The following is a 56,729-nucleotide window of genomic DNA, read 5'->3' on the forward strand; positions in this document are numbered from 1 at the left end:
TTAAATGGGCTCAGTCGCCCTTCTTCAGGTGGCGGCGGCCGAGCAGTTCGGCGATCTGCACCGCGTTCAGCGCGGCGCCTTTCCGCAGATTGTCCGACACGCACCACAGCGACAGGCCGTTATCGACCGTCGAGTCCTCGCGGACGCGGCTGATGAAGGTCGCATAGTCGCCGACGCACTCGACCGGGGTTACGTATCCCCCGTCCTCACGCTTGTCGATCAGCATGACACCGGGCGCCTCGCGCAGGATGTCCTGGGCTTCCTGGGCCGAGATCTCGTCCTCGAACTCGATGTTCAGCGCCTCGGAATGGCCGACGAAGACCGGCACGCGTACGCAGGTCGCCGTCACCTTGACCTTGGGGTCGAGGATCTTCTTGGTCTCGGCGACCATCTTCCACTCTTCCTTCGTCGAGCCGTCGTCGAGGAAGCTGTCGATGTGCGGGATCACGTTGAAGGCGATCTGCTTGGTGAACTTCTTGGGCTCGGCGGGGTCGCCGACGAAGATGTTGCGGCTCTGCTCGAACAGCTCGTCCATGCCCGCCTTGCCCGCGCCCGACACCGACTGATAGGTCGCGACGACGACGCGCTTGATCGTCGCCTTGTCGTGGAGCGGCTTCAGCGCCACGACCATCTGTGCGGTCGAGCAGTTCGGGTTGGCGATGATGTTCTTCGCCTTATAGCCGTCGATGGCATCCGGGTTCACTTCCGGCACGATCAGCGGCACGTCCGGGTCCATGCGGTAAAGCGAGGAATTGTCGATCACGACGCAACCGGCGGCGGCGAATTTGGGCGCGTAGATCTTCGTCGCGTCCGATCCGATGGCGAACAAGGCCATGTCCCAGCCGGTCGGATCGAAATGCTCGATATTCTTGATGGTGAGCATCTTGCCCGTCTCACCATATTCGATCTGGTCGCCCTGGCTGCGCGACGAAGCGACGACCGCCAGTTCGTCGATCGGAAATTCCCGCTCCGCCAGAATGTTGATCATTTCCCGGCCGACATTGCCCGTCGCCCCGGCGACCACCACGCGATAACCCATCATACCCTCCACTCGGAAGCGTGAGCCGGTAGCGTCATTGCGCGGACACGTCCACCAACTTTGCGAAAAGTGCGCGTTGGGCGGGGCCAAGCCGGGATTTACGCGGCCCGGCCCAGCGCCGCCCCCTGCCACCACTCGGGCAGGGTCTGCGGACGGATATCCGCCGCCGCGATGCGGGGAGTGATCAGCGCGAAGCGGCCGCCCTCCACCATCACCTCGGCAGCCAGCGCGCGGCTGTTATAGCAGGACGCCATCGACGCCCCGTAAGCGCCGACGTCCCGGATCACGGCCAGATCGCCTTCGCCCACTCGGTCGATCATCCGCGCGCGGGCGAACCCGTCGCTGCTTTCGCATACCGGACCGACCACGTGCGCGCGCATCGTGGCACCGTTGGGCGCGACCGCCGCGAAATCGTGCCACGCGTCATACAGCGCGGGGCGAGCGAGGTCGTTCATGCCCGCATCGATCACGACGAAGGAGCATTCCTCCCCAGGCTTGACCCACAGCACACGGGTCAGCAGCACCCCGGCATGGGCGGCGATATAGCGACCCGGCTCGAACAGCAGCGTTACGTCCCAGTCTCGGGTGACGCGCGCCACCATCGCACCATAGGCCGCGACATCGGCATCCGCCCCGCCACGATAATCGACGCCCAGCCCTCCGCCGAGATCGACATGGCTGATCCCCTGCCCCCGCGCCCGCAGCGCCGCGACCAGTTCGCCAATGCGGCGATAAGCGGCCTCCAGCGGATCTGGCGCCATGATCTGGCTGCCGATATGGACCGCCACGCCCTGAAGCGACAGGCCGGGGCGTGCGGCCAGCCAGTCATAAATCGCGGGCGCATCGCCAATCGCCACGCCGAACTTGGTGTCACTGGTGCCGGTGGTGATCTTGGCATGGGTGCCCGCATCGACATCCGGATTGACGCGCAGCAGCGCCGGGGCGGCCCGCCCCATGCGCACCGCGATCGCCGCCAGCACCTCGCCCTCGCGCTCGCTCTCCAGATTGATATGGCCGACCCCGACACGAAGCGCCTGCGCCAGTTCCTCCGGCGTCTTGCCGACGCCTGAAAAAGCGATGTCGCGCGCCGCCATCCCGGCGTTGAGCACGGCGGTCATCTCCCCGCCCGACACGATGTCGGCGCCGTACCCTTCCTCGCGCAACAGGTTCAGCACGGCGAGCGAGGGATTGGCCTTGACCGCAAAGGCCAGCGCCTTGCGCGGGACGGGGGCAAGCGCGTCGCGAAACCGCCGGGCCGCAGCACGCAAGGCCGCGGCGGAATAGACATAGGTCGGCGTGCCCACGACCTGCGCGATGGTGGCGAGCGACACGCCCTCGGCATGAAGCACGCCGCCCCGCACGGCAAAGCCCGGATCGGCGCTCATGACCGCCGCCCCCGCCGCAGCCGCGCGGCATGGATCGCCTCGGCCGTGTGATAATGGCCGCGCCGCTCGGCCCGCAGCGCCTGGGCCAGGCGCTTGCCGTTCAGCAGCAGCGTCAGGCCGCCCAGCGCCACCAGGAACCAGAACAGCGCCAGCAGCGAGCCCGTCGGTCCCATCAGCGTCGCCACCGACGCGCCCAGCATCATCGCACCGCCCAGCATCCGCCAGGCCATATCCCGTCCCGTCATGCCATCATCTCCCGGGGCGCCCGCCCCTCGACCGGATCGCCGATCACCGATGTCCCCGCCGCCCGCAGCGCCCCCGTCAGCCCGCCGCCGCGATGCCAGACCACGATGTCGGCCGGAAACTCGCACTCGGTCGCCAGCGCTTCGGCCGGATCGGCGCGCTCGAAGACCAGTCCCATTGCCGCATCGCGGTGCCGCCGCGCCGCCGCTTTCGCCCGGCCGATCAGCGCGGGGGAGCCGCCGATGCCGCGCCCCTCGATCGCGGTGAAGCCCATCGCCCGCGCCCGCTCGGCGACCGCGATCAGGAAGCCGCCCGCGCCGCAATCGGCGTCGACGATCCGCACCGCCCGGCGATGGTGTTCGCGCAAGGCCCCCAGCGCCGCCTCCACGGCGGGCCAGCGGGGATCGCGGCGATGTCGCATCAGCGCGTCCATCACGCGGCCTGCGGCATCGGCAAGGGTCCGAAGGGCACCAGCGGGATCAACGCCGTGCCCGACACCCGAACGCTGGCATGATAGATTTCGGCCTCTTCGGCGGCATAACGCATCGCCGCCCCGCGCGAGACGAAACGCCCCTCCAGCAATCGCTCGCTATCCTGGACCAGCCAATGACCGTCCCGGTCCTGACCGACATAGATGATCCGCGCCGGACCGTCCGGCTGGGGAAAAACATCCGAACTCATAAGGACTTGAAACCTCTGCCGATCGGGCGATCCGTCGCCCGCCCCGATCAGCTACGCCTCGGCCCATAGGGTTTCGAGAGCGATTTGCGGCTTTCGCATAGTGGCGGCATAATCTCGCTTACACCCGCCGCCAGCGGGCGCTGACCGGCACCTCATCGAACACATGGCCACCCAGGATGGTAAGCGCACTGCCCAGGCTGCCCGCCATGAAGCCCAGCGTGGCGAGCGCATAACCCACAAGTGTCGCCCGCCCGCCATGGTTGGCCATTGCGACCAGATGCGCGATCACCCGCCACGCCAGCACGCAGAGCCCGACCCCCAACAGGCGCAGCGCAAGCCCTTCCCATGCTGTCCGAACCCGTGCCGCCATATCGCCTCCTTGTCAGGCTCAGCGGCTAATCTCAGGCGGCATAGCAATGCGAGAGCGATTCCCCGGTTTCGCATAGCGCGCGCATAGCGCCGGGGGAGGCATCCATCAGTCGTGGGTACTCGCCCCCCAAGTGGCGTGGGCAATGCCGTGGACCGACTGGAAATGGTCCGTAATCCTGTCCAGTTCGCTCGCCTCCACGATGGTCGGGGTCAGCGTGGCGGTCACGCGCACCTGATCCTCGCCGCTCTCTTCGATATCCAGTTCGCCGACGGGCAGCCCGGCGCCTTCCAGATGCTCGACCAGCAGGTCGCCGATCGGCCCGGCCTGGGCTGCGGTGGTCGTCAGGCTGACCGAATAGGTCGCCTCGACATGGCGTCCCTCGACCGGGAAGCGGTTGATCGCATCGACCAGTGGGCGCAGCGCGGTATTGGCGAGCAGGACGATGACGGTCAGCAGCACGGCTTCGGCCACCATGTCGCTACCCGCAATCGAGCCGACCGCCGCCGAGCACCAGAGGGTCGCCGCGGTATTCAGCCCGCGGACGTTCATCCCCTCCTTCATGATGACGCCAGCGCCCAGGAAACCGATGCCGGAGACGACATAGGCAATGATGCGGATGGACTCGACATCGCCGCCCAGCCGCTGGCCGAGATCGACGAACGCCGCCGCGCCGATCGCGACCAGGGCGTTGGTGCGCAGCCCCGCCGTACGCTGGCGATATTGCCGCTCCGCACCGATCACGGTGCCCAGGACGAACGCGGTCAGATAGCTGACCAGCGTGTCGAGGAACGGCCAGAGGTGGAAGGTCTTCAGAAATGCCATGTACAGTCCGTAAATCCTCCCCGTTACGGGGAGGTGGCAGCGCGTCAGCGCTGACGGAGGGGGAGCGCCACACGGGTCAACACTCGCGGTACGCCCCCTCCACCATGCTGCGCATGGTCCCCCTCCCCGTGCCGGGGAGGATCACTTTATTTCTTCGGCTTGTCCTTCACCGTCCGGTCGAGGAAGTTCAGGATCGTATGCCACAGATGCTCTGACACGCCCGGCCCGCCGACGCGGTGGGTCTGGCCGGGATAGAGCATCATCTCGAACGGCGTGTCGGTCTTCTGCATCTCGGCGGCAAAGGCCGTCGCATTGTCGAGGAAGACGTTATCGTCCGCCATTCCGTGGATCAGCATCAGCGGATCGCGGATCTTCGCCGCATCGGTGATCGCCTGCGAGCCCGCATAGCTTTGCGGGTCGGTGCGCGGATCGCCCAGATAGCGCTCGGTGTAGTGCGTATCGTAGAGCTGCCAATCGGTGACCGGTGCCCCCGACACGGCGGCGGCGTACACGCCCGGCGTCTTTTCCAGCATCTTGATCGACATATAGCCGCCGTACGACCAGCCATAGGTCGCGATGCGCGCAGGGTCGACGAAGGGCAGCGTCTTCAGATAGTTCGCGCCCGCCAGCTGATCGGCGACCTCGACCGTGCCCATCGCGTGGTAGATGGCATCCTCGAACGCCTTGCCGCGATTATACGAGCCGCGATTGTCGATCTGGAAGAAGATCCACCCTTGGTCGACCAGATATTGCGGCAGCGCGCCTTGCCAGCCGCGCGTGACCTGCTGGCCGGTGCCGGGGCCGCCATAATGCTGGAAGAAGACGGGGTAGCGCTTGCCCGGCTCCAGCTTGGGCGTGATCATCTCCCAATAGAGCGTCGTGCCGTCATCGGCCTTGATCGTGCCGAACTTGGTCTCGCGGTGGCTGGCGAGATAGGGCGCATAGGGGTGGCCCGCGACAATCGCGTTCTCGTTGATCCAGCTCAGCCGCTTGCCGGTAGTGTCGGCCAGATAGACCTGGGTCGGCTGGGTCGGACTGGAGCGCGAGACGATGAAGCGGCTGGCCGACGAGTCCATCGTAGCGCTGTTGGTATAGCCGCGCTCGGTCAGGCGGGTGATGACGTTCGGCTGGGCGATGTCGACGGCATAGAGATGCTGTTCGAGCACATCGTCCTTCAGGCCGGTAAAGTACAAGCGGCCCTTTGCTTCATCGACGCCGACCAGGTTGGTGACGACCCACGGCCCCTTGGTCAGCTGCGTCCACTGGCCGTTCGAGAAATGATAGAGATGGCCATAGCCGTCCCGCTCCGACCGCCAGATCAGGCTGCCATCCTTCATCGGGCGATAGGCGTCGGACAGGTTCAGCCAGCTGCGGTCGCCCGAACGCTCGGTGAAGAGGACCGTCGACTTGCCGGTCTTGGGATCGACGCGCAGCATGTCGAGCGTCTTCTGGTCGCGGCTCTCGCGCTGGACCAGCATCGCCGAGCCGTCCGGGGTCCAGTCGACGCGCGCCAGATAGATATCCGGGTTGGTACCCAAGTCGACCTTCACCCGGCCCGAGCCGTCCGCCTTCATGACGCACAGATCGACCAGCGCATTGGGCGTACCCGCCGCCGGATAGCGCTGTTCATAGACCTTGGTGCCCGCTGCGCCGATGGCGGCGCGAACGGCGACCTTGACGGGCGCGTCATCGAACCGCTCGACCGCGATATAGCGTTCGTCGGGGCTCCACCAATAGCCGGTGAAGCGGTGCATTTCCTCCTGCGCGACGAATTCCGCCTCACCGAAATGGACAGTGCCGCCGCCCTCCTTGGTCAGCGCGCGCGCCTCGCCGCCACCGAGCGGCATGGCCCACAAATTCTGGTCGCGCACGAAGCTGACATAACCGCCCTTGGGACTGACGATCGGGTTCAGCTCGCCGCCCGGCGTGCTGGTCAGGCGGCGGACCGTGCCGTCCAGGCTGGCGAGGTACAGATCGCCATCCAGCGGCACCAGGATCGACTTACCGTCGGGGGCCCAGTCATAGGCGACGATGCCCTTCGACCCGCCGATCCGCGCACGCTCGCGCTGCATCTTTTCCGCCTCGGACAGCTCGGCGCCCGAACCGACCTTCTTGGAATCGACCAGCATCCGCTCTTCGCCGGTGCGGGTATCGCGCGCCCAAAGGTCCAGCCGCTCGCGCTCGTCGGCACGCGGACGCAGCGAGGTCAGGAGGGTGCCGTCGGGCGACAGGCGAAGGCCGCGCGGCTGCGATCCCGACAGGTCGGGGCTGCCGAAGACCCGGCCGAGGGTCAGTTCGCCCTGCTTGCGGCCTTGGGCGGCCGGACCATCAGCGGCCATCGCCGGTGCCCCCGACCCGATTGCGATCGACGCTCCCACCGACGCCAGCGCGAGACCCAGCACCCATTTGCGCATTCATACCACTCCAGACCCTATCGCACCGGGTCGTCGCCCGATGTGTGAGGGCGCGTTATTGCGAGGCCACCATGATCCGGCAAGCGCGATCGGCACATCGTCCCGCAACGGGCGCGTTTTGTCGCGACGAAACGCCCGAACAACTCGTTACGGAAGCGACTCCGATTTCGTAAACCGGGTGTTAACGAAAACTGGTTAGGCCGACCGATCGGGAGCGACAAAAGGACCGAACGTCCTTGCGCCGCAACCACCCATTATCGGAACGGACATGGCAACCCTGACGGCATTGGACATTCAGAGTGATCGACGGGGCGACATCCGGGCCATCATGGCCCGGCTGGGCAGCGCCGGGCATCCGCATGTCCAGTCGCTGCTCTTGCCGCAGGTTCTGCTCCACGACCTGACCGACGCCGTCCATGCCGTGTGTGCCGTGCACGGCAACCATCCGTGCATGATCGACTATGCCATGGCGCGCGGGATCGAGCTCGACACGCTGCCCTGGCTGATCAGTTCGTCGAACGCCTTTTCGAACGAACGCGCCTTTCTGGCCCATCTGACCTCCGCCGCCGGTCCGCTGCCGTCCACGCCAGGACAGGCGCAGACCGATGCGGCGCTGACCCAGTTGCGCCAGACGCTGGAAATGCTGGCCAACTCCGACCGGCGGGGCTGCGCCACCGGGGCGGTTTCCGCGCTAATCCTCGACTGGCGATCGATCCGCCAGATCCTGTCGCAGGCCGCGATGCGCTTCGGCGTGTCCACGCCCCCCAGCACCCTGCCCGAACCGCTGCTCGATTGCGAGGACGACGAATCGGCCATCGGCCTGGCCCGTGCCCGGGGTTTCGGTGCCACCCAGTTGCTGGGTCAGCATCGGGGTCTGTGGGACCTTCTCGAAGCCCGAGCGAGCGCCCGGCGCGGCTAGGCTGTGATCCGCGCGCACGCCCTCAACCGGTCGCGCCTCCTACTCACTCCATCTCGTTACCAAGCCGTTAACCATGCCGGACAGGTGTGGATTAAGGCGTGCTTCATAGGGTCGACACCATGAAAGGCATGGTGTCCAAGGCAATCCTATCGCTCTGCGCACTGACGGTCGCCCTTCCGGCCGAGGCGCGTTCGCTGCTCGATTATGTCGGACAGTGCGTCCCCTTCGCACGCGCCGCCTCCGGCATTCCGATCTACGGCGACGCCTGGACCTGGTGGTCGCAGGCCGAGGGGAAGTATCCGCGCGGCCACACCCCGCGGGTGGGAGCCGTCGTCGTCTTTGAAAAGACCAGCCGCCTGCCGCTGGGCCATGTCGCGGTGGTCAGCCGCGTGGTCGAGGACCGGGTGCTGATGCTGACCCATGCCAACTGGTCGATCCAGAATGGCGAGCGCGGCCATGCCGAACAGGATGTAACGCTGTTCGACGTATCGCCCGAAAACGACTGGAGCCGGGTGAAGGTCTGGTTCCGCGACTCGGACGGATTGGGCAGCTCGACCTATCCGATCTACGGCTTCATCTATGGGAAGGGCCGTCCGGCGCCGGGACTGACCAGCGACAAACCCGATTATGTCGGCGCGCTGATCGACGCCTATGTCGCGCGCTGATTGTCTCTGACGCAGTGACGATGTAACATCCTCCCATACAAAGGGAGGAAGTCGATGATGTTGCTCGTCGCGTTGGCGCTCTTCGCCGAATCGGGTGTTCCCTATTCCACCATGCCGACCATCGGCCAGCCGCCCGAACGCTGCGTGCCGAAAGAACGGCGGGTCCGCGGCAAGGCGGAGACGCCCAGCCTGCGCAAATTGAACGAGCTGCCGGATGCCGAGCCGCAATATACCGTGCTTCGCGAAATCGACGGCTGCCCCATCCCGGCCAAGGTCAACGCGAAGAGCGCCAAGCCGCGATAGGTCAGGCCCCGGCCGGGCGATGGATCACGCCGCCGGTCATCGCCTGCGGCACGCCGGTCGTGCCCGGAAAGCTGATCGGCCGCTCGTCCAGCCGTCGCACCGCCATATAAGCAAAGCCCTGGGCCTCTAGTGCATCGCCGTCCCAGCCGAGCCTGTCGGTCGGCTCGGGCGTGAGCCCCGTCTCGGTCGCGATCATCGCCAGCATCGTCGCATTGTGCCGCCCGCCGCCCGCGACCAGCAGACGCCGGGGCCGCTCGGGCAAATGGTCGAGTGCCCGCGCCACCGTCCGCGCGGTGAAGGCGGTCAGCGTCGCTGCGCCGTCCGCCGCCGACAAGCCCCGCGCGGGCTGGATGGTGAAGTCGTTGCGATCGAGCGACTTAGGCGGCGCGAGGTCGAACCAGCCATTGTCCATCATCGTGTCGAGCACGGTCGGCTCGACCCGCCCGCTGGCCGCCGTCTGGCCGTTCGCATCATAGCGCTGGCCGGTCTCGGCCTCCATCCAACTGTCGATCAGGCCGTTGGCAGGTCCGGTGTCGAAGGCGACCAACGCACCGTCGCGACCAATCCAGGTAACATTCGCCACCCCGCCCAGATTGAGGATCGCGACCGGCTTCTCCAGTCCGGCGCCCAGCGCGGCGTGATAGACGGGGATCAGCGGCGCGCCCTGCCCGCCCGCCGCGACATCGGCCGAGCGAAAATCGGAGACGGTGACGATCCCGGTCGCATCCGCCAGCGCCTGCCCGTCGCCGATCTGCCAGGTCCAGCCGCGATCGGGGCGATGCGCGACCGTCTGGCCGTGAAAGCCGATGACATCGACTACTCCCGCCTCGACGCCGGCATCGCGCAGCAGCTTCTGCACCGCCATCGCATGGGTCCGCACGATCAACTCGCTCGCCGCAACGATGGGTGGGCTGGCGCGCGGCCGGTCGAAGGTCAGCGCCAGCGCGGTCGCCTCGGCCAGTTCGGTCCGTGCGCCGTCCGAATAGGCCTCCGAGCGGAAGGCGATCGGCCGGACCAGCCCCTCGCCATCGGTTTCGATCAGTGCAGCGTCGACCCCGTCGAGCGACGTTCCCGACATCAATCCGATCGCCAGCATCGCCCCTCAACCTTCAACCGTCGTCCGTTGCCGCCCTCATGCCGGGATTGCGGGGCCGTGTCGACCTCGCTCGACCAGACATATGGGGCAGGCATCTGGAAAAGTGATCCGATCTGGACTATGTGCGCGCGCATCCCATGGCAACCAAACTCCCCACTCCGCCGCGTGTCGGCATGGTCTCGCTCGGCTGTCCCAAGAATCTGGTCGACAGCGAACGCATCCTGACCCAGCTGCGCGCCGACGGCTATCAGATGTCGCCCGACTATGCCGGGGCCGATGTCGTGCTGGTCAACACCTGCGGCTTTCTCGACTCCGCCAAGGAGGAAAGCCTGGAGGCGATCGGCGAGGCGATCAAGGAAAACGGTCGCGTCATCGTGACCGGCTGCATGGGCAAGGAAGCCGAGGCGATCCGCACCCGCTTTCCGGACGTGCTCGCGATCACCGGCGCGCATGAATATGAGCAGGTGGTGGAGGCCGTCCACGCCGCCGCGCCCGCCAACCTGTCGCCCTATATCGACCTGATCCCCGATGCGGGTCTGAAGCTGACCCCGCGTCACTATAGCTATCTGAAGATTTCGGAGGGCTGCAACCACCGGTGCAGCTTCTGCATCATCCCCAGCCTGCGCGGCGATTTGGTCAGCCGCCGTCCCGACGCAATCCTGCGCGAGGCGGAAAAACTGGTCGCGGCGGGCACGCGTGAGTTGCTGGTCATCAGCCAGGATACCTCGGCCTACGGCATCGACATCCGCAAGGAACCCCGGATGTGGAAGGGGCAGGAGGTCGTGCCGCACATGACCGACCTGGCCCGCGAACTGGGCAAGATCGCGCCGTGGGTGCGGCTGCACTATGTCTATCCCTATCCGCATGTGGATCAGGTGATCCCGCTGATGGCGGAAGGGCTGGTGCTGCCCTATCTGGACATCCCGTTCCAGCATGCCGCGCCCTCGGTGCTCAAGCGCATGAAGCGCCCCGGCAACGACGCCAAGGTGCTGCAACGCATCCACCAGTGGCGCGACATCTGCCCCGACATCGCGATCCGCTCGACCTTCGTCGTCGGCTTCCCCGGCGAGACGGAGGAGGATTTCGAGTATCTGCTGGACTGGCTGGACGAAGCCCAGCTCGACCGCGTCGGTGCTTTCCGCTTCGAGCCGGTCGAGGGTGCCGCCGCCAACGCCCTGCCCGATCACGTCCCTGAGGAGGTGAAGGAAGAGCGTTACGCGCGGATCATGGAAAAGACCGCCGCCATCTCGGCTGCCAAGCTCGCCGCCAAGGTCGGCCGCACCCTGCCCGTCATCATCGACGCGGTGGACGAGGAAGGCGGCGCGACTGGCCGCTCCCAGGCGGATGCGCCCGAGATCGACGGCGAGGTCTTCCTGCGCGATGCCGGGCATCTGAGCGTCGGCGATATCGTGAAGGTCGCGATCGAGGATGCCGACGAGCACGACCTATACGGCGTTCCCGTCACAGGAAACGAATAAGCATCATCACCAGGCCGATCATCGACACCAGATAGGCCAGCGACCGCACATAGCGGACGCCGAAGAGGTACAGCGGCACATAGGCGGCCCGCGCGAGGAACCACACCCACGCGCCGGTCGCCGCGATGCCGCCGCTCCGCCCCGTGACGGCGAGCCCCAGCGCCAAGGCGATGAAGATCGGCCAGGTCTCGCGAAAATTGGCCGAGGCGCGCTCGGCGCGGCCCGCATAGCGGCCCAGCGGCGCGGGCGTTCCGTCGCGCGGACCTGCGTTCCAGCCGATGCCTCGGTCCAACGTCGCCATCTGCGACTGCAGGGCGATATGCACGAACAGCAGGATGATCGACCAGCCGAGGATAGTCAGTTCGGTGGTCAATTGCCTATCTCCCAAGACCACCCCGGCGAAGGCCGGGGTCCAGATACGGCGCGCCCTAAGGCGCGCGATGCTCTTCCCCAACGCCGAACGTGGCAACTGGACCCCGGCCTTCGCCGGGGTGGCAGCAAAAAAAGTCTGCGACCGCCATGTAGAGACGGCGGCCTCAAAGCCCACGCGCCCACACCCGTTGCGCGGTTCCCGCAAACCTGCTTCCTTGGCGCGCATGAGATACCCCCATTTGCTGGCGGCGATCGCGCTCATCGCCCCCGCCCCGCTCCTCGCCCAGGCCCTGACCCCGGCGGAAACCCAGAAGATCGACGCGCTGGTGACGAAGACGCTGGCCGATACCGGCGTCCCCTCCGCCTCGGTCGCGGTGGTGCGCGGCGGCCGGATCGTCCTCGCCAAGGCCTATGGCAAGCAATATGAGGGGCAGACGGGCCCCGCCGACCCCAAGCTCCCCTATCAGATCGCCTCGGTGTCGAAGCAGTTCACCGCCGCCGCGATCCTGTTGCTGGCGGACCAGGGCAAGCTGTCGCTCGACGATACGGTGTCGAAGTACATTCCGGGCATCACCGATGGCGACAAGATCACCATCCGCCAGCTGCTCAGCCATACCTCGGGCCTGCGTGATTACTGGCCGCAGGATTACAGCTTCAAGGCGATGGCAACGCCGACCACGCCGCAGGGCATCGTCGACCGCTGGGCCAAGGCCCCGCTCGACTTCGCGCCGGGCACGCAGTGGCAATATTCCAACACGGGCTATGTCGTGGCGGGCATGATCGTCGAGAAGGTGTCGGGCCAACCCCTGCTCGCCTTCCTTCAGGCCCATGTCTTCAAGCCTCTGGGCATCCGCGCGATCGACCAGGACAAGGCGGTCGGCCCCGGTTTCCCGCAAGGCTATCTGCGCCACGCGCTGGGCCCCGTGCGGGTCGAGACGCCCGCCGCCCCCGGCTGGCTCTATGCGGCGGGCGAACTGTCTATGTCGGCCGAGGACCTTGCGAAATGGGACATCGCCCGAATGAACCGCACGCTGCTTTCGCCCAAGGATTGGGCCGAGCAGGAAACGCCGGTCAACCTGACCAGCGGCGCCAGCACCGGCTATGGGCTGGGCGTCGGGATCGCCGTCGCCGATGGCCACCGCATGGTCGAACATAGCGGCGAAGCGGTCGGCTTCTTGACCGAAAATATTGTCTACCCGGAAGACAAGGCCGCTATCGTCGTCGCGGTCAATGCCTGGTTCGCCGATGCGCAGAACCGAATCGCCAAGGGCATTTCGCAGATCATCCTCCCCGCCCCCCAGGCCAATAGCGAGGATGCCGCCGCCCTGGCCCGCACCCAGGCGGTCTATGCGCAGTTGCAGGCGGGAAATCTCGACCGCGCGCTGCTGACCGAGGACGCGGCCTATTATTTCACGCCCGCGACCATCGCCGACTATAAGGCCAGCCTGTCGCCGCTGGGCACTCCGGTCACGATCGAGCAGAGCGGCCGCACCCGGTTGCGGGGCGGCTTCGTCAACCGCAACTACCGCGTCACCTATCCGAACCGCAGCCTGCGCATCAGCACCTATGCCGAGCCCGGTGCCAACGGAAAGATCGAACAGTTTCTGGTGAGCCCCGCCGAATGACCGACTTCGCTTCCCTTCTCCAGCCCGATCGTGGCCAGAGCGCCCGCACGATCACCCTGCTGACGCCCGAGACGTTCGACGCCTGGCTGAACCTTCAGTCCGCCGCGACCCGCGCGCTGGCCACCGCACAGCGTTTCACCGCCAAGCCGGGCACCCATGTCCTGATCCCCGACGGGGACGGCATCGCCGTCATCGCGGGGGTCGCCGACGCCAGCTCGCCCTGGGCGCTGGCCAAGCTGGCCGAAGCGCTGCCCGAGGGCAGCTATCGCCTCGACGGGGTGGAGGTCGGCGCCAATGCGCTGGGCTGGCTGCTCGGCCAATATCGCTTCACCCGCTATCGCAAGGCGGAGGACGCCGCACCGCGCGTCCTGCTGACCCGCGATGTCGCGCACCGGGACGAGATCATCCGCATCGCCGCCGCGACGGCGCAGGTCCGCGATCTGGTCAATAGCGGCGCGGGTGATCTGGGCCCCGCCGAGTTGGAGGCCGAGGCGCAGATGCTGGCGCGCGCGCATCATGCGGACGTGACCGTAATCAGCGGCGAGGCGCTGGCGCGCGACTATCCGATGATCCATGCGGTGGGCCAGGCCGCGATCCGCGAGCGTGCGCCCCGGCTGATCGAGCTCCATTGGGGCGACACCAGCCATCCCCGCATCGCCATCGTCGGCAAGGGCGTGTGCTTCGACACCGGCGGGCTCGACATCAAGCCGTCCGCCGGCATGCGGCTGATGAAGAAGGACATGGGCGGCGCGGCCCATGCGCTGGCGCTGGCCGGGCTTGTGATGGCGGCCAAGCTGCCGGTCCGGCTCCACCTGCTGATCCCGGCGGTCGAGAATGCGATATCGGGCGCGGCCTTCCGCCCCGGCGACGTGCTGCGGACGCGCAAGGGCCTGACGGTCGAGAACACCAATACCGATGCCGAGGGCCGGTTGATCCTGGGCGACGCGCTGACCCGCGCGGGTGAGGACGCGCCGGAGCTGATCCTCGACTTCGCCACCCTGACCGGCGCGGCGCGGGTGGCGCTGGGCCCCGACCTGCCGCCCTTGTTCACCGATGACGAGGCGCTGGCGGCGGACCTGCTGGCGGCTGGCGTGGCGGAGGACGATCCGGTGTGGCGGATGCCGCTCTGGGACGGTTATGACGACATGCTGAAGTCCGACATCGCCGACATGGTGAATGCGCCGGATGGCGGCTTTGCTGGGGCGATCACGGCGGCGTTGTTCCTGCGACGCTTCGTGCCCAAGGATACGGCCTGGGCGCATCTCGACGTATTCGCCTGGCGTCCCTCGGCCAAGCCGGGGCGGCCCAAGGGCGGCGATGCGTATGCGCTGCGGGCGACCTACGCGATGTTGAAGAAGCGCTATTCCGGCGCTTGAGAGGTGTGCGGGGCGGGCCGTTGGACCACGCCCCGCCCTCACCCCATGATCACAACCCCGCCGCCGCCTCGATGATCGGCACGAATTTGGCGGCTGTCAGGCTTGCGCCGCCGACCAGCGCGCCGTCGACATTTTCGATGGCCAGCAGCGTGGCCGCATTGTCGCCCGTCACCGAGCCGCCATACAGGATACGTACCCCGTCCGCCGCATCGCCGATCAGCATGCGCAGCTTGGCCCGCGCGATCGCATGGATGGTCGCGATCTCCTCGACGGTCGGCGTCCGCCCGGTCCCGATCGCCCAGCGCGGTTCATAGGCGAGCGTGAACCAGCTGCCATCCGCATTGTCGGGCACCGACTTCTCGATCTGCGCCTGCACCACCCGCTCGGCGCGGCCCGCATTGCGCTCCGCCTCGGTTTCGCCGCAGCACAGGATGACGTTCAGCCCCTGGCGATGCGCCGCCGCGGCCTTGGCCCAGGCGTCCTGGCTCGTCTCGCCCTGATCCGCGCGGCGTTCGGAGTGACCGACGATCGTGAAGCGGGCCCCCGCCTCCTGAACCATCCCGGCCGAGACGCAGCCGGTATGTGCCCCCGAATCGCGGTCGTGCACATCCTCGGCCCCGATGGCGAGGCCGGGCACACGCTCGGCGGCGGGTGCGATCAGGGTGAAGGGCACCGCCATCGCCACGTCGACGTTCGGGGCCGCTTCAGCCGCCTTGGCAATGCCGTCCAGCTCGGCCAGCGCGGCGCGCGAACCGTTCATTTTCCAGTTGCCCGCCACCAATTTGCGCCGTGCCATATCAGGCTCCCGAATGAGTCGTCTGTTATACGTGTTCAACACCGATAGCGGATTGCGGTTTTCGCACAAGCTTGATGCGGGGCCGCCGCGCCCCTAAAGCACGTCCCGATTTTCTTTCTTGCCGATCGGTCGTCCATGCTCAGCTTCTTCCGCCGGATCATCAATTCCAAGGCCGGCGTCATCGTCACCTTCATCGTGCTGGGCGTGATCGCAATCGCCTTTGCCGCCGGGGACGTGACTAACATCTCCAGCATGGCGGGCGGCATCACCGGGTCCCAAGTCGCCAAGGTCGGCGACGCGAAGATCACCGCCAACGACCTGCGCAGCGCCGTGCAGAACGAGGTGGCATCCTATCGCCAGGAACAGCCCACGCTCGACGTCGCGCAGTTCATCGCGGCGGGCGGGTTCGAGGGCACGTTGCAACGCGAGATCACCGGCCTGTCGCTGGAACAGTTCGGCAAGGATCAGGGCATGGTCGTCTCGCGCCGCCTGATCGACGGCCAGATCGCCTCGATCCCGGCGTTTCGCGGTCCCAACGGCCAGTTCGATCCGGCGCTCTACCAACAGCTTCTGGCGCAGCGGAAGATGACCGACGCCCAGGTCCGCACCGACCTGATCCGCACCACCTTTGCCCAGCAGCTGACCGTGCCGACCATCGGCGCGACGCAGTTCGCCATGCAGATGGCGCTGCCCTATGCCTCGCTGCTGCTCGAAAAGCGCCAGGGTGAGGTCGGCTATATCCCTACCCGCCTGGTGCCGACCGGCCCCGCACCGACCGACGCGGATATTCAGAGCTTCTACACGCGCAACGTGCAGCGCTACTCGCTGCCCGAGCGGCGCACCGTCCGCTATGCAGTGGTCAATACCGCCGCCGTCGCTGCCCAGTCGACGCCGAGCGAAGCGGAGATCGCGCGCTATTACCAGACCAACCAGTCGCGCTATGCCGCCACCCAGAAGCGCGACGTGACCCAGGTCGTCGTGCTGGACCAGGCGGGTGCGAACGCGCTGGCCGCCAAGGCAAAGGCGGGCACCTCGCTCGCCGATGCCGCCCGCGCCGCCGGTCTGGAAGCCTCGACCCAGAAGGCGGTCGACAAGGCCGCCTACGCCGCACAGAGCTCGGCCGCTGTTGCCGATGCGGTGTTCGGCGCCGCGCAAGGCGCGATCGTCGGCCCGGTGCGCGGCACGCTGGGCTTCGTCGTCGCCAAGGTCGATGCGATCACCCAGGTCCCCGGCAAGACGCTGGCCCAGGCCCGCCCCGAGATCGTCGCCGAACTGACCAAGCAGAAGCAGGCCGCCGCGCTGGGCGAGATGCGCAATGCGATCGAGGATGCGCTGTCGGGCAATGCGACCTTTGACGAGGTGATTGCCGACCGCAAGCTGCAGGCGCAGACGACCCCGGCCGTGACGGCGCAGGGCCTCGCCCCCGATGCCCCCACCTTCCAGGCGACGCCGGAGCAGCGTGCGATGATCACCGCCGCCTTCACCGCCGAGGATGGTGACGCGCCGCAGGTGGTGCCGGTCGGCCAGGATGGCAGCTTCGCCGTCGTTGGCGTCGGCCAGGTCCAGCGCGCCGCCCCGCGTCCGCTGGCGCAGGTGCGCGCCCAGGTCGTCGCCGACCTGACCGCCGACCGCGCCCGTGCCGCCGCGCGCAAGCTGGCCAATTCCGTGCTCGCCAAGGTGAACAAGGGCATGTCGATGGCACAGGCGCTGAAGGAAACCGGTCTGGCCGTGCCGCCGGTCCGCCCGATCGCCGCCTCGCGCCGTGACCTGGCCGCTGCGCAGAACACCCCCGCCGCCGCGCCGCTCGCCCTCCTGTTCTCGATGCCGCAGAACAAGGCCAAGACGCTGGAGGCGCCGCAGAACGAGGGCTGGTATATCATCCGCGCGACCAAGATCGAACCGGGCAACGCGACCGGCAACACCGCCGCGATCCAGGCCGCGCGGGGCGATATCGGTCGCCTGATCGGCCGCGAATATGTGTCGCAGTTCGCCCGCGCCGTGCGCGACGTGGTGGGCGTGAAGACCGATCCCAAGGCGGTCGCCAAGGTCCGCTCGGAGCTGCTGACCAATGGCGCCAACTGACGCCGCCGGGCGGTTGGCGGACGGCCAGCCGCAGCTGATCTGGCGGCGGCAGATCGCCGATACCGAGACGCCGGTCGCCGCCGCGCTGAAGCTGATCGAGCCGGGGCGCGGTGACTTCCTGCTCGAATCGGTCGAGGGCGGTGCGACGCGCGGGCGGTACAGCCTGATCGGCCTGGCCCCCGACCTGGTCTTTCGGGCCGATGGGCACAGCGCGGCGATCAACCGGCATTGGACCACCGATCGCGAAGCGTTCACGCCGTGCGCGGCCCCGACGCTGGAGGCGCTGCGCCAGCTGGTCGCCGAGTGCCGCGCCGAGGTGCCGGAGGGCCTACCCTCCGCCCTCGCCTGTCTGGTCGGCTATTTCGGGTACGAGACGGTGGGGCTGGTCGAAAACCTGCCCCAGCCGGAGGTCGATCCGCTCGGCCTGCCCGACATGATCTTTGTCCGCCCGACGGTGATCCTGGTGTTCGACCGGCTGGCCGACGCGCTGTACATGGTCGCGCCGGTCTGGCCCGATGCGGCCCGTGACGCCGCCCGGATGATCGCCGAGGCCGAGGAACGGCTGGACGCCACCGCCGCGCGGCTGGCCAGCGCGACGCTGCCCGCGCCGGTCCGCGCCGACCTGCCCGAACCGGCCTATCAGCCCGCCCTGCCCCCCGGCCGCTATGCCGAGATGGTGGCGCGCGCGAAGGACTATATCGTCGCGGGCGATATCTTTCAGGTGGTGCTGGCCCAGCGTTTCTCCGCCCCCTTCACCCTGCCGCCGTTCGAGCTGTACCGCAGCCTGCGGCGGATCAACCCCTCGCCTTTCCTCTATCACCTCGACCTGCCAGGCTTTTCGCTGATCGGGTCGAGCCCGGAAATCCTGGTCCGCGTCCGCGATGGCGAGATCACGATCCGTCCCATCGCGGGCACCCGCCCGCGCGGCAAGACGGGCGTCGAGGATTTCGCTAACCGCGACAGCCTGCTCGCCGATCCCAAGGAACGCGCCGAGCATCTGATGCTGCTCGACCTGGGCCGCAACGATGTCGGCCGGGCCGCGTCGGCGGGGAGCGTGCGGGTGACCGACAGCTACACGGTCGAGTTCTACAGCCACGTCATGCACATCGTGTCCAACGTCGTCGGCCAGTTGGCGGACGACAAGGACGCGCTGGACGCGCTGTTCGCCGGATTTCCTGCTGGCACGGTCAGTGGCGCACCCAAGGTCCGCGCCTGCCAGATCATCGCCGAGCTGGAACCGGAACGGCGCGGGGCCTATGCGGGCGGCGTGGGCTATTTCTCGCCCGATGGCTCGATGGACTCATGCATCGTGCTGCGCACCGCCGTGGTCAAGGACGACACCATCCACGTCCAGGCGGGCGCGGGCATCGTCGCCGATAGCGACCCCGCCTATGAGCAGCGGGAATGCGAGGCGAAGGCGGGCGCGATGCTGGCGGCGGCGCGTGATGCCGTGGCGCGGGCGGGCGAAGGCGGTTTTGGGCAGTAAGCGTACCGCTCATGCCTATGCCTGTTCCCCGGCGAAGGCCGGGGTCCAGTTGCTATGACGTTTGCGATACGGGAAATTACCTCCCACGCACCGCCCTGCGCGCTTTCAGCTTGGTAGAAGCTGGGCCCCGGCCTTCGCCGGGGAACAGATTTGGATTAGCCTTTAGGCCCTGAACCGTTACTCGCCATCGGCCGCAGGCGGCGTCGCTTCGGCGCGGCGCGCACGACGCTCAGCCTGATATTGCTGGTTCCACATCATGCTGCATCCGCTCTGGCCGCCCGTACCGACCGGCGAGCAGGTGTCGGGAATGCCGCCCGCCACGCGACCGACCTGGTCCATCGTCGCGGCCCGGTTGACCCAGCTCTGGTTCTGCGCAGGAATCGGCTTGTCGTTCCGCAGCGCCTTGGGAATGCGGTAAGGTTCGTCGTCCCGGCCGCAGACCACCACTTCCTCGGCGGTGCTTTCCGGGCATTTCTGATCGCCGGTCAAAGTCACCTGGCGCACCCGCTTGGGCGGCTGGCCACTCTCGGCCTGGGGGTTGTTCGGCGATTGCTGGGCCAAAGCCGCTCCCGGGGTCAGCAACAGGGCAGCGATCAGGGCGGCTCTTACCATGGCAACGGGACTCCTTTGAGACTCTAACGTCGAACGCGGCGCATTGCTCCGCGCTGAACGGGGCTCCACGCCGAACGGATCGTCCTAACGGCGCTATTCCGGCAAAATTGCGGCCATATGTCGCGGGCGAGCGCGATCCTGGCCGACCTATGCGTCAGGCAGGCATTGCACCGCCCGTACGATGGGCTATGGCGGTGGCATGATCCTGGTCGTCGACAATTACGACAGCTTCACCTGGAACCTCGTCCATTATCTTCAGGAATTGGGCAGTGAGGTGGAGGTGGTCCGCAACGACGCGATCTCGGCGGGCCAAGCGCTCTCGTCGGGGGCGCAAGCCTTTCTTATCTCTCCGGGCCCGTGCACCCCGACCGAAGCCGGCGTCAGCCTGGATCTGGTCGCAGCCGCTGCCGAGGCCGGGCGCCCGCTGCTCGGCGTATGCCTGGGCCATCAGGCCATCGGCCAGCATTTCGGCGGGCTGGTCGAGCGCGGCGGGCTGATGCATGGCAAGACGTCGCCGGTGCTGCATGACGGGACCGGGCTGTTCCGCGGCCTGCCCTCGCCCTTCACCGCGACCCGCTATCACTCGCTGATCGTCAACGACGTGCCCGACAGCCTGGTCGTCAATGCGCGCGCCGAGGACGGCACGGTGATGGGCTTCCGCCACGCGACGCTTCCCATCCACGGCGTCCAGTTCCACCCGGAGAGCATCGCCACCGAATACGGCCACGCCATGCTCGCCAATTTCCTGCGCGAAGCGGGTGTGGCGCATGAGCTGCCCGCGCGACTGCGCCCGCCGGTCGAGACCGCCGCGTGACCACCATCGCGCTGCTGCCCGATCCCGTCAGCCCGTTGTCGCGCGAGACCGCCTATGCGGCCTTTGCCGACATCCTCGACGGCCGGGCCGATGACGAAAGCATCGCGGCCTTCCTGATCGCTCTCTCCGATCGCGGCGAAACCTCGATCGAGATCGCGGAAGCGGCCCGGGCGATGCGCGAGCGACTGATCCCGATCGAAGCGCCGCAGGGCACGGTGGATGTCTGCGGCACCGGCGGCGACGGGCATCATACCCTCAATGTTTCCACCGCCGTATCGCTGGTCGTCGCGGCGCTGGGCGTCCCGGTCGCCAAGCATGGCAACCGCGCCGCCTCGTCCAAGGCGGGCGCGGCGGATACGCTGGAAGTCCTTGGCCTCGATATGGAACGCGCCGGGGCCGTCGCGCAGGCGAGCTTGAGCGATATCGGCATCGCCTTCCTGTTCGCCGCCAACCACCACCCCGCCATGGCGCGCATCACGCCGATCCGCCGCAAGATCGGGCGGCGGACGATCTTCAACCTGATGGGTCCGCTCGCCAATCCGGCGCATGTCGGGCGCCAGCTGATCGGTATCGCCCGCCCGGATTATGCAAGCGTCTATGCCGAGGCGCTGGAGCAGCTCGGCGCGACGGCCGCGCTCGTGGTGTCCGGTGAAGAGGGGCTGGACGAACTGTCGGGTGCGGGGCCCAGCATCGCGGTTTCGGTCGGCGATGTCCGCGCGCCCGCGACGATCACGCCCGAGGATGCCGGACTGGCCCGCCATCCCATCACCGCCATTCGCGGCGGCGACGCCCGGCACAATGCCGAGGCGCTGCGCCGCCTTCTCGCCGGAGAGACGGGCGCGTATCGCGACGCCGTCCTCCTCAACGCCGCCGCCGCCTTGCTCGTCGCCGGGCACAGCGCCGACCTCGCCCAGGGCGCGGTTGCCGCCGCCCGTGCGATCGACACCGGCGAGGCCGCGGCGCTTCTCGATCGATGGATTGCCTACCGATGACGATGCTCGACCGCATCCTGGAAACCAAGCGCGCCGATGTCGCCGCGCGCAAGGCGACCATGTCGCACGCCGATCTCGACGCCAAGATCGCGACCGTCTCCGCCCCGCGTGGCTTTCGCGCCGCACTGGATGCCAAGACCGGCCACGCGCTGATCGCCGAGGTCAAGAAGGCCAGCCCGTCCAAGGGCCTGATCCGCGAGGATTTCGATCCCCCCGCCCATGCCCGCGCCTATGAAGCCGGGGGTGCCGCCTGCCTGTCGGTGCTGACCGACGAGCGCTGGTTCCAGGGCGCGGACGTGTTTCTGGAACAGGCGCGCGCCGCCGTATCGATCCCGGTCCTGCGCAAGGACTTCATGGTCGATCCCTGGCAGGTCCATGAATCGCGTGCGCTGGGGGCCGACGCAATCCTGATCATCGTCGCCGCGCTGGACGACACCCAGATGCAGGAGATCGAGGCCGCCGCGATCGAATGCGGGATGGACGCGCTGGTCGAGGTGCACGACGCCGCCGAGATGGAGCGCGCCGCCCGGCTGACATCGCGGCTGATCGGTGTGAACAACCGCGACCTGAGGGACTTCTCGGTCGATTTTCAGCGGACCTATGAACTAGTCGGTCGTGCGCCGGCAGGCTGCACCTTCGTCGCCGAAAGCGGGCTGACGACGCGCGAGGATCTGGACGCGATGGCCGCGCATGGCATCCACTGCTTCCTGGTCGGCGAAGCGCTGATGCGCCAGAAGGATGTCGAGGCGGCCACCCGCGCGCTGATCGGATGAGCGGGCTGACCCATTTGGATGACGAAGGCTCGGCCCGGATGGTCGATGTCGGTGCCAAGGCGATAACCGCGCGACAGGCCATCGCGTCGGGCCGCATCACCATGTCGGCGGATGCCGCCGCCGCGATCCGGGCGGGCAGCGTCCAGAAGGGCGATGTCCTGGCGGTCGCGCGTGTCGCCGGGATCATGGCCGCCAAAAAGACCAGTGACCTCATTCCACTCTGCCACCCCCTGCCGTTGAGCAAGGTGGAGATCGACCTGGCGCTCGACGCCACCGGCGTGACCGCCACCGCGACCGCCGCCACGGCCGGGCAGACCGGGGTCGAGATGGAGGCGCTGACCGCCGTGTCGGTCACGCTGCTGACCGTCTACGACATGGCCAAGGCGCTCGATAAGCGTATGGCGATCGGCGATATTCGCTTGATCGCCAAGACCGGGGGCAAGTCGGGCGACTGGCACGCCTGACGGAACGCCGCGACTGCCGAAGCGTCCTCAAGGCCAACAGGAGCGACCGTCATTCTCTTACCCGTCCCCGAAGCCCAGGCGCGCCTGCTCGCGCTGACCACCGAACGCCCCGTGGTCGAGGTGCCGTTGCGCGAGGCGGCAGGACGCTGGGCGGCTCAGAACGTCACCGCGCGCAGGACCCAGCCCGCCAGCGATCTGTCGGCGATGGACGGCTATGCAATCTGCTTTGCCGATATGCCGGGGCCATGGACGGTCATCGGCGAAAGCGCGGCGGGACGTCCCTTTGCTGGTCAGGTCGGGCGCGCGCAAGCGACGCGCATCTTCACCGGCGCCGCCCTGCCACCCGGCACCGACACCGTTCTGATCCAGGAAGAAGCCGGGCGCGACGGCGACCAGCTGCTGCTGACTGGCGAAGGCCCGGGCCATGTCGGTCGCAATGTCCGGCGGCGCGGACTGGATTTCGAGCAGGGCGCGTCGCTGATCGTGGCCGGACAGCGCCTGACCCCGGCGCGGATCGCGGTCGCCGCGACCGGTGGTCACGACCATCTGCCGGTCCGCCCCCGCGTCCGCGTCGCCATCGCGGCGACGGGCGACGAACTGGTGCCGCCGGGATCGGACGATGGCGCCGCCCTCCCCGAATCGAATGGCGTCATGCTCGCGGCCATGCTGGCCGACCTGCCGGTCGACATTATCGACCTGGGTATATTGCCCGATAACCTGGAGGCGTTGCGCGACGCCTTTGCCGGTGTGGAGGCCGATCTGCTGGTCACGACCGGCGGCGCCTCGGTCGGTGACCACGATCTCGTCCAGCCCGCGCTGAAGGCGGCGGGCGGCAGCGTCGATTTCTGGCGCATTGCACTGCGCCCCGGCAAGCCGATGATGGCGGGCCGCCTGGGCGAAACGGTGGTGCTCAGCCTGCCGGGCAATCCCGTCTCCGCTTTCGTTACCGCGACCCTGTTCGTCCGCCCCCTGATCGCGCATCTGGCAGGCGCGGCCGATCCCTTCCCCACGCCGATCCCGGCGATCCTGGGTGAGGACTTGCCCGCCAATGGGCCGCGTATCGACTATCTGCGCGCCGCGATGATCGATGGCCGGGTCCATGCGGCGGCCATTCAGGACAGCTCGATGCTGCTCACTTTGGCGCGGTCCACCTGCTTGGTCATCCGTCCGCCGCATGCTGCCGCAGCATGTGCAGGCGACTCGGCGGAAATCCTGATGCTCGCTTGACGCAAGCCAAAACGTTCCATATAAGTTCCACGTCTGTTCTGGACGGAGGATCGCGATGCTCACCGCAAAGCAGCATGAGCTTGTCTGCTTCATCAATGACCGTTTGAAGGAAACCGGCGTGTCGCCGTCCTTCGAGGAGATGAAGGAGGCGCTGGACCTCAAGTCCAAGTCGGGTGTCCACCGCCTGATCTCCGCATTGGAGGAACGCCACTTCATCCGCCGCCTGCCCAATCGCGCCCGCGCGCTGGAAGTGCTGCGGATGCCCGACCGCCCCGAAAAGCCGGTGTCCGCCTCGGCCGACGTGAATGTTCGCACTCCGGCGGCCAAGCCGCTCGCCGAGCCCGCGAACGACGTGGTCGAGATTCCGCTGCACGGCCGGATCGCCGCCGGTGTGCCGATCGAGGCGTTCGAGAGCAGCTCGACGCTGGCCGTCCCGGCCGCGCTGCTCGGCTCGGGCGAGCATTATGCACTGGAGGTATCCGGCGACTCGATGGTTGAGGCCGGTATCCTCGACGGCGACTATGCGCTGATCCGTCGCACCGATGTGGCGCGCGACGGCCAGATCGTCGTGGCCCTGATCGACGACAGCGAGGCGACGCTCAAATATTTCCGCCGCGAGGGCTCGATGGTCCGGCTCGACCCCGCCAACCGGGCCTATGATCCGCAACGCTATGCCCCCGCACAGGTACGGGTGCAGGGCAAGCTGTCGGGCATTCTCCGCCGCTACGACTGATCCGGGCAAGGTCCGGCCATAATCCCTCTCCCACCGGGAGAGGGAGGGACGCGCAAAGCGTCAAAAGGGCGAGGGTGAGGCGGTAAAAGCGCCCACCGCCAATCCTCAACGGCCCCTCCCCTCCGCTCCCGCGACCCAAGGATGCCGGTCGCCCGGTTCGCGCGCCGTCCGCACCATCGGCGGATCGAGCCGGATCGAAACCCCACCCGTGCGGCGCAAGGCAGGCGCATCCAATTTCAGCCAGCGCGGTTTGCAAGCCTCGGGCAGCCGCCGATCGGCGATCACGATATCGACCCGCTCGCATAGGGTAACAAGCATGGCCCAGGGCACCGGATAACCACTCCGCGTCGCGGCGATCCGCCAAGTCCGCTCCCCCCGCTGCAACCGGGTCACGCACATATCCAGGCCGCAACGCGCCGTGGCTTGATCCGCCAGTGCCAGCGGCTCCGCACTGCTCCCACCCAGTTCGGACAAGGTGGTGCGCATATAGTCCCCCGCCCGGTCGCGCAGCAGAGCCAGCCCCTTATCCGTCGCGATGGCGGCATGGCGGCCGTCACCGGTGACGATCAGGTCGGACGCGGGGGCCACGAGCATGACCGCGACGCCCAGCGCCAGTGACGGCAACCCCAGCCATCGCCACCGCGTCCGCCACAAGGCGATCCACAGCCCCCCTCCCACCGCCACGCCGAAAGCCCAGGACGGCGCGACCGACAAGGCGACCACCGACCCCGGCATGGCCGAAACCCAGCGCGCCAGGCCGAGCAAGAGCCCCAGCGCCTTGCCCAGCAACCACCAGAACGGGCCACCCAGCCCGAACGGCTCCAGCAACAACGCGATCATCTCCAGCGGCATCGCGACGAAGGTCGTCCAAGGGATGGCGACGATATTGGCGAAGGCGCCGTACAGCCCGGCCTTGTGGAAATGATAGACCGCGATCGGCATCAGCGCCGCCTCCACCACCACGCCGGTCGCCAGCAGCGCGCCGAGATGGCGCAGCATTGCCCAGCGCCAGTCGGGATGCGGTCCCAGCCAGCGCCGCACGGCCGGATGCTCGTGCAGCGCGACGATGGCGGTGATCGCGGCGAAGGACAGCTGAAAGCTCGCGCCGACCAGCGCCTCGGGCCGGAAGAGTAGGACGATCAACGCGCCCGCCGCGACCAGCCGCAGGGTCATCGCCTCACGCCCCAGCGCCAGCGCCGCCAGGACCAGCATCGCGGCTACGCAGGACCGGATCGTCGGCACTTCCGCCCCCGTTAGCCAGGTATAGCCGATCGCCGCCAGCGCCCCCGCCGCCGCGCCGACCAGCGGCAGGCGCACCCGCAGCGCCAGCCACGGCCAGAGCGCCAAAAGCCGGATCGTCAGCACCATCACGATCCCGACCACGGCGGTGATATGCAGTCCGCTGACCGACAACAGATGCGCGAGCCCGGCGCGGCGCATCGCCTCGGCATCCTCCTGCCCGATCGCACCGACATCGCCGGTCGCCAGTGCCGCCGCAATGCCGCCCTCGCTACCCGCCACATGCATAGTGATCCGCCGCGACAGCCTCTGGCGAAGGCCATCGCCTCGTTCCGCGCCGCGCAGCACTGCGACCGGTGCGAAGCCCCGCCCGGTCGCCCCGATGCCCTGAAACCAGGCCGCCCGCGCGAAATCATAGCCGCCCGACGCGACCGGAGGGGCCGGTGGCATGAGCCGCGCCCGCAGCCGCACCCGCGCGCCCGGCCCCAGACCGGCCGGGGCGTCCTCTTGCGCCAGCGACACCCGGATGCGCGGCGGCAGGATGATGCGGGTGCCCCGCCCGTCTCGTGCGTCGACAGGATGGAGCATCAGCCGCACGATCTGCCGCGCCGCCAGCCGGTCGACCAGCTCGACCTCGGCCACCATGTCCGCCATGACCGGCCGTACTAGGACCGGTGACCGGACCGACTCGGCCCGCGCCCAGGCGACGAGCAGCCCGGCCAGCATCAGGCATGCACCCAGCGCCAACGCCCGCGTCACCCGCCCGCCGCCGAACCAGGTCAGCGCCGCCAGCGCCACCCCGGCGACCAGCAATGCCGCCGCGCACCACGTCACAGGATCGGGCAGCACGAACCAGGCCGCGATGCCGCCACCCAGCATGACCGGAACCCAAAGCGCCAGCTGGTCCCGCTCCGCATCCGCCCAATTCTCCAGCGAAATGAGGCACGACATTTGGCGGCGCGGACGCTTGATGCTAGGGGCTGCGGCGGCTGAATGGGCCATCGAAATTCATGATTGGGAGTATGCGCGGTTGAGCGCAACTAATGATATCGCCAACGGGTCGACCGCCACGCCAGTGGTAACCCGCTTCGCCCCCTCGCCGACCGGTTTCCTCCATATCGGCGGCGCGCGCACCGCGCTGTTCAACTGGTTGTTCGCGCGGGCGAATGGCGGCAAGTTCCTGCTGCGGATCGAGGATACCGATCGCGCCCGCTCGACCCAGCCCGCGATCGACGCGATCCTGGACGGCATGCGCTGGCTGGGCCTGGACTGGGACGGCGACGCCGTGTTCCAGTTCGCCCGTGCCGACCGCCATGCCGAGGTCGCCCGCGAGATGATGGAGCGGGGCCATGCCTATCGCTGCTACATGACGCAGGAAGAGATCGCCGCGCAGCGTGAAGCCGCACAGGCCGCCAAGCAGCCGCTGCGCATCCGCTCGCCCTGGCGCGACGCCGATCCCGCCACCGCGCCGGAGGGCCAGCCCTTCGTCGTTCGCCTGCGCGCGCCGCGCGAGGGGGCGGTGACGATCGAGGACCGGGTACAGGGCAGCGTCACCGTGCAGAATGCCGAGCTGGACGATCTGGTCCTCCTGCGGTCGGACGGCACGCCGACCTATATGCTGGCGGTGGTGGTCGACGACCATGACATGGGCGTGACCCATGTTATCCGGGGTGACGATCACCTGAACAACGCCTTCCGTCAGCTGCCGATCTACAAGGCGATGGACTGGGCCGAGCCGATCTATGCGCATATCCCGCTGATCCACGGATCGGACGGCGCCAAGCTCTCCAAGCGCCACGGCGCGGTGGGCATCGAGGCCTATCGCGACGAAATGGGCATCCTTCCGGAAGCGCTCGACAATTATCTGCTCCGCCTGGGCTGGGGTCATGGCGATGCCGAGATCATCGCGCGGGACGAGGCGGTGAAGTGGTTCGACCTCGCCGCCGTGGGCAAGGCCCCGTCGCGTTTCGACCTGAAGAAGCTCGAAAACCTCAACGGCCATTATATCCGCGAGGCCGATGACGCACGCCTGGCCGATCTGGTGGCCAAGCGGATGGGTGTCGAGGACGTCGCGCTGCTGACCGCCGCCATGCCGTCGCTGAAGCCCCGCGCGGCGAATTTGAACGAATTGGCCGAGGGCGCGCGGTTCCTTTTCGCGACCCGTCCGTTAAGCCTGGACGACGCTGCCACCGGCCTGCTCGATGAAAAGGCACGGGGCATTCTCTTTTCCGTTCACACTGCGCTTGACGCGGTGCACAACTGGGATACGGAGCTTTTGGAAGACGCGGTACGCAAGGTGGCCGAAGCCGAGGGGGTAAAACTCGGACAGGTCGCCCAGCCACTCCGTGCTGCCTTGACCGGACGCAAGACGTCTCCGGGGATCTTCGACGTGCTCGCTGTGTTGGGCCGTGAAGAAAGCCTGGGGCGGATCGCGGACCAGATGACCGCAGATAGGAAGGATCATTGAGTATGAGCGACACCGCGAAATTCGACATCGGCGGCAAGGGCTTTGACTATCCGGTCATGTCGGGCTCGATCGGCCCGGACGTGGTCGACATCCGCAAGCTCTATGCCCAGACGGGTGCCTTCACCTATGATCCCGGCTTCACCTCGACCGCCTCGTGCCGGTCGGAGCTGACCTATATCGACGGTGACGAAGGCGTTTTGCTGCACCGCGGCTATCCGATCGGCGAACTGGCCGAGAATAGCAGCTTCATGGAGGTCGCGTACCTCCTGCTGAACGGCGAACTGCCCAACCAGGGCGAGCTGTCGGAATTCACCACCACCATCACGCGCCACACCATGGTGCACGAGCAGCTGGCGGCGTTCTTCCGTGGCTTCCGCCGCGATGCGCATCCGATGGCGATCATGTGCGGCGTCGTCGGCGCGCTGTCGGCCTTCTATCATGACTCGACCGACATCCATGATCCGGTACAGCGCACCATCGCCTCGCACCGCCTGATCGCCAAGATCCCGACGATCGCGGCGATGGCGTATAAGTATAGCGTGGGCCAGCCCTTCCTGTACCCCGACAACTCGCTGTCCTACACCGGCAATTTCCTGCGCATGACCTTCGGCGTTCCGGCTGAGCCGTATGAGGTGAACCCGGCCGTCGAAAAGGCGATGGACCGCATCTTCATCCTGCACGCCGATCACGAGCAGAACGCGTCGACCTCGACCGTGCGTCTGGCGGGTTCGTCGGGTGCGAACCCGTTCGCGTGCATCGCGGCGGGCATCGCCTGCCTCTGGGGTCCGGCGCATGGCGGCGCGAACGAAGCCGCGCTCAACATGCTGCGCGAGATCGGTACGCCCGAGCGTATCCCCGAGTTCATCGCGCGCGCCAAGGACAAGAACGATCCGTTCCGCCTGATGGGCTTCGGTCACCGCGTCTATAAGAACTACGACCCGCGTGCGACCGTGATGCAGAAGACCGTGCGCGAAGTGTTCGACGCGCTGAAGGTTAACGATCCGCTGTTCGAGACGGCGCTGCGCCTCGAAGAGATCGCGCTGAACGACGAATATTTCGTCGAGAAGAAGCTGTTCCCGAACGTCGACTTTTATTCGGGCGTCATCCTGTCGGCGATCGGCTTCCCGACCGAGATGTTCACCGTGCTGTTCGCCCTCGCCCGCACCGTCGGCTGGGTCGCGCAGTGGAACGAGATGATCACCGATCCCGACCAGAAGATCGGCCGCCCGCGTCAGCTGTACACCGGCCCGACGCAGCGTTCGTACGTTCCGGTCGAGCAGCGCTAAGCCATGAACCGGGCCCGGCCGATCCTGATCGCCATCGGCGTCCTGCTGGCGCTTACGGGGGCTTTGTGGATCGGTCAGGGCCTGGGCTATATCCATTGGCCCGACGAGAGCTTCATGCTCGGTCGTGGCGAATGGGCCGATCGCGGCGCATTCGTCGCGGTCGGGGGATTGCTGCTGATCCTGATCGCCCGGCGATTGCCCAAAAGGCGGCGCTGAGCGTCCGTTCTCGGAAACGAAAAAGGGCTCCTTCGGGAGCCCTTTTTTTATGGCCGGGATGTTTCACAGGCCATAGTTGCGGATATTCGCGATCGACGTACGCTGTGCGCCTCTCCGATCCGGAGGATTAAAGCGATCGGACCTATCGCGACCGAAGGCGGAAAGTGAAGATCGCCCCCTCGCCCGGCGCGCTCTCGACGCTCAGCTCGCCGCCCATCGCACGAGCCAAGCGGCGGGCGATGTAGAGGCCCAGGCCGTTGCCGCCCGGCTCGCTCGGGTCGACGCGCTCGAACTTCTCGAAGATGCGCGCCTGATCCTCGGGTGCGATGCCCTTGCCGTGATCGGCGACGCCGACCAGCGCCCATTCGCCGTCGCGCTCGGCGGTGACCACCACCTCGCCGCCGCGCGGGGAATAGCGCACGGCATTGCCGATCAGGTTGATCATGATCTGCAGTGACCGGCCGAAATCGCCGATCGCGGGCAGCCCCTCCGACAGCGCGGGACGGCGGATCGTCACCCCGGCAGCGTCCGCGCGTACACCCAGCAGTCCGGCCGCGCGGCGCGCCACATCGGCCAGGTCGATCGGGGTCGCGGTCAGGCGGAAATCGGCCTGCTCGATCGCTTGCAACTCGACCAGATTGTCGACCAGCCCCATCAGATGCCGTCCGGCATGGGCGATGTCGTTCGCATAGTCGGCATATTCCGCCGCAATCGGCCCGTCTGCCCGCGCCGCGATGCTGTCGGCATTGGCGACGATCCGCGCCAAGGGCGTGCGCAACGCCTTGTCCAACCCCGCCGTAAACGTCTCGGTCAGCGGCGGACCGCCCGGCGGAATGAGCGCGTCGCTATCGTCCTCGCCGGGCTCGTCGATCAAGAAGGTGGCGCCGACCAGCCCCGCAATCCCGCCCATGCCATCATGGCGGATCGCGGCCGACAGCCGCACCGGCGCATCGGTCGGGCGCAGTCGGGCCCCGCGTCCGTCGAGCGGCGCGGCCTCGTCCAGCAGGCGGCTCGTGCCCGTCGCCTTGGGATCGAAGACAAACAGCGCGTTCAGCGGACGGCCCAGCATCGCCTCGGCATCGAAACCATGACGCAGGCCAGCCCCCGGCGACAGGAAGGTCAAGCGAAGCGCCGCATCGGTTTCCCAGCGGAAATCGGCACCGGCCGCGGCATAATCGGGCGGCGGTGCGCTCGGCCTCCACGCGCTGCGGTCGCGCCAGCCGCTCACGCTCAAGCGAATTTGCCCGGTCTCGGGCCGTGCCTGGACCCACAGGTCGAGATCGCCCTCGTCATCGGCGACCAGCACCTTGCGCGACACCGTAATGCCCAGCCGCCGGGCAAGCCGCGCCACCCGCGCGATCGGCGGCACCGCCATCCGGTCCCCCGCCCCGCCCCCGGCGCGCATATGCAGCAGCTCGATCGGGGGGTCGGCCGACAGGATATGGTCGCCCGCGTCCAGAATGGCACGCGCGACCATCGATTCGCCGGGGCTATCCATCGAGGTCATCGACGCGCGAAACCTTCCAACCGCTCCATCGCCTCACGGAACGCGCGAGGCAGCCTCAGGGACGCGATGGCCTGGCGGGAATCCTCCGGCGACACCGCCATGATCGCCTCGACCGCGTCGGCAAAGCCCTCGACGTCGCGGCGGCCATCAGCCTCGCACAGAGCCCAGCCGATCCGCGCGATCGTCGCCCGATCCATATCGAGCGCGCGCAGCACGAGCCAGAGGCGATCGCCCTCCGGCTCCAGTACGATCTCACGCACCAGGTCGACGTCGATGCCGCAGGCATGGGTCAGCAGCGCGATGAACAGGCCCAGCTGGCGATCGGACAGGCTCTCGACCAGCAATTCGGGCAATTCCGCCGCGCGTGCGTCGATCGCGGCGGCCAGCTTCAGCGTCGCGGCGAGCGGCCGATCCCCGGCCTCCTGCGCGGCGAGCACCCGCTCCGCCGCCTGGGCCAAAGCCCTGTCATGAGCCACATCGCCACCCTGGCGTAGCACCGCCGCGATCATCCAGACCAGTCGGTGATGCTGCTCGGCGGGCAGCGCCACCGCCTCGCCCTCCAGCCCGGCAGTGCGGACACGCCCCTCGGCCACCAGCACGCCGCGCGCCGCCGCCGCGACGATCCGGTCGGGCGCTTCGGTCAGTCGGACGAGCAGGCTGGGCGCATCCCCCGCCATGCTGTCGATCGGCAATCCTTCGGCCAGCAACGCCAGCCGGACCTGGGCCACCAATTCGGTCATGAGTTCAGCGTCACTCAGGCATCCGGCCTGTCGCAATCGCTCGAACACGGTGCCGGGGGGCGGCATCGGGCTAGCACTCTCTCCATCGCGGGTCAGGCGTTCCACCTGGCGCAGCAGGTCGCGCGCCACCGTTTCCACCAGCGTGCGCAGCCGGGTCGTCACCTCAAACCGGATTCGCTCGGTCAGCCGGACGTCATCGGCCAGACCCAGGTCCGCGAGCGCTCCGTCGCGCCGGGCGACCGCCCGCGCACGCGCCGCCGCGACGCGCGCGGACAATGCCGCGCCCTGCCATTCGGAAGCCTGAAATGGGTCCGGTTCGACCGCCATCCGGCACCGCTAACCCCTTTGATGTTAAAGCGACACTAAACTTGCGACCGCAATGTCTCGATTGCGGACGTCAAAGTGACGATCGCATAGACACTCGCCAGGGCCAGTCCCCACACGCCGGCGCCCAGCAGGGTCATGGGCCAAAGGACCATCAGATAGGCGGGCGGGCTGGCCCACCAGCGCCGACGGAAGCGATACAGCCCCGCCCGCTCCGCCAGGCTGCCCAGAATCACCAGCATCAGCGCCAGGACCGGGGCGACTTCATCACCGCCCATCCGATATTGCTGCCACCCCAGCGCCGCGATGGCGAGCGCAGCCAGACCGGCAATCGCCGCCGACTGAGCACGGGCCGCCCCCTGCTCGTCACGCAGGCCCGCCAGCGTCTCGCCCAGGCCGAGACCCAGCGTTCCCGCGATTGCCGCGAACAGGCCCAGCGCGGGGAAACCAAATAGGATCAGCACCAGCCCCAGCGCACCCAGACCGGCACCAGCCCCCCCGGCGACATGGGCGGGCACGGCGCGCTCGACCAGACGCGGCAGGGCGAGCCGTGCGACCGGTGCCAGGATGTAACGATCGAACCAGCTGCGTCGTCCCGACACCAGCCGGGCGACGACCGCACGGCCGCGAGCGTCCAGCGTCTCGGCGCGCTGCACGATGCCATGCCCCGCCTTCTCGGCATCGGCGGGCAGCGGGATATGCGTCGCGCGAGCCTGCGCCGCCATTCGCAATAGGGTAGATTGCAGGTCATAGTCGCGCGGCAATGCGGCGACCTCGGCCACGCGGCGAGGGTCGATCCGGGCTACCCCAGCCCAGGCCATGTGTCCGCCCACCCGCTCCAGCCCCGGCTCGGCCGCCGCCTCGGGCAGCACAATCAGCGCATCGTGCCCGGTGTCGCGCAGGACCATCGCGATGGTGTCCTCGGTGGTGATCAGGCCGTCGGCCAGTACCACCAGCCGCGATAGGGGATGCAGCTTCTCCGCCGCTTCGACCGCGCTGCGCACCGTATCGACCACGACCCCGCGCTGGGCGATGCGCGCAATGGCACCCAGTAGCTCAGGCGTCAGCCGGGCCACGACGATGATGATCTGCGCCGCCCCCGCCGCCATCAGCAGCCGCGCCTGATACTCGATCAGGGTGACGCCTGCGAACGGCAAGGTGGCCGTCAACCGCCCGGGGCGGTCGTCGGCGTCGTCAATCGCGAAAAGAAGACCGGACAGCATGGCGTGCTGTTAGGCGCTTGCCGCCCACCATGCCAGCCCCGAGCGTCCGAAGCGGTCGCCCGCCCCGGTCCCCCCACCGTTCAAAGCCGGGCAACGACCTCGGCGATCTTGTCCAGCAGCGCGGCGTCAGGGGTATCGCGATCCGCCGCCTGTCCCGCCAGGGTCATCAGCGGCAGCGCATTGACGCTGGCGGCCAAGCCCTTGAGTCGCAAGGATGCTTCGCGCCATTCCTGGCCGTCCTCGGCGAGGCGCATCGACTCCAGCGCGCGCGTCACGCCCTCGACGAACGCGCAGCGCAGATCCTGGATGACAGCCGGTTCATCACCGGCCACCGCCGCCAGGGCAGAGTCAATCGTACCGTGCTCATAAGTCATGCGCTCCCCCTAAACCGGGAGAGCCGCTGCACGGAATAGCGCAATTCGCTTTCTGCGACGAACAAACGTGATAAACCGACCCATTGTGACACGGGGGCTCAGATGATCGTGGATTTGCGCGCGGAGCGTCAGGACAGGTCGGACATGCCGGACGTGGATGCCGAGCAGGCGGCCTATCCCGCGCCATTCCCGGCCGAACACGCGGCGCCGTCGCCCCTCCCCGTCGCCGACAGCCCCTGGCTGGACGAAGGCCCCGAACCGGCCGAGCTGACGCCGCCCGCCCGCGCGCCGATGATCCTGGCCATCGCGGCGGCACTGGTCTGGGCCGGGGCGGTGTTGGGCTGGGGGCTGAGCCGCACGTCCGAGCTCTCGCCCGCGACGCTGGCACCGCTGGTCACCATGGCGCTGGCCGGGCCGATGCTGATCGCGATCCTCTGGCTGATCGTGCAGCGGACCAGCCGCGCGGAACAGCGCCGCTTCGCCATGACCGCGCACGACATGCGGGTCGAGGCGATGGCGCTGGAGCGTGCGGTCGAGGCGATCGGCCAGGCGCTGGCCGCGAACCGCTCCGAATTGTCGGCCCAGGCAATTGCCCTGTCCGAAATGGCCCAGGCGGCCGAAACCCGTTTCAACACCATCGCTCGCGATCTGGCCGACGATATCCAGATGGTCGAAGCGCACGGCCGGACGCTGGCCGAGATTGCCGGGACCAGCCAGGCGAGCCTGACCCAGCTGCTCGACGCCCTGCCCCGTGCGGCGGACGAGGTCGGCGAGGCGAGCGATCGGATGGCCGAGGCGGCACGCTCTGCGGAAAGCCATGCGGCGGCGCTCGATGCGCAATTCGTGGCGCTGGGCCGACGCGGGCAGGACGCCGACACGATCGCCAGCGGCGCGGCGCTTCGCCTCGCCAGCCATATCGAACAGATGGAGGCGACCAGCCGGACCGCCAGCGAGCATCTGGAAAACGTCACCGCCAATGTCGCGGTCACCATCGACGAACTGCTCGACCGCACGGCCGAGGCGATCGACCAGTCGCGCAAGGGCATCGCGGCGCAGGGCGAGGCGATGCTGGCGATGGTCAGCGCCAACCAGGCCGCGCTCGACAACGCCGCGCGCAACAGTGCCGACGCGCTGGCCGAACGGATCACCACGGTCGACGGTGCGGTGACGCGCCTGACCGGCGAGTTGGAGGCGCAGCGTATCGCGGGTGAGGCGATGATCGACACGCTCGACACCGCGCTCGACCGAGTGGAGGCACGGATCGCCGTGCTCCATTCCCAGGGGACCGAGAAGTCGCAGATGCTCGCAGCCTCGATCAGCGCGCTGGGCGGCTCGGCCGATGCGATGACCGGTGCGCTGGAGGCGGGCGAGACCATGGCCAACCGCGTCATCGGCACCACCGAAACGCTGCTGATCGCCCTCGATGCCGCCGCGCGCGAGATCGACGAGACGCTGCCCGAAGCGCTGGGCCGACTCGATCAGCGGATGCACGCCAGTCACGAGATCGTGGTGCAGACCAAGCCCGAACTGCTCGCGCTGGTCGCCGCGGCGGAGAGCACGCATGAGGCGATCGAGGCCATTGCCGATGTCATCGCCGAACAGCGCCAGACGCTGGAGACGCTGTCCGGCTCGCTGATCGAAACGCTGACGAGCGGGCGAGCCAAGGCCGATGCGCTGGGCATGATGGTCGACGAGACGATCGACCGCACCCACCGCTTCGCCGACGAGGCCGCGCCGAAGCTGGTCGACGCGCTGCTGCATGTGCGCGAAACCGCCGCGACCGCCGCCGAAAAGGCGCGCGAGACGCTGGCCGAGGTCATTCCCCAAGCCGCGCAGGCGCTGGAACAGGCGAGCGCCGAGGCAATGCGTCGCGCCACCGGCGACACGGTCGAGCGACAGGTCCACGCCATCATCGACGCGACCCAAAGCGCCGTCGAGGCCGCAACCCGCGCGACCGAGCGGCTGGCGCGCCAGGCCGACCTGATCGTCGAGAAGACGGGACTCGTCGAATCGCGGATCGAGGATGCCCGGACCGAACGCGAAGAGGCCGACCGCGACAATTTCGCGCGCCGGGCCTCTCTGCTGGTCGAATCGCTCAACTCGGCGTCGATCGACATCACCAAGATCTATGCGCCCGAGGTCACCGACAGCGCCTGGGCCGCCTATCTGAAGGGGGATCGCGGCGTCTTCACTCGGCGCGCGGTGCGCATCCTGGATTCGCATCAGGCGCGTGACATCGCCGACCTGTATGACGACGATGCCAAGTTCCGTGACCATGTGAACCGCTACATCCATGATTTCGAAGCGATGTTGCGCGGCGTACTCGCCCAGCGTGACGGATCGCCGCTGGGCGTGACGTTGCTCTCCTCCGACATGGGCAAGCTCTATGTCGCGCTGGCCCAAGCGATCGAACGGTTGCGGTAATGGAGTGCGGCGCTCAGCGGTTCAGCGCATAGACCCGCACCCGATGCCCATCGGGATCGAGCGCGACGAAGCTCCGCCCGAAGGGGCGGTCCATGGGCGGCATCAGCATCGTCACACCTTGCGCCACCCACTCCGCGAAACGGGCATCCACACCCTCGCGGCCGTTCTGCTTGAGCCCGATCTCGATGCCTCCCGTGGGGTTATCGGAGGGCGGATCGATCACGTCACGCTGCCAGAGTCCCAGCGCATGGCCGGGCGAAAGGGCGAACAGGGCAAAGGCGTCGCTGACATCCAGCGGCTCACGGCCTAGAATTGGGCGGTAGAATTCCACGCTGGCCGCCGGATCGGCGACGTGCTGCAGGATCGTCGTTTCAGGACAGGTCATGGCATAGCTCCTTGGTTCGAGAAGCCGTGCCTATTCGATACCTGCGTCAGTTTCCGTCAGCAGGAAGCGCTCCAGCGGAAGGTCGTTCGCCTCGCGCCATTCGCGTAGCAGCAGTGTACGGCGACGCGGATAGCGCCCTTCCAGAACGCGCGCCGCAACGATCCGGTCGATGCGAAACGTGCGATAATTGCTCCGCAACTCGCACCAGCCGAGCAGGACATCCGCCCTGTCGAACAAGGCGATCGCAAACGGCCAGACGATCCGTTCCGAAGGCCGCCCCTCCGCATCGCGGTATATCAGTGACAGGCGTCGCTCGCTGCGGATGGCCGCGCGCAAGGGAGCAGGATCGACCTTCGCCTCATAAGGTTCGGAGTGCGGACCGATGAACAAATGAGTACCGCGCATCGCCTCGGCCTGCTCCGGCGTCATCGCGCGCATGATCCATGCGGCGGCACTACGCGCCGCCTGCCCCATCGCGGGGTCCGCGCGCTCGGCGACCCAGCGCGCGCCGAGGACCAGCGCCTCCATCTCCTCGACCGGGAAGCTCATCGGCGGCAGCATGAAACCAGGCTTCAGGCGATAGCCCACCCCCGCCCCACCTTCGACATCCGCGCCCATCGCCTGAAGCGTCGCGATGTCGCGGTAGAGGGTACGCAGCGAGATACCGAGCTGCTCGGCTAGATGCCGCCCGGACACGACGCCGCTCTGGCGGTGCAGTAGGTGCAGCAGATCGAACAGGCGGGACGCACGCGCCATGTCAGACGCCCCGGCTCACCCCGCTCCAGTCGAGCATGTCGGCGGTGATCCAGCCATAGACATAGTTCAGGTAGAACAGCACGAACATCACCGTCGCGACGATCGTCGTGCGAACGAAGAAGCGCCCGATCAGAAAGACGTGCGGCGCGCTCTCGGCGGTGCCGGGGATATGCTCGGCACCGACCTCGTGCGTGGTCCTGACCCCGAAGGGCAGGACCAGGAACACGGCGAGGAACCAGAACAGGACGTAGATCGCAAGGGCCGACGTCCAGTGCATGGCTTATCCCTCGATCAGCAGGACATCGACGATCGGCTTTTTGCCGGTCCAGCGCGTCGCGACCTTGCGCACCGACAGGCGGATGTCCTCGCGCAGCTTGTCGGTGTTGCGGCGCGGACCGTCCACCGCCTTGGCGGCGGCGGCAATGGCCTCGGCGATGAACGCATCGCGCTCATCCTCGACCGGCACACCCTGGACACGAACCTGCGGGCTGCCGACCAGCCGCCCCTTGGCGACCGCGACACCGACCGAAATCTGGCCGTTGATCGCCAGCTTGCGCCGCTCGTTCATCGTCGAGCCGTCCGACGGCAGGATGACGTCGCCGTCCAGCACCAGTCGTCCGACCGGGACATTGCCGATCTTGGTCGCGTTGCCGGGCAGCAGGCGGACCATGTCGCCGTCCGACTGGACCAAGGTCTGCGGTACGCCCTGCGTCGTGGCGAAGCGGGCATGCTCCATCATGTGCCGCATTTCGCCATGCACGGGCATCAGCGTACGCGGGCGCAGCCACTTGTACATCTGCGCCAGTTCGGGCTGGCCGGGGTGGCCCGACACATGGACATGCGCCTGACGCTCGGTGACCATGCGGACGCCCTTGCCCGCCAGGATGTTCTGGATACGGCCGACCGCCGTCTCGTTACCTGGAATCTGGCGCGCCGAGAAGATGACGGTGTCGCCGGTGTCGAGCCGGATCGTATGGCTGCCCTCGGCGATACGCGACAGCGCCGCGCGCGGTTCGCCCTGGCCGCCCGTGGCGACGATCAGGACGCGGTCCTTGGGCAGGCGCATTGCGGTTTCGGGATCGACCGTCTCCGGGAAGCCCTTGAAGTACCCGCAGGCCTTGCCGACCTTCAAAATCCGGTCGAGCGAACGGCCGGTGACGCACAGCTTGCGCCCCGTCTCCTTGGCCACCTCACCCAACGTCACCAGACGCGCGGCGTTGGAGGCGAAGGTGGTGACGACGACACGTCCCTTGGCCTTGGCCACCGTCTCCGCGATGCCGGGACGAACGCTGGCTTCCGAACCCGAGGCTTCGGTGTTGAAGGCGTTGGTCGAGTCGCACACCAGCACGTCGACGCCCATGTCGCCGATCGACGACAGCTGCGCCGGGCTGGCGGGCTTGCCGATGACGGGGGTCTGGTCGAGCTTCCAGTCGCCAGTATGGAACACGCGGCCGACGGCGGTCTCGATCAGCAGCGCATTGGCTTCGGGGATCGAGTGCGACAGCGGCACGAAAGTGAAATCGAACGGACCGACCTCGAACGTCTTGCCCGTCTCCATCACGCGCAGCTTGACGCGGTTCGCGCTGCCCTCTTCCTCCAGCTTGCCGCGGACGAGCCCGGCGGTGAAGGCGGTGGCATAGATGGGCACGCCCAGATCTTCGGCCAGATAGGGCAGCGCGCCGATATGGTCCTCGTGACCATGGGTCAGCACGATGCCGACAAGATCGTCCAGCCGATCCTCGATGAAGCTCAGGTCGGGCAGGATTACGTCGATGCCGGGATAGGCAGGATCGGCAAAGGTGATGCCGCAATCGACCATCACCCACTTACCTTCGGTGCCGTACAGGTTCACGTTCATGCCGATTTCGCCCGAGCCACCGAGCGCGCAGAACAGCAATTCTTTCTTGGGAGTCATTCACTTCCTGACAATGGAACCCCTCCCCGCTGCAAGCGAGGTCCAGGGGCATTAGGTTTTGCGCCGGTCAGGGCGCGGTCATTCTCTCGCGGATGCGGGCGCCCTGCGGGTCTTCGCGGGCTGCCCGATCCGAAACTTCAGCCCTCAATATGGGCGCGTTCCCACAGGATCGCCAGCCCCTGAATGGTCAGGTCGGGCTCGATATGATCGAAAACGTCCGTATGCGGGCTCAGAAGCGCTGCCAGGCCACCGGTCGCGAGCACCTTCACGGGCCGCCCGACCTGCGCCTTCAGCCGCGCGACCAAGCCTTCGATCATCGCGACATAGCCCCAGAAGATGCCGATATGCATCTGGTCGACCGTGTTGCGGCCGATGACGCTGCGGCTCTCCGGCGCCTCGATGGCGATGCGCGGCAGCTTGGCGGCGGCGGTGACCAGCGCGTCGAGCGACAGGTTGATGCCGGGCGCGATGATCCCGCCCTTATAGGCACCCTGATAGTCGCTGATGTCGAAGGTCGTCGCCGTGCCGAAATCGATGGTGATCAGGTCGCCGGGATAAAGCTCATGCGCCGCGATCGTGTTGACCGCCCGGTCCGCGCCCAACGAGGCGGGTTCGTCCACATCGATGGCGATGCCCCATTCCACCGGCGCACGACCGGCGATCAGTGGATCGACCTTGAAATATTTCTGCGCCAGCACCTGAAGATTGTGCAGCGCGCGCGGCACGACCGTGGCGATGATGACGCCGGTCACATCCTCGCGCGCATAGCCCTCCAGCGCGAGCAACTGGCTGAGCCAGACCGCATATTCGTCACCTGTCCTGCGCGGATCGGTGGCGATGCGCCAGCGGCCCTTGATCGTCCGCCCTTCGAGCAGCGCGAAGACCACGTTCGTGTTCCCGGCATCGATCGCAAGCAGCATGAAAGTCCCTCAGACCAGGAAGATATCGCCAGCATGGATGACATGCGCAGAGCCGTCCGCCAAGCCGAGCCGCAACGCGCCGTCGCTCGCCAGCCCGTGGAATGAGCCGGTCAGCACCTGTCCGTCAGGGAGCCGTGCAGTAAGCGGCGTGCCGTGTGGATGCGCCCTCGCCTCCCAGCGCGCAATGATCGCGGACAGGCCCTGTTCGCGCCAGACAGCGATCCAGCGCGTCATCGCATCGGCGAGCCGCGCCTGCATCGCCTCGGGCGTGACAGAGACGCCATGATCGCCGAGCGCGGTCGTGGCGCGGTCGGGTAGGTTCGGGGCCGACGCCAGGTTGATCCCCATGCCGATGACGATCGCATCGCCCGTCCGCTCCAAAAGAATGCCCGACAGCTTGGCCCCGTCGATCAACAGATCGTTCGGCCATTTCAGCGCCAGTCGCACGCCGATATCGGGAAGGCAGGTCCGCACCGCGTCCTCGATAGCCACGGCGGCGGCCAGCGCCAGCGTCGCGGCCATCGGATCGCTGGGCTGCAACCGCACCAGCGTCGAACCATAGAAATTGCCCGAAGGCGAGGACCAATCCCGCCCCTGGCGTCCGCGCCCCGCCGTCTGGCGGTCGGCGCGGAGCCAAAGGCCGTCTTCGCCGCCCGCTTCGGCAAGCTGGCGAAGATCGGCATTGGTCGATCCCGTTTCCGGGACGTGCAGCAATCGGCTCAGAACAACGCCCGAGCGGCCGCCAGCGTCCAGGCGCCCAGCAGCGGGATCGCCAGATAGCCGACCGGCGACACGAACAGCGCCGACAGCGCGATCAGGCCGCTCTCGACCGGCTCGATTTCGGCATTCGCCCAGGCGCCAGCGGGTTCGTCGAAGAACATCGTCTTGATGATGCGCAGGTAATAATAGGCGCCGATCACTGAGGCGACGACACCGATCACCGCCAGCGGGAACAGGCCCGCGGCGACCGCCGCGTTGAACACCGCGAACTTGGCATAGAAGCCGAGCAGCGGCGGAATGCCCGCAACGGAGAACATGAAGAACGCCATCGCCCACGCCAGCGCCGGACGCGTGCGCGACAGACCCGACAGGCTGGCGATCGACTCCAGCGGATTGCCGTTCTCGTCGCGCATGCGAATGACGATCAGGAACGCACCCAGCGTCATGATGACGTAGATGGTCAGATAGGTCAGCACCGCCGCGACACCCTGTGCCGTACCGGCCGCCAGACCAATGAGCGCAAAGCCGACATTGTTGATCGACGAGTAGGCAAGCAGCCGCTTGATATTGGTCTGCCCGATGGCCGCGACCGCGCCGAGGATGATCGACGCGAGCGCCGCGAAGGTCACGATCTGCTGCCACTGCTGCGCGGCCGAGCCCATCGCCTCGACGGCGACGCGAACCGCCAGCGCCATTGCCGCGACCTTGGGGGCCGAGGCGAAGAAGGCCGTCACCGGGGTGGGCGCGCCTTCATAGACGTCCGGGGTCCACATGTGGAACGGCACTGCCGACATCTTGAACGCCAGACCCGCGAACACGAATACCAGGCCGAACATCAGACCCAGCGAGCGCGTGCCCATGGCCGCATCACGGCCATAGGCCGCTGCGATCTGGGCGAAGTCGGTCGAGCCCGAGAAGCCGTAGACCAGCGAGATGCCGTAGAGCAGGATGCCCGAGGCCAATGCGCCGAGGACGAAATACTTCAGGCCCGCTTCGGCCGAACGACCGTCGCGGCGCATGAAGCTCGCCAGCACATAGGCCGACAGGCTCTGCAGTTCGAGACCGACATAGAGGGTCAGCAGATCACCCGCCGACACCATCATGCCCATGCCGACCGAGGAGAGCAGCATGAGGATCGGATATTCGGGACGCAGATCCTCACCCGGCGAGCGGGCGAAGAAACGCGGCGCCATGATGATCGCCACCGCGGTCGCCAGATAGATCAGGACCTTGGCGAAACCGGCAAAGGCATCAGCGCGGTACAGACCACCAAAGGCGAGCCCGCCCGTGGTCGACGGACCGGCGAGTGCGACCATTGCGCCGGCCAGCACGAACACCGCCGCGATGGAGATGCCGCGCGTGGCGTTCGTCCCCCCCCAGGCGGCGACGAGCATCAGCGCGATCGCGCCGAGGGTCAGCACCAGCTCGGGCAGCACCATCAAAAGATTCAACGAATAGCTCATCAGTGCGCCTCCCCGTGCGCAGCTTGGTGCTCAGGGGTGTGGGCAGTCGCGAGTGCAGAATTACCGGCGGTCGGGCGGCTGTCCGAACCCGGATTGGCCCGGTCGATCCGCTGCAGCAGGACCTGCACATCCTTGCGCATCGGCGCGAGGAAGCTCTCCGGATAGACACCCATCCACAGCGTCACCGCCGCAATCGGGGCCAGCAGCCACAGCTCACGGCTCGACAGGTCGGGCATCGCCGCCACCTCGTCCGACTTGATTTCGCCATAAGCGACCCGCCGGTAGAGATAGAGCATATAGGCCGCACCCAGGATGATGCCGGTGGTGCAGAGCAGCGCGGTCCAGGTCGACACCTGATAGGTGCCCATCAGCGACAGGAACTCGGCGACGAAGCCACTGGTGCCCGGCAGACCGATCGATGCCATGGTAAAGAACAGGAACAGCACGGCATATTTGGGCATGTTGATCGACAGGCCGCCGTAACGCGCGATCTCACGGGTGTGCAGCCGGTCATAGATGACGCCGACGCACAGGAAGAGCGCACCCGACACCAGACCGTGGCTGAGCATCATGATCATCGCGCCTTCGATGCCCTGCTGGTTGAAGGCATAAAGGCCGATGGTCACGATCGCCATGTGCGCGACCGACGAATAGGCGATCAGCTTCTTCATGTCGGACTGCACCAGCGCGACCAGCGAGGCATAGATCACCGCCACCGCCGAGAGCGCGAAGATCAGCCAGGTCAGCTGCCCGCTCGCCTCCGGGAACATCGGCAGCAGGAAGCGCAGGAAGCCATAGCCGCCCAGCTTCAGCAGCACGCCCGCCAGGATGACCGAACCCGCCGTCGGTGCCTGCACGTGCGCGTCGGGAAGCCAGGTGTGGACCGGCCACATCGGCATCTTGACCGCGAACGAGGCGAAGAAGGCGATCCACAACCAGGTCTGGACCGAGGCCGGGAAGTCATAGGCGAGAAGCGCCGGGATCGAGGTCGTGCCCGCCGTGCGCGCCATATAGAGCATCGCGACGAACATGAGGAGCGAGCCGAGCAGCGTGTACAGGAAGAACTTGTACGACGCGTAGATGCGGTTCGCCCCGCCCCAGATACCGATGATCAGATACATCGGGATGAGGCCAGCCTCGAAGAAGACGTAGAAGAGGAACAGGTCCTGCGCCGCGAAGGTGCCGATCATCAGCACTTCGGTGAACAGGAACAGGCCCATATATTCCGGGACCCGCTTGTCGATCGCGCGCCAGCTAGCGCCGATGCAGATCGGCATCAGGAACACGCTGAGCATGATCAGCAGCAGCGCGAAGCCGTCGATGCCGAGCGACCAGCCGAACGGGCCGAAGATGCCGGGGGCATGTTCGACGAACTGCCACTGGGCGCCGCCCACATCGAACTGCGTCCAGAGCACGATGCCCAGGGCGAAGTCGATCAGCGTGGCGGCGAGCGCCAGCAGGCGCGCCCCCTGCGCGGTGAGGAAGAGGCAGGCGATCGCGGCAACAGCCGGGACCGCCAGCATGACGGAAAGGATCGGGAAGCCCTGCATCACGCGATCAACCCAAAATGGCCCAGGTGACGGCCGCGGTCAGGCCGATCAACATGACGAAGGCATAGCTGTAGAGGTATCCCGTCTGGAAGCGCGCCGCACCCTTGCTGCCGAGCTGGACGAGCCAAGCGACACCATTGGGGCCGAAGCGGTCGATCGTCTTCTCGTCGCCACGGTGCCACAGGAACCGGCCGATTGCGAAGGCGGGGCGCACGAAGAGGAGATGGTAGATCTCATCGAAATACCATTTGTTGAGGAGGAAGCGGTACAGGATGCGGAACTGGTCCGCGAACTTGGCCGGGAACTCCGGTGCACGGATATAGGTCAGATACGCGGTCAGCAGACCGAGCAGCATCACCACCGTCGCCGACAGCTTCACCCACACCGGCACACCGTGCATCGAGTGCATCAGATGCTCGTTGAAGGCGATCGCGCCCTTCCAATAATGCTCACCCGCGTCCGGCTCGATGAACCAGCCATGGAACACAAAGCCCGCCGCGATCGCGCCGATCGACAGGACGATCAGCGGGATCAGCATGACCAGCGGGCTTTCATGCGGATGATAACCACCGGTGCCTTCCGGCACGTCGGTATGACCGGCGTCGTGCGCATGCGGCTCGTGACCGGCATCTTCCGAATGCGCGTCGTTGTGATGCGCATCATGAGCGTGGCCGTGCGCCTGATCGTCATGGCCGTGGCCATGCGCGTCATGGATCGCGTGCTGGATATTCTCCGACCCGGTCCAGCGCGGCTTGCCCCAGAAGGTCAGGAACATCAGGCGCCACGAATAGAAGCTGGTCAGCAGCGCCGCGATCACGCCCGCCCAGAAGGCGAAGCCCGAACCACCGGCATAGGCGACTTCGATGATCGCATCCTTCGAGTGGAACCCTGCGAAACCGAACGCCATCGGATTGCCGAACAGAGCCGGGATACCGACGCCGGTGATCGCCAGCGTACCCATCATCATCGCCCAGAAGGTGAGCGGGATGTGGCGACGCAGACCGCCATAATAACGCATGTCCTGCTCATGGTGCATGGCATGAATGACCGAGCCCGCACCCAGGAACAGCAGCGCCTTGAAGAAGGCGTGCGTGAACAGGTGGAACATCGCCGCGCCGTACGCGCCGACACCGGCGGCGAAGAACATATAGCCGAGCTGCGAACAGGTCGAATAGGCGATGACGCGCTTGATGTCGGTCTGCACCGTGCCGACAGTCGCGGCGAAGAAGCAGGTGCAGGCCCCGATCACAGTGATGACGCCCAGAGCGGTCGGCGACGTCTCAAACATCGGCGACAGGCGGCACACCATGAACACGCCCGCGGTCACCATGGTCGCTGCGTGGATGAGCGCCGACACCGGGGTCGGGCCTTCCATCGCGTCCGGCAGCCAGGTGTGGAGCCCAAGCTGCGCCGACTTGCCCATCGCACCGACGAACAGCAGCAGGCAGAGCACGGTCATCGTGTCAAAGCGATAGCCGAGGAAGCCGATGGTCGAGCCCGCCATGCCGGGGGCCGCCGCCAGGATCGCCGGGATCGAGACGGTCCCGAACACCAGGAAGGTGCCGAAGATGCCGAGCATGAAACCGAGGTCGCCGACGCGGTTGACCACGAACGCCTTGATCGCGGCCGCATTGGCCGAGGGCTTACGGAACCAGAAGCCGATCAGCAGGTAGGACGCGAGACCCACGCCTTCCCAGCCGAAGAACATCTGAACCAGATTGTCCGCCGTCACGAGCATCAGCATCGCGAAGGTGAAGAGGCAGAGATAGGCGAAGAAGCGCGGCTGATCCGGCTCCTCGCTCATATAGCCCCAGCTATAGAGGTGGACGAGCGCCGAGACGCTGGTGATGACTACCAGCATGATCGCGGTCAGCGAGTCGACGCGCAGCGCCCAGTCGACCGACATGGTGCCGCTGGTGATCCAGTGGAGCACCGGCGTGACGGTCGCGACATTGGCGCCCGACAGATAGCCGATGAAGATCGGCCATGAGAGGGCACAGGAAATGAACAGCGCGCCGGTCGTGACAACCTTGGCGGGTACGTTCCCGATGGCCTTGTTGCCGAACCCCGCAATGGCGGCGGCCAGCAACGGCAGGAAGACGATAGCGAGGATCAACCCGATTACCCCTTCATCCGGTTGACATCGTCGACCGCGATGGTGCCGCGGCCACGGAAATAGATGACCAGGATCGCCAGACCGATCGCCGATTCACCGGCGGCCACGGTCAGCACGAACATGGCGAAGACCTGACCCACCAGATCCTGAAGCGCGGCCGAAAAGGCGACGAGGTTCAGGTTCACGGCGAGCAGGATGAGCTCGATCGCCATGAGGATGACGATCAGGTTCTTCCGGTTGAGGAAGATACCCAGCACCCCCATGGTGAACAGGATCGCTGCAACGACCAGATAATGGACGAGACCGATCGTCACAGTTCCACCCCCTGCCCGATGGGCTGATTGATGTTGCGGATCGCCTCGTGCGGCTGACGCGCATTCTGCTTGGCGATATTCTGCGGACGGACACCGCCGCGCTTGCGATGGGTGAGCACGATCGCGCCGATCATCGCGACGAGCAGGACGAGCCCTGCGCCCTCGAAGATGAACAGATAGCGCGTGTACAGCAGGTTGCCGATCGCCTGGATGTTGGACACCTCGGGCGCGATCGGGGCCGCACGGGCCGCCAACTGCACACCGCCGACGCTCCACGCCTGGAACGCGATGATGACCTCGGCCAGCAAGGCGACGGCGAGTGCCAGGCCCAGCGGCAGATAGCGCGCAAAGCCCGCCCGCATCGCCGCGACCTCGATATCGAGCATCATGACGACGAAGAGGAACAACACCGCAACCGCGCCCACATAGACGATGACGAGCAGCATCGCGATGAACTCGGCCCCGCACAGCACCATGAGGCCCGCGGCGTTGAAGAACGCCAGGATCAGCCACATGACCGAGTGCACCGGATTGCGCGACGCGATCGTGAGCCCTGCGGACACGATCACCACGGTCGCGAAAATATAGAAGGCGATAGCCTGTATCACTGCCTGTCAGGCCCCTTTTCTGTCCGCCCCGAACCGTTGGTCGCGGGCTTTAACGGTACGGCGCATCGGCGGCAAGGTTCGCCGCGATCGCGCTTTCCCAGCGGTCACCGTTATCGAGCAACTTCGACTTGTCGTAGATCAGCTCTTCGCGGGTCTCGGTCGAAAATTCGAAGTTCGGACCCTCGACGATGGCATCCACGGGGCAAGCCTCCTGGCACAGCCCGCAATAGATGCACTTGGTCATGTCGATGTCGTAGCGCGTCGTGCGGCGGCTGCCGTCGTCGCGGGGTTCCGCCTCGATCGTGATCGCCTGCGCGGGGCAAATCGCCTCGCACAGCTTGCACGCGATGCACCGCTCCTCGCCATTGGGATAGCGACGCAGCGCGTGCTCACCCCGGAAGCGCGGAGAGATCGGGTTCTTCTCGAACGGATAGTTGATCGTCGCCTTTGGCTTGAAGAAGTAGCGAAGGGTCAGCGCATGGCCCTTCACGAACTCCCACAGCGTAAAAGCCTTGACGTACTGAGCAACGCTCATGCCGGAACTCCCACGCGCGCATACATCAGCACGCCAGACACCAAGAATACCCAGAACAGCGACACCGGCAGGAACACTTTCCAGCCCAGCCGCATCAGCTGGTCGTACCGGTAACGCGGTACGGTCGCCTTCACCCAGGAAAAGACGAAGAAGAAGAAGCACATCTTCAGCAGCAACCAGACGATACCTGGCACGACATAAAGCGGCGCCCAGTTGATCGGAGGCAGATAGCCGCCCCAGAACAGGATCGCGTTCAGCGCGCACATCAGGATGACGTTGGCATATTCACCCAGCCAGAACAGCGCGAACGACATCGAGCTATATTCGGTCTGGTAGCCCGCGACGAGCTCCGACTCCGCTTCGGTCAAGTCGAACGGCGCGCGCTGCGTCTCGGCTAGGGCCGAGATGAAGAACATGATCGCCATCGGGAAGAGCAGCGGGTTCAGGAAGAAGCCGTTGACCCCCGTGTTCAGCACGCTCTTCTGAGCCTCGACGATGGCGGTCAGGTTGAAGCTGCCCGACCACATCACGACCGAAATCAGGATGAAGCCGATCGCGACTTCATAGGACACCATCTGCGCAGCGGCACGAAGCGCCGAATAGAAGGGGTATTTCGAGTTCGACGCCCAGCCCGACAGGATCACGCCATACACGCCCAGCGACGAGGCGGCGAGAACATAGAGCAGGCCGACATTAATGTTGGCGACGACCACGCCCGGTTGGAAGGGCACCACCGCCCAAACGATCAGCGCGACCGTGAACGTGATGATCGGTGCCAGCAGGAACAGCCCGCGATTGGCGGCGGCCGGAACGATGGTTTCCTGAAGGAAGACCTTCAGACCGTCGGCGAAGGACTGGAGCAGACCGAAGGGACCGACCACGTTCGGCCCCCGGCGCAGCGCCATCGCCGCCCAGATCTTGCGGTCGACATAGATGACCATCGCGACGGCCAGCATCAGCGGCAGCGCGATCGCCAGAATCCCGACCAGCGTCGCGATCGTCCAGGCCCAGCCATAGGGAAGGCCGAGCGTCGTGTTGAAAAACGCGGTCACTCCGCTGCCTCCGCATAGCTCTCACCATGGACCAGTTCGGCCGAGCAGCGCTGCATCGTCGGGCTGGCGCGGCAGATCGCGTTGGTGAGGTAGAAGTCCTTGATGGGGTAACCCTCGAGCGTGCCGGTCGCGGTCGCATTCAGCGACGGCGCGGCCCAGTCGAAGGTCGCTAGCCCGACCTGGCCCAGCGCCGGAACCTCTGCAACCATGGCGGCGCGCAGCTCTTCCAGCGTGTCGAACGGCAAGGTCTTGCCCAGCACTTCGGACAGCGCACGGAAGATCGTCCAGTCGTCGCGCGCGTCGCCCGGTGCGAACACCGCACGGTCGCCACGCTGCACCCGGCCTTCGAGGTTGACCCAGGTGCCCGACTTCTCGGCAAAGGTCGCGCCCGGCAGGATGACATCGGCGTGATGCGCACCCTTGTCGCCATGATGGCCGACGAACACCTTGAAGCTGCTGCCGAACTTGGCAAAGTCGACCTCGTCGGCACCCAGGAAGAAAGCGAGCTTCGGCGCGGCCGAAACCACGTCCGCGATGCCGCCCTTCTGCGCGTAACCGAGCATCAGGCCGCCCATGCGGGACGCCGCCATGTGAACGACGTTATAGCCGTTCCAGGCCGAACCGTCGTCCAGCGTCCGCACCAGATTGAACTGGTCGACCAGCTTCAGGCTCGCGCCATGCGCACCCTTCAGCGCCCCGCCGCCGACGATGACCATCGGACGCGCGGCCTTGCCGAACAGCTCGGTCACCGCCTCGGGCAGGTTGCCCAGCACCGACAGGTCGGCGCCCAGCCACTCGACCTTGTAGGTCAGGTCAGTTTCAGGGCCGATCGCGAAGACCTTAGCGCCCTTCTTGATCGCCTTGCGGATGCGGGTGTTCACCAGCGGCGCTTCCCAGCGCAGATTGGTGCCGATCAGCAGGATCGCATCGGCGCGCTCTACGCCCGCGATGGTCGTGTTGAAATTGACCGCGGCCAGGCTCGACGTGTCGTAATCCATGCCGGTCTGACGACCTTCGAGCAGGCTCGAACCCATCTTGGCCAGCAGCGCCTTGGCGGCGAACATCGTCTCGCAATCGACCAGATCACCGGCGATGGCGGCGACGCTCGAACCAGCGTTGACGTCACGGATCGCGGCGAAGGCCTCGTCCCAGGTGGCAGGGACCAGCTTGCCGTCGCGGCGGATGAACGGACGGTCGAGGCGACGACGGACCAGGCCGTCGATCGCGTGACGCGTCTTGTCGCTCGCCCACTCCTCGTTCACCTCGTCATTGATACGCGGCACGCAGCGCAGCACCTGACGACCCCGGCTGTCGAGGCGGATGTTCGTCCCCACCGCATCCATCACGTCGATGGCGAGCGTCTTCTTCAGCTCCCAGGGACGCGCCTCGAACGCATAGGGCTTGGACGTCAGCGCACCCACCGGGCACAGGTCGACGACATTGCCCGACAGCTCGCTCGACACGGCCTGTTCGAGGTACGAGGTGATCTGCATATTCTCGCCGCGATAGATCGCGCCGATTTCTTCCACGCCCGCAACCTCTTCGGCGAAGCGGACGCAGCGGGTGCACTGGATGCAGCGAGTCATGACCGTCTTGACGATCGGACCCATATACTTCTCGGTGACGGCCCGCTTGTTTTCGTCATAGCGGCTATGGCCCTTGCCATAGGCCATGGACTGGTCCTGCAGATCGCACTCGCCGCCCTGATCGCAGATCGGGCAGTCCAGCGGGTGGTTAATCAGAAGGAATTCCATCACGCCTTCGCGCGCGGCCTTCACCATCGGGGTGGTGGTGAAGATTTCCTGATTGTCCGCCGCCGGAAGCGCGCAGGACGCCTGCGGCTTGGGGGGCCCAGGCTTCACCTCGACCAGGCACATGCGGCAATTGCCCGCGATGGACAGCCGCTCATGATAGCAGAAGCGCGGGATTTCCTTGCCCGCAAGCTCACAGGCCTGCAGCACGGTGGCGCCCTGCGGCACCTCGATCTCGACGCCGTCGACTTTGACCTTAGGCATTATTCGGCAGCTTCCATCATCGGGGCGTTGCCGCCCGTCTCGCCTTTGCGTTCGCGAATGCGGCGTTCCATCTCCGGGCGGAAGTGGCGGATCAGGCCCTGGATCGGCCAGGCCGCCGCGTCGCCGAGCGCGCAGATGGTGTGGCCTTCGACCTGCTTCGTCACCTGGAACAGCGTGTCGATCTCGGCCACATCGGCATCGCCAGTGCGCATCCGCTCCATCACGCGCCACATCCAGCCGGTGCCTTCACGGCACGGCGTACACTGGCCGCAGCTCTCATGCTTGTAGAAATAGGACAGACGGCTGATCGCACGGACGATGTCGGTCGACTTGTCCATGACGATGACGGCCGCCGTGCCGAGACCCGACCCCACCGCCTTCAGGCCGTCGAAGTCCATCGGCGCGTCCATGATCTCGGCGGCGGGCACCAAAGGCACCGACGAACCGCCCGGGATCACCGCGAGCAGATTGTCCCAGCCGCCACGGATACCACCGCAATGCTTTTCGATCAGCTCACGGAAGCTGATCGACATGCTTTCCTCGACCACGCAGGGGCGATCGACATGGCCGGAAATCTGGAAGAGCTTGGTGCCCTTGTTGTTCTCGCGCCCGAAGGAGGAGAACCACTCGGCACCGCGACGCAGGATCGTCGGAGCGACCGCGATCGATTCGACATTGTTGACCGTGGTCGGGCAACCATAGAGACCCGCACCCGCCGGGAAAGGCGGCTTCAGGCGCGGCTGGCCCTTCTTGCCCTCCAGGCTTTCGATCATCGCGGTCTCTTCGCCGCAGATGTACGCGCCGGCACCACGGTGCACGAAGACGTCGAAGTCATAACCCGAGCCACAGGCATTCTTGCCCAGGAAACCCCGGTCATAGGCCTCGGCGACCGCCGCGAACAGCGTCTCGGCCTCACGGATATATTCGCCGCGGATGTAGATATAGGCCGCCCGCGCACGCATCGCGAAGCCCGCGACCAGCGCGCCCTCGATCAGCTTGTGCGGATCGTGGCGGATGATCTCGCGGTCCTTGCACGAACCCGGCTCGGACTCGTCGGCGTTGATGACCAGGAAGCTCGGCCGGTCGGGGCGCGGTTCCTTGGGCATGAAGCTCCACTTCATGCCAGTCGGGAAGCCCGCCCCGCCGCGCCCACGCAGACCCGACGCCTTGATGACGTCGATGATCTTGTCCTGGCCCAGTTCCAGCAGCGCCTTGGTATTGTCCCAATCGCCGCGCTTCATCGCCGCGTCGACGTTCCACGGCTGATAGCCGTAGAGATTGGTGAAAATGCGGTCCTTGTCAGCGAGCATTATGCGCCCCACTCCCCGCGATAGTCATGATTGTCGCCGACCATGGCGGTCAGCGTGGTCGGACCGCCGATCGGCTCGACCGTGTGGCGACCCGGCTCCTGCGTGCCGGTCTTGGGGCTCTCGCCCCGCGCCAGCGCTTCCAGGATCGTGACCGTGCGATCGTAATCCAGATCTTCGAAATTGTCGTCGTTGATCTGGACCATTGGGGCCGAGGCGCAATTGCCCATGCACTCGACCTCGGTCAGCGTGAACATCCCGTCGGGCGTGGTCTTGCCCTTGATGAGGCCCTTGTTCTTGCACGCCGCCAGCACATCGTCCGACCCGCGCAGCATGCACGGCGTCGTGCCGCACACCTGCACGTGATAGCGGCCGACCGGCGCGAGGTTGAACATCGTGTAGAAGGTCGCGACCTCATAGATGCGCATGTACGCGACACCCAGCTGGCGCGCGACGAACTCGATCACCGGAACCGGCAACCAGCCTTGCGTCTGCGTCTCCGCCCCTACCTGGCGCTGGGCCAGGTCGAGGAACGGGATCGAGCAGGACTGTTCGCGACCCTTGGGATAGCGCGCGAGAATCTCGTTCGCCTTCTTCTGGTTCTCGTCCGTCCAGGCGAAATTGCCCCAACGGGCGCGGACTTCGGCCTCGTCGGGGATGTTGGGAGCGTCAGCCATTAGCGGTCACATTCACCAAAAACGATATCCATCGCGCCCAGGATCGCGGTCGTGTCGGCCAGCATATGACCCTTGGACATGAATTCCATGGCCTGGAGATGGCTGAACGCGGTCGGGCGGATCTTGCAGCGATAGGGTTTGTTCGTGCCGTCGGAGACGAGGTACACGCCGAATTCGCCCTTGGGGCTTTCGGTCGCGACATACACTTCGCCAGCGGGGACGTGATAGCCTTCAGTATAGAGCTTAAAGTGGTGGATCAGCGCCTCCATCGAGCGCTTCATCTCACCGCGCTTGGGCGGCGTGACCTTGCGGTCGGTGGCGAGCACCGGACCTTCGGGCATCTGCGCCAGGCACTGCTTCATGATCCGGGCCGACTGGCGCACTTCCTCGACGCGCACCATGAACCGGTCATAGCAGTCGCCGCTGGTGCCCACCGGCACGTCGAAGTCCACCTTGTCATAGGCATCATAGGGCTGCGACTTGCGCAGGTCCCACGGAATGCCCGAGCCACGGATCATCGGGCCCGAGAAGCCCCACTTGATCGCGTCCTCGCGGTTCACCACCGCGATGTCGACATTGCGTTGCTTGAAAATGCGGTTGTTCGCCACCAGGCTGATCGCGTCCTCGAACAGGCGCGGCAGACGGGTGTCGAGCCAATCGGCGATATCGGTCAGCAGCTTGAGCGGCACATCCTGATGGACGCCGCCGACGCGGAAATAATTCGCATGCATGCGCGCGCCCGAGGCCCGCTCATAGAAGTTCATGCAGTCTTCGCGGATTTCGAACAGCCACAGGTTCGGCGTCATCGCGCCAACGTCCATGACGTGGCTGCCGATGTTGAGCATGTGGTTCGAGATACGCGTTAGCTCGGCGAAGAACGTCCGCAGATATTGCGCGCGCAGCGGCACTTCCAGATCGAGCAGCTTCTCGACCGCCAGCACGAAGCTATGCTCCATGCACATCGGCGAGCAGTAATCGAGCCGGTCGAAATACGGCAGCGCCTGCGAATAGGTCTTGTATTCGATCAGCTTCTCGGTGCCGCGATGCAGCAGGCCGACATGCGGATCGACGCGCTCGACGATCTCGCCGTCCAGCTCCATGACGAGGCGAAGCACCCCGTGCGCCGCCGGATGCTGCGGGCCGAAGTTGATCGTATAGTTCTGGATCGACACGTCGCCCGTGGTCGGGTCAACGGCGTCCGTCTTGTGGAGCAGTTCGTCGACGTAGTCGCTCACTGGTTCTGTCCTCCGCCCTTGCCCGGCACGACGTCCGGGTCCTGGGGCTTACCTTCGGCCTTGTTGCCCGGATGCGGTTCGCCCGCGCCCGTCTGCTTGGGGCTTTCGGTGGTCTTGGTCTCGGCCGTCTGCGAGGGCGCAACCTTGTCCGGCGCTGCGTCGGCCTTCTTCACCGCGTCCGCACTGGCCGGGGTCTGCGCCCCCTTGCCCTGCGCCTGCATGCCCTTCTCGTCGCCCGGAAGGACGTACTCGGCACCTTCCCACGGGCTCTGGAAGTCGAAGTTGCGGAAGTCCTGCGCCAGCTTCACCGGCTCATAGACGACGCGCTTTTCCTCTTCCGAATACCGCAGCTCGGTATAGCCGGTCAGCGGGAAGTCCTTGCGCAGCGGGTGGCCGCGGAAGCCATAGTCGGTCAGAATGCGACGCAGATCGCTATTGCCCGAGAACAGCACGCCGTACAGGTCATAGACCTCACGCTCCAGCCAGCCTGCGACCGGCCACAGCCCCGTCACCGACGGAACCGGCTTGTCCTCGTCGGTCGAGACATGGACGTGCAGGCGGTGGTTGCGGGTCAGCGAGAGCAGGCAGTAGACCACCTCGAAACGCTCGTCGCGCTCCGGATAGTCGACGCCCGCAATCTCCATCAGCTGCTGATATTCCAGCCCCTTGGTATCGCGCAGCGCGATCATCGCCGGAACCAGGTTCGCGCGGTCGACGACCAACGCAACCTCGCCGACATGCTCGCGCGCGTCGATCAGCCAGGGGCCGAGTGTGGCGCGGGCCGCATCGATCACGCCGTCATTGGCGGCATAACGGGGAGCTGGTGCCCTCACCGTTCGATGCTCCCGGCGCGGCGGATCTTCCGCTGCAGCTGCATCACGCCGTACAGCAGCGCTTCGGCAGTCGGCGGGCAACCGGGGACATAGATGTCCACGGGCACGATCCGGTCACAGCCGCGCACCACCGAATAGCTGTAGTGATAGTAGCCGCCGCCATTGGCGCAGCTGCCCATCGAGATGACATATTTCGGGTTCGACATCTGGTCGTACACACGACGCAGCGCCGGAGCCATCTTGTTGCACAGCGTGCCCGCCACGATCATCACGTCCGACTGGCGCGGAGACGCGCGCGGCGCGGCGCCGAAGCGCTCCAGATCGTAACGCGGCATGTTGACGTGGATCATCTCCACCGCGCAGCACGCCAGACCGAAGGTCATCCACCAGAGCGAGCCGGTGCGCGCCCACTGGAACAGCTCCTCGGTCGAGGTGACGAGGAAGCCCTTGTCGGTCAGCTCGCCGTTAAGCCCGTCGAAAAAGCCCTGATCGGGCTGAATGACGGCCTGGCCATCATGGGCGAGTCCGCCATGAGCCTGCGGCTTGAACTCAACCGGACCGGAGTGAAGATTTACTCCCAATCCAACGCTCCCTTCTTCCACGCATAGACGAGACCCAGCGCGAGCTCGCCGATGAAGATCATCATCGAAAACCAGGCGGTCCAGCCGAGACTGAAGACACTGACCGCCCAGGGGTACAGAAACGCCGCTTCCAGATCGAAGATGATGAACAGGATGGCGACGAGGTAGAACCGCACGTCGAACTGGCTGCGCGGGTCTTCGAACGCGGGGAAGCCGCACTCATATTCGGACAGCTTCTGCTCGTTGGGCTTATGGGCACCGGTCAGGCGCGCCACGAGCATCGGCAGAAACACGAAGGCCGTCGACAGAACCAGGGCAACGCCCAGGAACAGGAGGATCGGCAGATATTGCGACAGATCGACCAAGTTTTTCTCTCGCAGATGCGGAACTGGATGCGGATGGCTTTAGGCCGATGGGTCGGCCGGAGCAAGCCAGCGGAGGCATGAGAATGAATCGCAACTGAACGGTGCCATTCACCCCATTCGGGGAAATTTAAGATGGTATCTGAAGGAGTTGAGCGCAATAGCAGCACGCGATCGCGCTCAAAATCCCTTCAGCGCGTTAACGAAGTGCGTTCGCCAGCAGCTTGTGCAGCTTGGAATGCAGGCCTTCGTTCGCCGCCAGATACTCGCCGCGCTCGAGCGACTTGTCCGAACCCCGGAAATCGCTGACGAAACCGCCCGCTTCTCGCACCAGCAGCATGCCCGCCGCCGCGTCCCAGGGCTTCAGGCCCGACTCCCAGAAGCCGTCGTAACGACCCGCCGCGACCCAGGCGAGGTCGAGCGCGGCCGAGCCGAAGCGGCGGATGCCAGCGACCTGCGGCGCGATCGCACCGAAAATGCGGCTCCACTGGACGAAATCGCCATGACCAAGGAACGGAATGCCGGTAGCGATCAGGGCCTCCGACAGGTCGCGGCGCGACGAGACGCGCAGGCGGCCGTCCTGCAACCACGCCCCCCGGCCCTTCTCGGCCCAGAAACTCTCATCGGTTAGCGGCTGATAGATCAGGCCGGTCGTGACCTCACGCTTGCCATTCGCCAACGGCTCCTCGACCGCGATCGAGATGGCGAAGTGCGGAATGCCGTGCAGGAAGTTCGAGGTGCCGTCGAGCGGGTCGATGATGAAGCGCGGCTTGGACGGATCGCCCTTGATCTCGCCACCCTCCTCCATGAGGAAGTTC

The 56,729-nt window shown here is 66.6% G+C and carries 56 protein-coding genes (1 of these 56 running past the window's edge); 18 read left to right on the forward strand and 38 right to left on the reverse strand.

Annotation, left to right across the window (positions count from 1 at the left end; all coding sequences use genetic code 11):
* Nucleotides 1-10: 10 nt before the first annotated feature.
* The 8 genes from SSA01S_RS08420 to SSA01S_RS08455 all read right to left on the reverse strand — a co-directional run bounded on the left by SSA01S_RS08420 (nucleotide 11) and on the right by SSA01S_RS08455 (nucleotide 6,954).
* Entirely contained in the window at nucleotides 11-1,039 is a 1,029-nt protein-coding gene (locus SSA01S_RS08420; protein WP_061780090.1) for an aspartate-semialdehyde dehydrogenase, read from the reverse strand.
* 98 nt (nucleotides 1,040-1,137) lie between these two features.
* Nucleotides 1,138-2,424, reverse strand: a complete 1,287-nt coding sequence (lysA, locus tag SSA01S_RS08425; protein ID WP_061780046.1) for a diaminopimelate decarboxylase — start codon at nucleotides 2,422-2,424, stop codon at nucleotides 1,138-1,140.
* Nucleotides 2,421-2,669: a hypothetical protein gene (locus SSA01S_RS08430; protein ID WP_058733395.1), complete on the reverse strand. Its 249-nt coding sequence runs from the start codon at nucleotides 2,667-2,669 to the stop codon at nucleotides 2,421-2,423. Before SSA01S_RS08430 ends, lysA begins: the two co-directional genes overlap by 4 nt.
* The gene (locus tag SSA01S_RS08435; RefSeq protein WP_240954551.1) at nucleotides 2,666-3,088 is read right to left on the reverse strand and encodes an SAM-dependent methyltransferase; all 423 of its coding nucleotides are present in this window, start codon (nucleotides 3,086-3,088) and stop codon (nucleotides 2,666-2,668) included. The genes SSA01S_RS08430 and SSA01S_RS08435 overlap by 4 nt, the downstream gene beginning before the upstream one ends.
* Nucleotides 3,089-3,099: 11 nt before the next feature.
* Complete coding sequence (locus SSA01S_RS08440) at nucleotides 3,100-3,348, reverse strand: hypothetical protein (protein ID WP_061780048.1); 249 nt, start codon at nucleotides 3,346-3,348, stop codon at nucleotides 3,100-3,102.
* 118 nt (nucleotides 3,349-3,466) lie between these two features.
* Nucleotides 3,467-3,718, reverse strand: a complete 252-nt coding sequence (locus SSA01S_RS08445; protein WP_061780049.1) for a hypothetical protein — start codon at nucleotides 3,716-3,718, stop codon at nucleotides 3,467-3,469.
* Between the two features lie 105 nt (nucleotides 3,719-3,823).
* Nucleotides 3,824-4,540: an MgtC/SapB family protein gene (locus SSA01S_RS08450; RefSeq protein ID WP_061780050.1), complete on the reverse strand. Its 717-nt coding sequence runs from the start codon at nucleotides 4,538-4,540 to the stop codon at nucleotides 3,824-3,826.
* A 146-nt stretch (nucleotides 4,541-4,686) separates the two neighbouring features.
* Complete coding sequence (locus tag SSA01S_RS08455) at nucleotides 4,687-6,954, reverse strand: S9 family peptidase (RefSeq protein ID WP_061780051.1); 2,268 nt, start codon at nucleotides 6,952-6,954, stop codon at nucleotides 4,687-4,689.
* A gap of 268 nt (nucleotides 6,955-7,222) precedes the next feature.
* On the opposite strand from SSA01S_RS08455, the gene SSA01S_RS08460 reads away from it, so the two are divergent.
* The 3 genes from SSA01S_RS08460 (at nucleotide 7,223) to SSA01S_RS08470 (ending at nucleotide 8,841) form a co-directional block, all read left to right on the forward strand.
* Entirely contained in the window at nucleotides 7,223-7,873 is a 651-nt protein-coding gene (locus SSA01S_RS08460) for a DUF6975 family protein (RefSeq protein WP_061780052.1), read from the forward strand.
* A gap of 128 nt (nucleotides 7,874-8,001) precedes the next feature.
* Nucleotides 8,002-8,538, forward strand: a complete 537-nt coding sequence (locus tag SSA01S_RS08465) for a CHAP domain-containing protein (RefSeq protein WP_241491150.1) — start codon at nucleotides 8,002-8,004, stop codon at nucleotides 8,536-8,538.
* A gap of 54 nt (nucleotides 8,539-8,592) precedes the next feature.
* The gene (locus SSA01S_RS08470) at nucleotides 8,593-8,841 is read left to right on the forward strand and encodes a hypothetical protein (RefSeq protein ID WP_061780053.1); all 249 of its coding nucleotides are present in this window, start codon (nucleotides 8,593-8,595) and stop codon (nucleotides 8,839-8,841) included.
* A gap of 1 nt (nucleotide 8,842) precedes the next feature.
* On the opposite strand, the gene SSA01S_RS08475 is transcribed toward SSA01S_RS08470, so the two are convergent.
* Nucleotides 8,843-9,937 (reverse strand): anhydro-N-acetylmuramic acid kinase, encoded by a 1,095-nt coding sequence (locus tag SSA01S_RS08475; protein WP_082795000.1) that lies wholly within the window; start codon nucleotides 9,935-9,937, stop codon nucleotides 8,843-8,845.
* A 137-nt stretch (nucleotides 9,938-10,074) separates the two neighbouring features.
* Here SSA01S_RS08475 and rimO point away from each other — a divergent pair, with 137 nt between their 5' ends.
* A complete protein-coding gene (gene rimO / locus SSA01S_RS08480; protein WP_061780054.1) occupies nucleotides 10,075-11,415 on the forward strand; it encodes a 30S ribosomal protein S12 methylthiotransferase RimO in 1,341 nt (446 codons plus the stop codon).
* Here rimO and SSA01S_RS08485 read toward each other — a convergent pair.
* Entirely contained in the window at nucleotides 11,399-11,788 is a 390-nt protein-coding gene (locus tag SSA01S_RS08485) for an MAPEG family protein (protein ID WP_082795001.1), read from the reverse strand. The genes rimO and SSA01S_RS08485 overlap by 17 nt on opposite strands.
* Before the next feature lie 223 nt (nucleotides 11,789-12,011).
* On the opposite strand from SSA01S_RS08485, the gene SSA01S_RS08490 reads away from it, so the two are divergent.
* Entirely contained in the window at nucleotides 12,012-13,412 is a 1,401-nt protein-coding gene (locus tag SSA01S_RS08490; RefSeq protein WP_061780056.1) for a serine hydrolase domain-containing protein, read from the forward strand.
* Nucleotides 13,409-14,788, forward strand: coding sequence for a leucyl aminopeptidase family protein (locus SSA01S_RS08495; RefSeq protein WP_061780057.1), 1,380 nt, complete (start codon nucleotides 13,409-13,411; stop codon nucleotides 14,786-14,788). Before SSA01S_RS08490 ends, SSA01S_RS08495 begins: the two co-directional genes overlap by 4 nt.
* A gap of 49 nt (nucleotides 14,789-14,837) precedes the next feature.
* Here the strand turns inward: SSA01S_RS08495 and tpiA are convergent, their stop codons facing one another.
* A complete protein-coding gene (gene tpiA, locus SSA01S_RS08500) occupies nucleotides 14,838-15,584 on the reverse strand; it encodes a triose-phosphate isomerase (protein ID WP_061780058.1) in 747 nt (248 codons plus the stop codon).
* A gap of 135 nt (nucleotides 15,585-15,719) precedes the next feature.
* On the opposite strand from tpiA, the gene SSA01S_RS08505 reads away from it, so the two are divergent.
* Nucleotides 15,720-17,666, forward strand: a complete 1,947-nt coding sequence (locus SSA01S_RS08505) for a peptidylprolyl isomerase (protein WP_061780059.1) — start codon at nucleotides 15,720-15,722, stop codon at nucleotides 17,664-17,666.
* Entirely contained in the window at nucleotides 17,653-19,152 is a 1,500-nt protein-coding gene (trpE, locus tag SSA01S_RS08510; protein WP_061780060.1) for an anthranilate synthase component I, read from the forward strand. The genes SSA01S_RS08505 and trpE overlap by 14 nt, the downstream gene beginning before the upstream one ends.
* Nucleotides 19,153-19,329: 177 nt before the next feature.
* On the opposite strand, the gene SSA01S_RS08515 is transcribed toward trpE, so the two are convergent.
* The gene (locus SSA01S_RS08515) at nucleotides 19,330-19,764 is read right to left on the reverse strand and encodes a hypothetical protein (RefSeq protein ID WP_058733382.1); all 435 of its coding nucleotides are present in this window, start codon (nucleotides 19,762-19,764) and stop codon (nucleotides 19,330-19,332) included.
* Between the two features lie 199 nt (nucleotides 19,765-19,963).
* On the opposite strand from SSA01S_RS08515, the gene SSA01S_RS08520 reads away from it, so the two are divergent.
* Genes SSA01S_RS08520 through lexA form a run of 6 tightly spaced genes read left to right on the forward strand, consistent with a single transcriptional unit; the run spans nucleotide 19,964 to nucleotide 24,767 of the window.
* The gene (locus SSA01S_RS08520) at nucleotides 19,964-20,578 is read left to right on the forward strand and encodes an anthranilate synthase component II (RefSeq protein WP_061780092.1); all 615 of its coding nucleotides are present in this window, start codon (nucleotides 19,964-19,966) and stop codon (nucleotides 20,576-20,578) included.
* Nucleotides 20,575-21,570 carry an anthranilate phosphoribosyltransferase gene (trpD, locus tag SSA01S_RS08525; RefSeq protein ID WP_061780061.1) on the forward strand — a complete coding sequence of 332 codons (996 nt, stop codon included), beginning with the start codon at nucleotides 20,575-20,577 and terminating at the stop codon, nucleotides 21,568-21,570. Before SSA01S_RS08520 ends, trpD begins: the two co-directional genes overlap by 4 nt.
* Nucleotides 21,567-22,343, forward strand: a complete 777-nt coding sequence (trpC, locus tag SSA01S_RS08530) for an indole-3-glycerol phosphate synthase TrpC (RefSeq protein ID WP_061780062.1) — start codon at nucleotides 21,567-21,569, stop codon at nucleotides 22,341-22,343. The genes trpD and trpC overlap by 4 nt, the downstream gene beginning before the upstream one ends.
* Nucleotides 22,340-22,807, forward strand: a complete 468-nt coding sequence (gene moaC / locus SSA01S_RS08535) for a cyclic pyranopterin monophosphate synthase MoaC (RefSeq protein ID WP_061780063.1) — start codon at nucleotides 22,340-22,342, stop codon at nucleotides 22,805-22,807. Before trpC ends, moaC begins: the two co-directional genes overlap by 4 nt.
* Nucleotides 22,808-22,858: 51 nt before the next feature.
* Nucleotides 22,859-24,034, forward strand: a complete 1,176-nt coding sequence (locus tag SSA01S_RS08540) for a molybdopterin molybdotransferase MoeA (protein ID WP_061780064.1) — start codon at nucleotides 22,859-22,861, stop codon at nucleotides 24,032-24,034.
* 55 nt (nucleotides 24,035-24,089) lie between these two features.
* A complete protein-coding gene (gene lexA, locus SSA01S_RS08545) occupies nucleotides 24,090-24,767 on the forward strand; it encodes a transcriptional repressor LexA (protein ID WP_061780065.1) in 678 nt (225 codons plus the stop codon).
* Between the two features lie 105 nt (nucleotides 24,768-24,872).
* Here the strand turns inward: lexA and SSA01S_RS08550 are convergent, their stop codons facing one another.
* Nucleotides 24,873-26,957 carry a ComEC/Rec2 family competence protein gene (locus SSA01S_RS08550; protein WP_170171326.1) on the reverse strand — a complete coding sequence of 695 codons (2,085 nt, stop codon included), beginning with the start codon at nucleotides 26,955-26,957 and terminating at the stop codon, nucleotides 24,873-24,875.
* Between the two features lie 79 nt (nucleotides 26,958-27,036).
* On the opposite strand from SSA01S_RS08550, the gene gltX reads away from it, so the two are divergent.
* Genes gltX through SSA01S_RS08565 form a run of 3 tightly spaced genes read left to right on the forward strand, consistent with a single transcriptional unit; the run spans nucleotide 27,037 to nucleotide 29,975 of the window.
* Nucleotides 27,037-28,473 (forward strand): glutamate--tRNA ligase, encoded by a 1,437-nt coding sequence (gene gltX / locus SSA01S_RS08555; protein ID WP_061780094.1) that lies wholly within the window; start codon nucleotides 27,037-27,039, stop codon nucleotides 28,471-28,473.
* Nucleotides 28,474-28,475: 2 nt separating this feature from the next.
* Entirely contained in the window at nucleotides 28,476-29,759 is a 1,284-nt protein-coding gene (locus SSA01S_RS08560) for a citrate synthase (protein ID WP_061780066.1), read from the forward strand.
* Nucleotides 29,760-29,762: 3 nt separating this feature from the next.
* A complete protein-coding gene (locus SSA01S_RS08565) occupies nucleotides 29,763-29,975 on the forward strand; it encodes a hypothetical protein (protein ID WP_058733375.1) in 213 nt (70 codons plus the stop codon).
* A 142-nt stretch (nucleotides 29,976-30,117) separates the two neighbouring features.
* On the opposite strand, the gene SSA01S_RS08570 is transcribed toward SSA01S_RS08565, so the two are convergent.
* The 4 genes from SSA01S_RS08570 to SSA01S_RS08585 form a co-directional block, all read right to left on the reverse strand.
* Complete coding sequence (locus tag SSA01S_RS08570; RefSeq protein WP_334316347.1) at nucleotides 30,118-31,482, reverse strand: sensor histidine kinase; 1,365 nt, start codon at nucleotides 31,480-31,482, stop codon at nucleotides 30,118-30,120.
* Nucleotides 31,479-32,549 (reverse strand): DUF2336 domain-containing protein, encoded by a 1,071-nt coding sequence (locus tag SSA01S_RS08575; RefSeq protein ID WP_061780067.1) that lies wholly within the window; start codon nucleotides 32,547-32,549, stop codon nucleotides 31,479-31,481. Before SSA01S_RS08575 ends, SSA01S_RS08570 begins: the two co-directional genes overlap by 4 nt.
* 35 nt (nucleotides 32,550-32,584) lie before the next feature.
* Entirely contained in the window at nucleotides 32,585-33,769 is a 1,185-nt protein-coding gene (locus SSA01S_RS08580; protein ID WP_061780068.1) for a glycosyltransferase family protein, read from the reverse strand.
* Between the two features lie 80 nt (nucleotides 33,770-33,849).
* A complete protein-coding gene (locus SSA01S_RS08585; RefSeq protein ID WP_061780069.1) occupies nucleotides 33,850-34,143 on the reverse strand; it encodes a hypothetical protein in 294 nt (97 codons plus the stop codon).
* A gap of 102 nt (nucleotides 34,144-34,245) precedes the next feature.
* On the opposite strand from SSA01S_RS08585, the gene SSA01S_RS08590 reads away from it, so the two are divergent.
* Nucleotides 34,246-36,567 carry a coiled-coil domain-containing protein gene (locus tag SSA01S_RS08590; RefSeq protein WP_240954549.1) on the forward strand — a complete coding sequence of 774 codons (2,322 nt, stop codon included), beginning with the start codon at nucleotides 34,246-34,248 and terminating at the stop codon, nucleotides 36,565-36,567.
* A 13-nt stretch (nucleotides 36,568-36,580) separates the two neighbouring features.
* Here the strand turns inward: SSA01S_RS08590 and SSA01S_RS08595 are convergent, their stop codons facing one another.
* The 21 genes from SSA01S_RS08595 to SSA01S_RS08695 all read right to left on the reverse strand — a co-directional run.
* Complete coding sequence (locus tag SSA01S_RS08595; RefSeq protein ID WP_061780070.1) at nucleotides 36,581-36,952, reverse strand: VOC family protein; 372 nt, start codon at nucleotides 36,950-36,952, stop codon at nucleotides 36,581-36,583.
* Nucleotides 36,953-36,982: 30 nt separating this feature from the next.
* Complete coding sequence (locus tag SSA01S_RS08600; protein WP_061780071.1) at nucleotides 36,983-37,708, reverse strand: helix-turn-helix transcriptional regulator; 726 nt, start codon at nucleotides 37,706-37,708, stop codon at nucleotides 36,983-36,985.
* A 1-nt stretch (nucleotide 37,709) separates the two neighbouring features.
* On the reverse strand, nucleotides 37,710-37,985 hold the full coding sequence (locus SSA01S_RS08605; RefSeq protein WP_058733369.1) for a DUF1467 family protein: 276 nt from the start codon (nucleotides 37,983-37,985) through the stop codon (nucleotides 37,710-37,712).
* A gap of 3 nt (nucleotides 37,986-37,988) precedes the next feature.
* Entirely contained in the window at nucleotides 37,989-39,623 is a 1,635-nt protein-coding gene (locus SSA01S_RS08610; protein WP_061780072.1) for a ribonuclease J, read from the reverse strand.
* Between the two features lie 137 nt (nucleotides 39,624-39,760).
* Entirely contained in the window at nucleotides 39,761-40,543 is a 783-nt protein-coding gene (locus SSA01S_RS08615; RefSeq protein WP_061780073.1) for a type III pantothenate kinase, read from the reverse strand.
* A 9-nt stretch (nucleotides 40,544-40,552) separates the two neighbouring features.
* Nucleotides 40,553-41,257, reverse strand: a complete 705-nt coding sequence (locus SSA01S_RS08620) for a biotin--[acetyl-CoA-carboxylase] ligase (protein ID WP_061780074.1) — start codon at nucleotides 41,255-41,257, stop codon at nucleotides 40,553-40,555.
* Between the two features lie 5 nt (nucleotides 41,258-41,262).
* Nucleotides 41,263-42,726, reverse strand: a complete 1,464-nt coding sequence (gene nuoN, locus SSA01S_RS08625) for an NADH-quinone oxidoreductase subunit NuoN (protein ID WP_061780075.1) — start codon at nucleotides 42,724-42,726, stop codon at nucleotides 41,263-41,265.
* Entirely contained in the window at nucleotides 42,726-44,276 is a 1,551-nt protein-coding gene (locus SSA01S_RS08630) for an NADH-quinone oxidoreductase subunit M (RefSeq protein ID WP_061780076.1), read from the reverse strand. The genes nuoN and SSA01S_RS08630 overlap by 1 nt, the downstream gene beginning before the upstream one ends.
* 7 nt (nucleotides 44,277-44,283) lie before the next feature.
* Nucleotides 44,284-46,398, reverse strand: coding sequence for an NADH-quinone oxidoreductase subunit L (nuoL, locus tag SSA01S_RS08635; protein ID WP_156477717.1), 2,115 nt, complete (start codon nucleotides 46,396-46,398; stop codon nucleotides 44,284-44,286).
* Complete coding sequence (nuoK, locus tag SSA01S_RS08640; protein ID WP_007404079.1) at nucleotides 46,398-46,706, reverse strand: NADH-quinone oxidoreductase subunit NuoK; 309 nt, start codon at nucleotides 46,704-46,706, stop codon at nucleotides 46,398-46,400. Before nuoK ends, nuoL begins: the two co-directional genes overlap by 1 nt.
* Complete coding sequence (locus tag SSA01S_RS08645; protein ID WP_007404217.1) at nucleotides 46,703-47,314, reverse strand: NADH-quinone oxidoreductase subunit J; 612 nt, start codon at nucleotides 47,312-47,314, stop codon at nucleotides 46,703-46,705. Before SSA01S_RS08645 ends, nuoK begins: the two co-directional genes overlap by 4 nt.
* 49 nt (nucleotides 47,315-47,363) lie before the next feature.
* The gene (nuoI, locus tag SSA01S_RS08650) at nucleotides 47,364-47,849 is read right to left on the reverse strand and encodes an NADH-quinone oxidoreductase subunit NuoI (RefSeq protein WP_042483186.1); all 486 of its coding nucleotides are present in this window, start codon (nucleotides 47,847-47,849) and stop codon (nucleotides 47,364-47,366) included.
* Entirely contained in the window at nucleotides 47,846-48,901 is a 1,056-nt protein-coding gene (gene nuoH, locus SSA01S_RS08655; RefSeq protein WP_058716355.1) for an NADH-quinone oxidoreductase subunit NuoH, read from the reverse strand. The genes nuoI and nuoH overlap by 4 nt, the downstream gene beginning before the upstream one ends.
* A complete protein-coding gene (nuoG, locus tag SSA01S_RS08660) occupies nucleotides 48,898-50,916 on the reverse strand; it encodes an NADH-quinone oxidoreductase subunit NuoG (protein WP_061780078.1) in 2,019 nt (672 codons plus the stop codon). Before nuoG ends, nuoH begins: the two co-directional genes overlap by 4 nt.
* Nucleotides 50,916-52,226, reverse strand: coding sequence for an NADH-quinone oxidoreductase subunit NuoF (gene nuoF / locus SSA01S_RS08665; protein WP_058745084.1), 1,311 nt, complete (start codon nucleotides 52,224-52,226; stop codon nucleotides 50,916-50,918). The genes nuoG and nuoF overlap by 1 nt, the downstream gene beginning before the upstream one ends.
* Nucleotides 52,226-52,900: a complex I 24 kDa subunit family protein gene (locus SSA01S_RS08670; protein WP_058716353.1), complete on the reverse strand. Its 675-nt coding sequence runs from the start codon at nucleotides 52,898-52,900 to the stop codon at nucleotides 52,226-52,228. The genes nuoF and SSA01S_RS08670 overlap by 1 nt, the downstream gene beginning before the upstream one ends.
* Complete coding sequence (locus SSA01S_RS08675) at nucleotides 52,900-54,135, reverse strand: NADH-quinone oxidoreductase subunit D (protein ID WP_061780079.1); 1,236 nt, start codon at nucleotides 54,133-54,135, stop codon at nucleotides 52,900-52,902. The genes SSA01S_RS08670 and SSA01S_RS08675 overlap by 1 nt, the downstream gene beginning before the upstream one ends.
* Entirely contained in the window at nucleotides 54,132-54,968 is an 837-nt protein-coding gene (locus SSA01S_RS08680; protein ID WP_061780080.1) for an NADH-quinone oxidoreductase subunit C, read from the reverse strand. The genes SSA01S_RS08675 and SSA01S_RS08680 overlap by 4 nt, the downstream gene beginning before the upstream one ends.
* Nucleotides 54,965-55,549, reverse strand: coding sequence for a NuoB/complex I 20 kDa subunit family protein (locus SSA01S_RS08685; protein ID WP_206378809.1), 585 nt, complete (start codon nucleotides 55,547-55,549; stop codon nucleotides 54,965-54,967). The genes SSA01S_RS08680 and SSA01S_RS08685 overlap by 4 nt, the downstream gene beginning before the upstream one ends.
* Complete coding sequence (gene ndhC / locus SSA01S_RS08690) at nucleotides 55,540-55,914, reverse strand: NADH-quinone oxidoreductase subunit A (RefSeq protein WP_056438114.1); 375 nt, start codon at nucleotides 55,912-55,914, stop codon at nucleotides 55,540-55,542. Before ndhC ends, SSA01S_RS08685 begins: the two co-directional genes overlap by 10 nt.
* Nucleotides 55,915-56,110: 196 nt before the next feature.
* Nucleotides 56,111-56,729, reverse strand: the 3' portion of a protein-coding gene (locus tag SSA01S_RS08695; RefSeq protein ID WP_056438117.1) for an inositol monophosphatase family protein. The gene runs 194 nt beyond the window's last position; only the last 619 of its 813 coding nucleotides appear in the window; its start codon lies beyond the right edge, outside the window; its stop codon occupies nucleotides 56,111-56,113.

Source organism: Sphingomonas sanguinis NBRC 13937 (assembly GCF_001591005.1).
In the GTDB taxonomy this organism is placed as follows: domain Bacteria; phylum Pseudomonadota; class Alphaproteobacteria; order Sphingomonadales; family Sphingomonadaceae; genus Sphingomonas; species Sphingomonas sanguinis.

Bases quoted from the DNA above. Each gene is read 5' to 3' on its own strand.
- lysA (WP_061780046.1), bottom strand. From the start codon at position 2,424: ATGAGCGCCGATCCGGGCTTTGCCGTGCGGGGCGGCGTGCTTCATGCC.
- trpE (WP_061780060.1), top strand. From the start codon at position 17,653: ATGGCGCCAACTGACGCCGCCGGGCGGTTGGCGGACGGCCAGCCGCAG.
- SSA01S_RS08590 (WP_240954549.1), top strand. From the start codon at position 34,246: ATGATCGTGGATTTGCGCGCGGAGCGTCAGGACAGGTCGGACATGCCG.
- rimO (WP_061780054.1), top strand. From the start codon at position 10,075: ATGGCAACCAAACTCCCCACTCCGCCGCGTGTCGGCATGGTCTCGCTC.
- SSA01S_RS08435 (WP_240954551.1), bottom strand. From the start codon at position 3,088: ATGCGACATCGCCGCGATCCCCGCTGGCCCGCCGTGGAGGCGGCGCTG.
- tpiA (WP_061780058.1), bottom strand. From the start codon at position 15,584: ATGGCACGGCGCAAATTGGTGGCGGGCAACTGGAAAATGAACGGTTCG.
- SSA01S_RS08520 (WP_061780092.1), top strand. From the start codon at position 19,964: ATGATCCTGGTCGTCGACAATTACGACAGCTTCACCTGGAACCTCGTC.
- SSA01S_RS08615 (WP_061780073.1), bottom strand. From the start codon at position 40,543: ATGCTGCTTGCGATCGATGCCGGGAACACGAACGTGGTCTTCGCGCTG.
- SSA01S_RS08455 (WP_061780051.1), bottom strand. From the start codon at position 6,954: ATGCGCAAATGGGTGCTGGGTCTCGCGCTGGCGTCGGTGGGAGCGTCG.
- SSA01S_RS08445 (WP_061780049.1), bottom strand. From the start codon at position 3,718: ATGGCGGCACGGGTTCGGACAGCATGGGAAGGGCTTGCGCTGCGCCTG.
- SSA01S_RS08605 (WP_058733369.1), bottom strand. From the start codon at position 37,985: ATGCACTGGACGTCGGCCCTTGCGATCTACGTCCTGTTCTGGTTCCTC.
- SSA01S_RS08430 (WP_058733395.1), bottom strand. From the start codon at position 2,669: ATGACGGGACGGGATATGGCCTGGCGGATGCTGGGCGGTGCGATGATG.
- SSA01S_RS08630 (WP_061780076.1), bottom strand. From the start codon at position 44,276: ATGCAGGGCTTCCCGATCCTTTCCGTCATGCTGGCGGTCCCGGCTGTT.
- SSA01S_RS08670 (WP_058716353.1), bottom strand. From the start codon at position 52,900: ATGGCTGACGCTCCCAACATCCCCGACGAGGCCGAAGTCCGCGCCCGT.
- SSA01S_RS08465 (WP_241491150.1), top strand. From the start codon at position 8,002: ATGGTGTCCAAGGCAATCCTATCGCTCTGCGCACTGACGGTCGCCCTT.
- nuoG (WP_061780078.1), bottom strand. From the start codon at position 50,916: ATGCCTAAGGTCAAAGTCGACGGCGTCGAGATCGAGGTGCCGCAGGGC.
- SSA01S_RS08460 (WP_061780052.1), top strand. From the start codon at position 7,223: ATGGCAACCCTGACGGCATTGGACATTCAGAGTGATCGACGGGGCGAC.
- SSA01S_RS08580 (WP_061780068.1), bottom strand. From the start codon at position 33,769: ATGCTGTCCGGTCTTCTTTTCGCGATTGACGACGCCGACGACCGCCCC.
- SSA01S_RS08550 (WP_170171326.1), bottom strand. From the start codon at position 26,957: ATGTCGTGCCTCATTTCGCTGGAGAATTGGGCGGATGCGGAGCGGGAC.
- SSA01S_RS08490 (WP_061780056.1), top strand. From the start codon at position 12,012: ATGAGATACCCCCATTTGCTGGCGGCGATCGCGCTCATCGCCCCCGCC.
- SSA01S_RS08570 (WP_334316347.1), bottom strand. From the start codon at position 31,482: ATGACCTCGATGGATAGCCCCGGCGAATCGATGGTCGCGCGTGCCATT.
- SSA01S_RS08560 (WP_061780066.1), top strand. From the start codon at position 28,476: ATGAGCGACACCGCGAAATTCGACATCGGCGGCAAGGGCTTTGACTAT.
- SSA01S_RS08585 (WP_061780069.1), bottom strand. From the start codon at position 34,143: ATGACTTATGAGCACGGTACGATTGACTCTGCCCTGGCGGCGGTGGCC.
- SSA01S_RS08565 (WP_058733375.1), top strand. From the start codon at position 29,763: ATGAACCGGGCCCGGCCGATCCTGATCGCCATCGGCGTCCTGCTGGCG.
- SSA01S_RS08470 (WP_061780053.1), top strand. From the start codon at position 8,593: ATGATGTTGCTCGTCGCGTTGGCGCTCTTCGCCGAATCGGGTGTTCCC.
- nuoN (WP_061780075.1), bottom strand. From the start codon at position 42,726: ATGAGCTATTCGTTGAATCTTTTGATGGTGCTGCCCGAGCTGGTGCTG.
- trpC (WP_061780062.1), top strand. From the start codon at position 21,567: ATGACGATGCTCGACCGCATCCTGGAAACCAAGCGCGCCGATGTCGCC.
- SSA01S_RS08420 (WP_061780090.1), bottom strand. From the start codon at position 1,039: ATGGGTTATCGCGTGGTGGTCGCCGGGGCGACGGGCAATGTCGGCCGG.
- SSA01S_RS08600 (WP_061780071.1), bottom strand. From the start codon at position 37,708: ATGGCGCGTGCGTCCCGCCTGTTCGATCTGCTGCACCTACTGCACCGC.
- nuoI (WP_042483186.1), bottom strand. From the start codon at position 47,849: ATGAGCGTTGCTCAGTACGTCAAGGCTTTTACGCTGTGGGAGTTCGTG.
- SSA01S_RS08575 (WP_061780067.1), bottom strand. From the start codon at position 32,549: ATGGCGGTCGAACCGGACCCATTTCAGGCTTCCGAATGGCAGGGCGCG.
- moaC (WP_061780063.1), top strand. From the start codon at position 22,340: ATGAGCGGGCTGACCCATTTGGATGACGAAGGCTCGGCCCGGATGGTC.
- lexA (WP_061780065.1), top strand. From the start codon at position 24,090: ATGCTCACCGCAAAGCAGCATGAGCTTGTCTGCTTCATCAATGACCGT.
- nuoF (WP_058745084.1), bottom strand. From the start codon at position 52,226: ATGCTCGCTGACAAGGACCGCATTTTCACCAATCTCTACGGCTATCAG.
- SSA01S_RS08475 (WP_082795000.1), bottom strand. From the start codon at position 9,937: ATGCTGGCGATCGGATTGATGTCGGGAACGTCGCTCGACGGGGTCGAC.
- SSA01S_RS08495 (WP_061780057.1), top strand. From the start codon at position 13,409: ATGACCGACTTCGCTTCCCTTCTCCAGCCCGATCGTGGCCAGAGCGCC.
- SSA01S_RS08610 (WP_061780072.1), bottom strand. From the start codon at position 39,623: ATGACTCCCAAGAAAGAATTGCTGTTCTGCGCGCTCGGTGGCTCGGGC.
- SSA01S_RS08505 (WP_061780059.1), top strand. From the start codon at position 15,720: ATGCTCAGCTTCTTCCGCCGGATCATCAATTCCAAGGCCGGCGTCATC.
- SSA01S_RS08440 (WP_061780048.1), bottom strand. From the start codon at position 3,348: ATGAGTTCGGATGTTTTTCCCCAGCCGGACGGTCCGGCGCGGATCATC.
- SSA01S_RS08595 (WP_061780070.1), bottom strand. From the start codon at position 36,952: ATGACCTGTCCTGAAACGACGATCCTGCAGCACGTCGCCGATCCGGCG.
- SSA01S_RS08450 (WP_061780050.1), bottom strand. From the start codon at position 4,540: ATGGCATTTCTGAAGACCTTCCACCTCTGGCCGTTCCTCGACACGCTG.
- SSA01S_RS08515 (WP_058733382.1), bottom strand. From the start codon at position 19,764: ATGGTAAGAGCCGCCCTGATCGCTGCCCTGTTGCTGACCCCGGGAGCG.